We start from the raw sequence: 57671 nt of genomic DNA on the forward strand, positions 1-57671 counted from the left end.
GGCCGGCGTCGGCCTTTACGTCACGCCCAAGGGCCTGCGCCAGAAGCCGAAGAACATCTACCGTACCAACGGCGAGCTCTACCAGTTCCGGGAGGAGAATCGCTCCGGCGACACGCAGTACACCGGGTACCTCAGCGGCCCGCTGATCAAGGACAAGCTGTTCCTGTTCGCCGCCTCCGACTTCACCCGCTCCAACCTCAACAGCACGTCCAACAGCGTCACCGCGCAACGCACCCACCAGGCATCCAAGGCCACCAAGTGGCTGGCCAAGATCGACTGGAACATCACCGACAACCACCTGCTCGAAGTGACGGGCCTGGGCGACAAGTCGAACATCGAGCGCAGCGTCTACGCGTACGACTACGCCACGGGTACGCGTGCGCAGTACCTGGGCACCGACAACCTCAAGAACTTCGACGCGGGCGCGGGTTCCGCGCCGGGCGGCGACGTCTACATCGGCAAGTACACCGGCTACCTCACCGACGAACTCACGGTGAACGCGCTCTATGGCCGCAGCAACACGCGGCACCAGCGCAACCTCGATTACGCCGGTTCGCCCAACTGCCCATGGATCCTCGACAACCGCCAGGGTATCCCGGTGGGCGAGAAGATCGTCGGCTGCGGTCTGGTCAACGGCACCGTGCTCGGCCAGGGCGCGAAAGACAAGACCAAGGGCTGGCGCCTGGACGTCGAATACCACGTCGGCGATCACGACCTGCGCGCTGGCGTCGACAACCAGACGCTCGAGTCCTACTCCGGCAACGTCTACGAGGGCGGCTATCGCTGGATCTACGCCGCCGCCGGTGCGATCCCCAGTCGAGGCATCGTCGTGCCGCCGGGCGTGCAGTACTTCGCGCAGAAGCGCCTGTTCCAGACGGGCGCCAACGTGAAGGTGGAGCAGGAAGCTCAGTTCATCGAAGACAAGTGGCAGATCACCGATCGCTGGATGGCCTCCATCGGCTTGCGCAACGAGCAGTTCAAGAACATCAACGGCGACGGCCAGACCTACGTGGCCCAGCGCCACCAACTCGCCCCGCGACTGGGCGTCACGTGGGACGTGTTCGGCGATTCGACGTTCAAGCTCTACGCCAACGCCGGTCGTTACCACCTGGCGATTCCGTCGAACGTGGCCATTCGCGGTGCGTCGGCGTCGACCTACTACTCGGAGTACTACACCTTTACCGGCGTGGACCCGAACACCGGCGAACCGCTCGGGGCGCAGCAGATCGGCACGCGCGCGTATCTCAACGGCGAGGACGGCACGCCGCTCAATCCCAGGACGATCGCCGCGGTGGGCATCGACGCGTATTACCAGGACGAGTACATCCTGGGCTTCGACAAGGCGCTGGGTGCCGACTGGAGCTTCGGCGCCAAGGCGACCTACCGCAAGCTGAAGAGCTCGATCGACGACTTCTGCGACAGCCGTCCGTTCGAGAAATACGCCGCGCGCAACGGCATCGACATCACCAACGCGTCCATTCCCGGCTGCTACCTGTTCAATCCGGGCAAGTCGAACACCTTCAACGTCGACGTGGACGGCAACGGCACCCTGGTGCCGTTCCGCCTCACCAAGGAAGACTTCACCTCGCCCGAGGGCGTGGCGTTCCCGGACCTCAAGCGCAAGTACTACTCGCTGGAGCTCTACCTCGAACACCAGCTCGCCAACCAATGGTACGGTCGCGTCGATTACACCTTCTCGCGCAGCTACGGCAACTCCGAGGGCCAGCTGAAGTCCGACATCGGCCAGCTCGACCCGTCGGTGACGCAGGATTGGGACGCGCCGGAAATCATGCAGTATTCGAACGGTCCGCTGCCCAACGACCGCACGCACCAGTTGAAGGCATACGGCTACTGGCAGGCCACGCCCGAATGGCTGATCGGCGGCAACCTCGCGGTGGCGACGGGACGGCCGAAGAACTGCCTGGGCCAGGATCCGGTCGATGCGATCCAGTACGGCGCGTCGTATTTCGAGTGCGGCTTCCGCCCGGCACCCCGTGGTTCGCGGGGTCGCCTGCCGTGGACGTGGAGTCTCGATCTCAACGCCGAATACCGTCCCATGTGGGCGGGCGCGGAGCAGCCGTTGGCCTTCACGGCGGCGGTGTTCAACGTGGCCGGCAAGCAGCGCGTCGTCGGCCAGGTCGATACCGGCGAACTGGATACGGTCGACGCCAACGGGCAGCCGGCGGCGAATCCGGATTACCGCCGTCCCATCGCCTTCCAGGCACCGCGTTATTTCCGCTTCGGCGTGAGGTACGACTTCTCGCTCTGATCGACCCAGGCCGCCCGGGCAGCGTATCCGGGCGGCCCACCCTCTCCCTGTATCGAGCCGGCGCGGAGTCGCCGGCTTTTTGGGGTTCTTCACGGACGTCCGGGGAGCCCGGCACCTTGCCCGCTTCCCGCAGGGGCGGGCGCCTAGCGGGCGACGAACACCTGCTGTCCGCCGATCCACGTCTCGGACACCTGCAGCGTGTCGTCCACCACGACGAAGTCGGCGCGGCAGCCGGCGGCGATGCGACCGTGCGTGGCACCCAGGCCGAGGAACGCGGCAGGGTAGGTCGAGGCCATGCGCGAGGCCTCGTCCAGCGCGACGCCGACGAGGTCGACGGTGTTGCGCACCGCGCTCGCCATGTCGAGGGCCGAGCCGGCCAGCGTACCGTCCGCGGTCTGGCAGACGCCGTCGCGCGCGGTAATGGTCTCGCCCTTGAGCACGAAGTTCGGGTTGTCCGAACCCACCGGCGGCATCGCGTCGGTGACGAGGATCATCTTCTCCTTCGCCTTGGCCGCGATGGCGACGCGCAACGATGCCGGGTGCACGTGGTGGCCGTCCACGATCAACCCGCACCAGCTCGTCGCGTCTTCCAGCGCTGCGCCGACCACGCCGGGTTCGCGGCTGGTGAACGGCGTCATCGCGTTGAACAGGTGCGTGAAGCCGCGCACGCCCAGCGAGAGCGCGTTACGCGTGGTGTCGTAATCGGCGGCGGTATGGCCGGCGCAGACGATCACCCCGTGGTCGACCAGCTGGCGCAGCACGTCGTCGCTGGCCCGTTCCGGGGCGAGGGTGAGCAGGGTCACGCCGCCGTGGCGACGCGCCACCATGGCGATGTCGTCGGCATCGGCGATGCGGAACTTCGCCGGGTCGTGCACGCCCTTGCGCTCGGGTGCGATGAACGGGCCTTCCAGATGGATGCCGAGCACCCCCGGCACGCCCTGGGCCACGGCGTCGTTCACCGCGTCGATCGCCCTGGCCATCACGGCCGCGTCGTCGCTGATCAGCGTGGGCAGGAATCCCGTGGTGCCGAACCGCGCATGCGCCTGGCCGATGGCGCGGATCGCATCGACGGTGGGCGTGTCGTTGAAGAGCACGCCGCCGCCGCCGTTGACCTGGCAATCGATGAAGCCCGGCAGCAGCGTGCGCCCGCCCAGGTCGACACGCTCGGCGGCACGCACGCGCGGATCGGAGGGCAGGGCGAGGCCGGCGATGGTGCCGCCGTCCACCAGCACGGCGAAGCCGCTCTGGAACCCGTTGTCGGTGAGTACCCGGCCGTTGACGAGGGCGGTAGTCATGGGGAGAGTCCTTCGTTAGCTGGAGGGTGGGGGATGGGAGGCGGCACGCGGAAGCGGACGCGCGGGGCCGTGTCAGCCGGTGAGCGAACGTCCCGTTCCGTCAGGGCGCATGCCCGCGCCCCCGGGCTTCAGACCGTCTCGGTCACCTTGTTCAGATGCGGCGGCACGTCCGGGTCGAACCCGCGCTTGAGCGCGAGCGCCGCCGTGGCGCGATAGAAGCTCTGCACGGTGACCAGCGGTGCCGCGATGGGCGCCGTGGCGACCAGCGGAAGCACGTCTTCGCCCTGGGCGCCGGGCGCCGCAATCCAAACGCGCGCGCCACGCTTGCGGAACTCCGCGGCCACGTCGAGCACGCCGGGCAGGGTGTCGTCGTTCTGCGCGAAGAACAGCACGGGGAAGTCGGGGCCGACGAGCGCCATCGGGCCGTGCTTGACCTCGGCGGCACTGAACGCCTCCGCATGCAGGCCCGAGGTTTCCTTGAACTTGAGCGCCGCCTCGAGCGCTCCCGCGAAGCCGAAGCCGCGACCCACCACGAAGAGGTTGTGCGCATCGACGAGGCCGTCGGTGAGCGCGGACCAGTCGGCATCCCAGCCCTGGCGCAGTTGGGCGGGCAGCGCGGTGAGCGCGTCGGCGATCTCGGGTTTGCCGCTCCAGCGCGCGGCGATGTGCAGGATGGCGAACAGCGCGCCGAGGTAGCTCTTGGTCGCGGCGACGCTCTTTTCCGGACCCGCGTGCAGCGGCACCACCACGTCGGCGATCGCGGCCAGCGGCGAATCGACCACGTTGACCAGCGCCACCACGTAGGCACCCGCGCGTCGCGCGGCCTCGGCGTTGCGGACGAGGTCGGGGCTCTTGCCCGACTGCGACACCGCCACGTAGAGCGCGCCGTCCAGGTGCTGGTCGGCGTGATAGATGGATGTCACCGACGGCGACGCCGACGCGGTGACCACGCCCAGCTGCGTCTCGAAGACGTATTTGGCATACATCGCGGCGTGGTCGGAGCTGCCGCGGGCGCAGGTGATGACCATGCGTGGCGGGCGTGCACGCAGGCGTTCGGCCAACGCGGCCACGACGGCGTCGTTGTGCTGCAGCTGCCGCTCGACGACCTCCGCCGTCTCGTGTGCTTCGCGATACATCAGGGTGTCTTGCGGCGAGGAGGTCATGGTCGGGGCTCGGTCAGTCGCTTTGCAGTTCCGCCACGAAATCGTAGATATCGCCGCGGTACCAGGAACAGGTGAATTCGACGATGCGTCCGTCGTCGAGGAAGCTGCGTCGTTCGATGTTGAGGCCGGCGCTGCCCGCGGACAGGCGCAGCAGGCGCGTCTGCGCCGGGCCCAGCACCACGGCGCGCAGGCGTTGCAAGGCGCGCAGGGGCCGATTGCCCAGCTTGTCGAGCGCTTCGTAGAGGGAATCTTCCACCAGCTGCGGATCGGGCAGCAGGGACAGCGGCACGGCGCTGCGCTCGATCGCCAGCGGCTCGTCGCCGGCATAGCGCAACCGATGCAGGCGAACCACCTGCGTGCCCGGGGAAAGGTTCATCGCCATGGCCTCTTCGGGCGTGACTTCGCCGATGGCGCGTTCGAAGAACTCCGAGCGGGGGTTCAGCCCGCGCGCGCGAAGGTCTTCGGTGAAGCTGGTCATCCGCGACAGCGGCTTGACGATGCGTTCGGAGACGAAGGTGCCCGCGCCGTGCCGCTGGGTGAGCAGGCCGTCTTCGACCAGGCCACCGATGGCCTTGCGTACCGTCACCCGCGACAGGGTCAGCACCCGGGCCAGGTCGCGCTCGCTGGGCAAGGCGTGGCCGACCTGCACCTGACCGTTCTCGATCACGTTGCGGATGGCCCGGCGCAGGCGCATGTACGCCAGCGGCTGCCGGGAGGCCGGATCGTGTTGCAGGCGTTGGTACTCGGCGACGAGGGCGCTTTCCATTCGCGGACGATACCAATGGCCGACCACTTGGGCAAGCGCCCCCATAGAAGTCTCACGGTGACTGGGATTCAAACACCTGTTTGGCACGATTTAAATGTCAGGGGAAACGTTTTCATCGGCTTGCGACAGCGCGCCACAGTCAATGGCATGCTGTCGAGTGGTACGGGGCTGGTAGCTCCTGGTATGTCACTGGTACGATCCTGTGGCCTATTCACCGATTCCATGAGGCGACTGTCGTGAGCGCTCCCCTCCCCCTGATCGAACCCTTCGATCTCGTCATCTTCGGCGGCACCGGCGATCTCGCCGTACGCAAACTCCTTCCCGCGCTGTATCACCGGTTCGTCGAAGGCCAGATCCAGACCCGCAGCCGCATCATCGGCGTCGCCCGCGAAGGGCTTGACGACGCCGGTTACCGCGAGCAGGTGCGCGCGGCGATCGAAAAGGGCGTGGCCCACGTCGCCCCGGCGCAGCTGGACGCGTTCCTGGCCATGGTGGGCTACCGCTCGCTCGACGCGCGCAAGGCCGACGGCTGGGACGAATTCGCCCAGCTGCTCGGCGAGCGGGCCGAACACATCCGCGTGTTCTACCTCTCGACCTCCCCGGAGATCTTCACCGACATCTGCCAGCGCCTGGGCGCGCTCGGCCTCAACGGCGACGGTTCGCGCGTAGTGCTCGAAAAACCCATCGGCCGCGACCTGCAGAGCGCCAACGCGATCAACGACGCGGTCGCCGAGGTCTTCACCGAGTCGCAGACCTATCGCATCGACCATTACCTGGGCAAGGAAACGGTGCAGAACCTGCTCGCGCTGCGCTTCGGCAACGCGCTGTTCGAGCCGCTGTGGAACGCCCAGCACATCGACCACGTGCAGATCACCGTCGCCGAGACCGTCGGCGTGGGCCATCGCGCGGGCTACTACGACCGGGCCGGCGCGTTGCGCGACATGGTGCAGAACCACATCCTGCAGCTGCTGTGCATGCTCGCGATGGAACCGCCCTCCTCGCTCGCGCCCGACGCCGTGCGCGACGAGAAGCTGAAAGTGCTCCGTTCGCTGCGACCCATCGACGGCAGCAACGCCGCCCAGCTCACCGTGCGCGGCCAATACCGCGCGGGCGCCGCCGAAGGCCAGGGCGTGCCGGGCTACCTCGACGAACTGGGCAGCGAACAGTCGATGACCGAAACCTTCGTCGCCCTCAAGGCGGAGATCGGCAACTGGCGCTGGGCCGGCGTGCCGTTCTACCTGCGCACCGGCAAGCGCCTGCCCAGCCGCGTGTCGGAGATCGTGGTGACGTTCCGCGCGCTGCCGCATTCGATCTTCGACCCGGCCAGCGGTCCGCTGATGCCCAACCGCCTCACGCTGCGCCTGCAGCCCGACGAAGGGGTCAAGCTGTGGCTGACCATCAAGCACCCGGGTTCGGGTGGCCTGCGCCTTCGCCACGTGCCGCTGGACATGAGCTTCGCGACGGCGTTTGGCGTGCAGCAGCCCGACGCCTACGAACGGCTCATCCTCGACGTGGTGCGCGGTAACCCCACGTTGTTCATGCGCCGCGATGAGGTCGAGGCGGCCTGGAACTGGGCCGGCCCGATCCTCGATGCATGGGAAGCCGGCGGCGACCTGCCCAAGCCGTATACCGCCGGCACCTGGGGTCCGAGCGCCGCCGTGGCGCTCATCGAACGTGACGGCCGCACCTGGGCCGAGGAATCCGCATGAACGCCAAGATCCATCGCCATGAATTCGCCGACAAGCTGACGCTCGCCGACCGGCTCGCCCGCGCCGTGGCCGCGACGCTCGACGCCGCCGTCCAGGCGCGGGGCAAGGCCACCCTGGCCGTGTCCGGCGGCAGCACGCCGAAGACGATGTTCGCCGTGCTGGCCGAACAAGAGATCGACTGGTCGAAGGTCACCGTCACGCTGGTCGACGAGCGCTGGGTCGGCGCCGACAGCGACCGCTCCAACGCCCGCCTCGTCGCCGACCACCTGTTGCACCATGAGGCCCGCAAGGCGACCTTCCGGCCGCTGTTCGATGCCGCGCACGCCGACGACGTCGATGCCGCGCTGGCCGACGTCGGCGCGCGCGTCGATGCCCTCGGCCTCCCGTTTGATGTCGTGATCCTGGGCATGGGCGGCGACGGCCACACCGCCTCGTTCTTCCCCGGTGGCGATCACCTGTCCGAGGCGACCGATCCGGCCGGCCGCGCGACCGTGGCGTCGATGCGCGCCGACGGCGCCGGCGAGCCGCGCATCACGCTCACCTTGCCCAGGGTGCTCGACACCCGGGCGCTCTACCTGCACATCGAAGGCGCGGATAAGAAAGACGTGCTCGCCCGGGCCGAAGCCGGCGAGGATCTTCCCATCCGCTCGGTCCTCACGCACGCACGCGTGCCCGTCGACGTCTACTGGGCCCCATGAGCATCCATCCCGTTCTCGCCGAAGTCACCCAGCGCCTCGTGGAGCGCAGCCGCGCGTCGCGCGCGGCCTACCTGGCCAAGATCGACGCCGCGCGCGGCAAGGGCGCCAAGCGGCACCATCTTTCGTGCGGCAACCTCGCCCACGGTTTCGCCGCCTGCGGCGAGACCGACAAGCACGCGCTGCGCCACGGGCATGCCGCCAACATCGCCATCGTCACGGCGTACAACGACATGCTCTCGGCGCACCAGCCGTACGAGCGCTATCCGGCGCTGATCCGCGGCATCGCGCGCGAACGGGGCGCCACCGCGCAGGTGGCCGGCGGCGTGCCGGCGATGTGCGACGGCGTCACCCAGGGCCGCCCGGGCATGGACCTGTCGCTGTTCTCGCGCGACCTCATCGCCATGGCCACCGCCGTATCGCTCTCGCACGACATGTACGAAGGCGCCGTCTACCTCGGCATCTGCGACAAGATCGTGCCGGGCATGCTGATCGGGGCATTGTCGTTCGGCCATCTGGCCAGTGCCTTCATCCCCTCCGGCCCGATGCCGTCGGGTATCCCGAACGAAGAGAAGTCGAAGGTGCGGCAGGCCTTCGCGGCCGGCAAGGCCACGCGTGCCGAACTGCTCGAGGCCGAGGCGCGCTCGTATCACGGCGCCGGCACGTGCACGTTCTACGGCACCGCCAATTCCAACCAGATGCTCATGGAGATCATGGGCGTGCACGTGCCGGGCGCGAGCTTCGAGCCACCGGATACGCCATTGCGCGATGCCCTCACGGCCACGGCGGTCGAGCGCGTGCTCGCCACGGACTGGATCGGCGGACACTACCTGCCGTTGGGTCACATCATCGACGAGCGCGCCATCCTCAACGGCGTGGTCGGCCTGCATGCCACCGGCGGTTCGACCAACCACCTGCTGCACCTGGTCGCCATGGCCCGCGCGGCCGGCATCGACCTGCGCTGGGACGACTTCGACGCGCTCTCGGCGGTGGTGCCCTTGCTGGCGCGCGTCTACCCGAACGGCTACGCCGACGTGAACCACTTCCACGACGCGGGTGGCATGGCCTTCCTGATCGACCAGCTGCTCGGCGCCGGGCTGCTCCATGGCGACGTGAACACGCTCATGGGTCCCGGACTCGACGCCTACCGTAAGGTGCCCGCGCTCGACGACGGCGTGCTGGTGTGGAAGCCGGTCGCGACGCAGAGCGGCAACCGCGGCGTGCTGCGTTCCATCGATGAGCCGTTCCGCCACGACGGCGGCCTGCGCATGCTCAAGGGCAACGTCGGCCGCGGAGTCATCAAGGTGTCGTCGGTGCCCGAGGACCGCATGGTCATCGATGCGCCGGCCATCGTCTTCGACGACCAGGACGACGTCAAAGCCGCCTTCGACCGTGGCGAACTCGATCGCGATTTCGTCGCCGTCGTGCGGTTCCAGGGGCCGCGCGCGCGCGGGATGCCCGAGCTGCACAAGCTCACGCCCACGCTGAGCCTGCTGCAGGACCGCGGTCACCGCGTGGCGCTGCTCACCGACGGGCGCATGTCCGGTGCATCGGGACGCGTGCCCGCCGCCATCCACGTCACGCCCGAGGCCGAGGCCGGCGGTCCCATCGCGTGCATCCGCACGGGCGATCGTGTGCGCCTGGATGCCACGGCCGGCACCCTGGAGGTGCTGGTCGACGCGGACGAATGGGCACGCCGCGTGCCCGACGACATCGATCTCTCCGCCCACCACACGGGCATGGGGCGCGAGTTGTTTGCCATGTTCCGCCAGTCGGCCGTCGCGGCCGATCTCGGCGCGGGTGTCTTCTGACCACTACGGATCCTTATGAGCAACGAAGCGAAACAACGACGCGTCGAATCCACGCTGGCGCTGGCGCCGGTGGTCCCCGTGGTCATCATCGACGACGCCTCGCGCGCCGTGGGCATGGCGCGCGCGCTCGTCGCGGGCGGCGTCCCGGCGATCGAGGTCACGCTGCGCACCCCGGCGGCGCTGGACGCCGTGCGCGCCATCGCGGCCGAGGTGGAGGGCGCGGTCGTCGGCGTGGGCACGGTGCTCACCGCGAAAGACCTCGACGCGGCGCTCAAGGCCGGCGCGCAGTTCGCGGTGTCGCCGGGCAGCAGCCCGCGGCTGCTCGACGCGGCCGACGATTGCGAGCTGCCGTTGCTGCCTGGCGCGGCTACGGCGAGCGAGGCGATGGCCCTGTTGGAACGCGGCTACCGGTTCCAGAAGTTTTTCCCCGCCATGCCCGCGGGCGGACCGAAGCTCGTCGGGGCCTGGGCGTCGCCGCTGCCGCAGATCCGCTTCTGCCCGACGGGTGGTATCAGCCTCGCGAACGCGCCCGACTTTCTCGCCCTGCCCAACGTCGCCTGCGTGGGCGGTTCGTGGCTGACGCCAGCCGACAAGCTCGCCGCGGGCGATGTCGCCGGCATCGAAGCCCTTGCGCGCGAGGCCGCCCAGCTCAAGCGCTGATCGGCACCGGCCTGCGCCGGTGCGACGCCCCCGTCGTCCCGGCACAGCGATCGGTTTTCGTGCCGTTGCCCACCGGTACCGACGCTTCGTGCCATGCTTCGCGCTCTTTCGACCGCGTTACCCGCCATGTTCCCTATCTTTCTCGCCGTCGTTTTCAGCGTCACTGTGTCGGTGTTGCTCAAGCTCGCGCGACGTGCGGACGTCGACATCGTGCAGGCGGTGGCGACCAACTACATCGTGGCCTCGCTCATGGCCTGGCAGGTGCTCGGTGCGACACCCCGCGCCGCAATGGACGCCCCCGCCACCTGGCCGGCGCTGGTCGCGCTCGGCATCCTCCTGCCCGCGATCTTCGTGGTACTCGCGCACTCCGTGCGGACGGCGGGTATCGTGCGCACCGACGTGGCGCAACGGCTGTCGTTCTTCATTTCGCTGTTCGCCGCGTTCGTCTTCCTCGGCGACACGCTCACCTCGCGCAAGGCGATCGGTATCGCGCTGGCGCTCGTCGCGGTGGGATGCGTGCTCTGGCGCAAGCGCTCCGGCGAGAAAGGCGGCGGCTGGGCGCCGCTCCTGGTCTTCGCCGGTTTCGGCGCCATCGACATCTGCTTCAAGCTCGTCGCCCAGGCAGGCGCCGGTTTCGCCAGCGCCCTGCTTGCCGCGTTCCTGATTGCGCTCGTCCCGTGCTGGATCGTGGCCCTGGGCCGCGCGGTCACCGGCAAGGCCCCGCTCGCATGGCGCCACATCGGCTTCGGCGTGCTGCTGGGCGCCTGCAACTTCGCCAACATCCTGTTCTACGTGAAGGCCCATGTGGCCTTGCCCGATTCGCCGTCGCTCGTGTTCGCCTCGATGAACGTCGGCGTCGTCGCGCTCGGTACCCTCGTCGGCGCGCTGGGTTTCCGCGAAAAACTGACGGTGACGAACTGGCTGGGCCTGGCCCTCGCGCTCGCCGCGATCGCGGTGATGAGCTGACTCACTCGAGCAGGCGGTTGATGTCCTGGATATCGTCGAGCGAGGCCACGCCCGCCGCGCGCTTGAGCAGGAGCTTGTTGAGGATGAACTGGTGGCGCACCGCGATGTACTGGCTGCGCACGTTCGCCAGCGTCTCGATCGCCACCACCACGTTGGTCAGGGTCTGCGTACCGATGTCGTAGCCCGCGCGCATCGATGCCACCGCCTTCTTCGCCGCCTCCACCGATCCCCGCGCGTCGCCGACCTGGCCGATACCGTCCACCACGAGGTTGAAATAGTTGTAAGCGTCGCGCGCCGTACGCCGACGCAGCACCTCGAGGTCGTCCTGGTCGGCATCGCGCTGGTGGATCGCCTGGCGCACTTGCGACTGGGTAAGGCCGCCGCTGAAGAGCGGCACCGTCAGGGTGAGGCCGACCGTGGTGCTGCCGGGCCCGTAACCCGCGCCGCCGCGCGCCGCATCCGACCAGGCGCCGGTCTTGCCGTAGCCCACCGCCAGGCCGAGCGTCGGCAGGTGTCCTGCGCGTGCCGCCGAAATCGAATGCTCGTCGGCCCGTACCAGGTGCGTCGCGGCGAGCAGGTCGGGATTCATGTCCATCGCCTGGTGCACCCACGCCTCGGCGTCGTTCGGCGACGGCGGCTGCATGGGGAGGTCGTCGCGCAGCGTCTTCAGGTGGCCCGGCAGCTGTCCCGTGATCTCCTGCAGCGCGCGCTGCGCATCCTTGAGCGCGTCCTGGGCGGTGACCCTCTGCGAGCGGATGTAGAAGTAGTAAGCCTGCGACTGGCTGACGTCGGCGGCCGGGGCGAGGCCATCGTGGAACAGCTCCGAGGCCTGGTCGTGCTGTTGCTTATAGGCATCTTCGTACGACTGGAACACCGCCAGCTGGTCCTGCGCCACGAGCACGGCGAAATACGCCGACGCCACGCGCACGTAGAGGTTCTGCAGCTCGCCGCGATAGGTTTCCTCCTGCGCGTCGGCGGTGTCGTGCGCGCCGCGCTCGCGTGCGAACTTCGATACGTCGACCACCGTCTGGCCTAGCGAGACCGACAGGTCGCGCTGGCGGCTATGGCCGCCGGTGCCGTCGGTACCGGTGCGACCGGGGTGGAACTGTTGCAGGTCGAGTCCGGCCGACAGCTGCGGCAACAGGGCGGAGCGTGCCTGCGGTACCGCTTCGGCGGCCACCAGTCGCCGCGCGTCGGCGCCGGCGAGCACGGGATCGTTGGTCACCGCCTGCCGGTATACGTCCAGCAGGTCCTCGGCGCCCGCCATCGACGGCAGCACGCATGCCACGGCCAGCGCGAGCCGGCCTCCCCAGGTTTTCGTCCCCATCGCTCGGTGTCCTTCGCTCTCGTCGGGAGCCGGTCGCATCGGTGGCGATCGGCGGATCAAGCGGCGAGGAGCAAGTTGCGTACCACCGTCCGGACGCGCGCCAGGGCGCGGCCTGGGACGATGCACACGGTGTCCGCGGACAGGCGCCGCGCGGACACTGGACAAGCGGACGATCAGCCCGCGCCGAGGGTCGCCGGTTGGCCGTCCGGCGCGACGGGGAGCTCGGCGTCGACGGTGAGCGGTGCGTCGCCGCGGAGGAACTCACGGGCCTCGGCGTGATCGGCCACGGCTGGCGGCGAACCGCGCAGCGGCAACCCTGCCGTTTCGGTAACGAAGAGCATCGTCACCACGCCGATCACCGCGGCACCCATCAGGTAATACGCGGGCACCAGGGGATCGCCGCTGCGCTCGACCAGCCACGCGGTGACCAGCGGCGTGGTGCCGCCGAACAGCGACACGGACACGTTGAACGCGATGGACAGCGCGCTGTAGCGCACCGGGGTATAGAACAGCGCAGGTAGCGTGGAGGGCATCGTGCTGGTGAAGCAGACCAGCGCGACGCCCAGCAGCATCAGGCCGCAGAAGATCAGCAGGTCGTTGCCGGTGCCGACCAGCCACAGGCTGGGCACGGCCAACACGAACATAGCCATGCAGGCACCGATGATCATCGGGCGTCGGCCTATCCGATCGCTGAAGTGCCCGCCCAGCACGTTGAGCGGCATCATCACCAGCATGACGAGGAGGATGAGCAGCAGGCCCTTGGTCTGGCCGTAGCCCAGCGTCACCGTGAGATAGCTGGGCATATACGTCAGCAGCATGTAATCGGTGACGTTGAAGACCAGCACCAGGCCGATGCACTTCAGCAGTTGGCCGCCGTGCACCGCCAGCAGCGCCTTCAGGCCGACGCGCGGCGCGTCGCCCTGCGCTTCCATCGCGTCGGCGTGCGCCTTGAACGCCGGGGTTTCTTCCAGCTTCATGCGCATGTAGAGGCCCAGCAGGCCCAGCGGACCGGCGATGAGGAAGGGCACGCGCCATCCCCAGGCTAGCATCGTCGCGTCGTCGAGCAGCGTGGTGAGCGCGGTCACCACCCCCGCGCCGGCGATGTAGCCGCCCAGCGTGCCGAATTCGAGCCAGCTGCCCATCTGGCCACGGCGGGCATCGGTGGAATATTCGGCGATGAAGGTCGCGGCGCCGCCGTATTCGCCGCCGGTGGAAAAGCCCTGCAGCAGTCGCGCGAGCAACAGCAGCGCCGGCGCCCACAGGCCGATGCGGTCGTACGAGGGAATCAGCCCGATGGCGAAGGTGCCCAGGGCCATCATGATCATCGTGGCCGCCAGCACGCGCTGCCGGCCGAAGCGATCGCCGAGCGGACCGAAGACGAGGCCGCCGAGCGGACGCACGAGAAACGCGACGGTGAACGTCGCGAAGGTGGCGATCACCTGGGCGGTGGGGCTGTTGCCCGGAAAGAACACATGCCCCAGGGTCACGGCGAGGTAGCCGTAGACGCCGAAGTCGAACCATTCCATCGCGTTGCCGAGTGCGGCGGCACCCACGGCGCGGCGGAGCATCGGTTCGTCGACGATGGTGAGGTCGTCGGGCCGGAGGTGTTTGCGACGGCGTTTGAACCAGCCGAAGTGGGCGTCGTGGCCTGCGTAATCCTGCATGGTGGGGCTCCTGTTCACGCGGACGGCCACGCGCCGGCATGGCCGGGAGGCACCGTCCTGGGGATAGGGAAGCGCGACGCGTCGATCGGCGTCGCCTGGCGCGGTCACGAAGACTCGCGGGGATGCTCCAAGCGGCCCATCGGGACGCGATGCGGCGGAGACATCCTTGGGATCATAACCGGGGCGACGTTAAGCGGGCGTGGTCTTGCGAGAAAAACCGTTGATTTACAAGGTTTTGAATGAACTACAGACGGCGCGGCGCCGTCGAGCCACGGACCACCAGATCCGGGCTGAAGCCGTCGTTGGCGATCGGATGCGCCTCGTCGCGATCAAGTTCGGCGATGAGCCGCTGGGCCGCGTGGCGGCCGATCTCTTCGGTGTTCTGCCGCGCCGTGGTGAGCGCGGGCCACGACTGCTTCGAGAACGGGCTGTCCTCGAAGCCCGCGATGGAGAGCTCCCACGGCACGTCGACGCCGCCGGAGCGCGCGGCCGCGAGCACGCCCGCCGCGATCTCGTCGTTGGAGCCGAAGATCGCCGTCGGCGGCTCCTTCAGCGCGAGCAGGCGACGGGCACCACGGAAGCCGTCATCGAACGAATAGTCGCCCTCGACCACCAGCTTGCGGTCGACCGGCAGGCCGTATTCGCGCAGGGCGTCTTCGTAGCCCTGGTAACGCTCCGGGCTGGAGCGGTGCTCCTTGCCGCCCCACAGGAAGCCGATGCGGTGGTGGCCGAGCTGGATCAGATGCTCGGTGATGGCATAGGCCGCGTCGCGGTCGTCGACGAACACGCACGGCCAGCCGTCCTGCGGATCCTGACGCGCGGAAATGATCCGCACGAATGGCACGTTCTGTTCGGTAAGCGCCGCGAGGAGGGCCGGTTGCTCGGACATCGGCGGGCACAGCACCAGCCCGGCCAGGCGATTGCGCCGGGCCAGGTCGACCAGTTGCTCGGCCAGGCGCGGCGCGGCGGCGTCGCACGGATGGATCTGCAGGCCGAAGCCGCGCTCGCGGCATACCGACAGCACGCCGTTCTGCATGGCGATGACGTAGTGCGCGTTCGGGTTGTCGTAGACCAGCCCCAGGGCATAGGTGCGCGCGCTTCGCAGGCTGCGCGCGGCCTGGTCGGGCTGGTAGTCGAGGGCCTCGATGGCGCGCTGCACCCGGTCGCGGGTGCGCGCATGGACGGAGGGCTCGTGGTTGATGACGCGGGACACCGTCTTCAGCGAGACGCCCGCGCGTTCGGCCACGTCCTTGATGGTGGGGCTGCGCAATCTACGACCCTCAATGGCGGGCAGCCATTATAGGGATGGCCGCCCCCTGCCGACGATATGGTCCGCTCAGTCCCTGGCGTGCTGGCCGACGCGGTGTCCGGCCGCGCCGTAATACAGGATGTAGAGGTAGCACGGCACCATGATGCCCAGGAACACTGCCTGGAAATCGTGGGTCTGCTTCAAGTGGGCGAAGATCACCGGGATGATCGCGCCGCCGGCGATGCCCATGATGAGGAATGCCGAACCGAACTCGGTCAGGCGACCCAGTCCCTTGATCGCGAGCGGAAAGATCGCCGGCCACATCATCGCGTTGGCGAAGCCCAGCGCGGCGACCAGGGCCACCGACACGTAGCCGCTGGTCAGGTAGGTGCCGATCGACAGCAGCACGCCGAGAATCGCCGAGAACGCGAGGTAACGCTGCTGCGACACGAAGCGCGGGATCAGCACCAGGCCCGCGACGTAACCCAGCAGCATCGCGATGAGCGTGAACGAGGTGAAGTGCTGGGTGTCGGCCGGCTGCATGCCGAAGCCCTGGCCGTAGGTGCCGATGGCGTCGCCCGCCATCACTTCCACGCCCACGTACACGAACAGGCACAGCACGCCCAGCCACAAGTGCGGGAAGCTCAGCAGGCTGCCCTTGCCGTGCCCGATGGCACGTTCGGAGTTATCGCTGGAGGGCTTGATCTCCGGCAGCGACGAGCGCACCACCCAGATCGCCAGCACCACGAGAAGGGCGGCCATCACCATGTAGGGCATGTGCACCTTCGCGGCGAAGGCCGCGAGCAGGGCGTCTTTCTGCGCCGGGTCGGTGGTGGCGGCCACCTGGTCGCCGAAGGTGCGGATGTTGCTCATCACCACGGCGCTGAACACGAAGGGTGCCGCCGCGCCGGCGAGCTTGTTGCAGATGCCCATGAAGGCGATGCGCTGCGCGCCGCTCTCGATCGGACCGAGGATGGAGATGTACGGGTTGGACGCCGTCTGCAGCAGCGACAGGCCCGCGCCGATCACGAACAGGCCGGTGAGCGCGCCCGGGTATACGCGCATGGTCACGAACTGGCCGAACATTACCGCGCCGATCGCCATCACGAACAGGCCCAGGCCCATGCCTTTCTTCATGCCCGTTTTCTTCAGGATGAACGAAGAAGGCAGGGCGAGGAAGAAGTACGAAAGGTAGAACGCCATCGGCACGAGGAACGCGTTGACGTCGTCGAGGTTGAAGGCCAGCTTGACGAAGGTGATCAGCGGGCCGTTGAGCCAGGTCACGAAGCCGAAGATGAAGAACAGGACACCGATGATGATCATCGGTACCAGGCTGGATGGGCGCGTCTGCTCGACGGCGGCCGACGTGGACGACATGGGTGTTCCCCCGGATGGTGATGCGTGACAGGCGACGGTTCGCGGACGGCGATCGGCGCGCGGTTTTGTCCCTTTATTGACTCGTGGGCTCAACGTTGTCAATGCGAACCGACCGACTCCCGCGTCCGCCTGCGCGCGATTCGCACTTTCGATGGTGCGACGCAGCAGAGCTATCGCACGCAATTCATCACGATCTAAGCGCCTCGCTTTTCCCAACCCGTTGAAATCACGAGCGTCATCGCTATTGCGGCGCATGAAGAAAATACGGCTGTCTCATCCGTTTGTCCTGTTGACAACGTTGTCATCCGGCTTCCAGACTCCGGCCGTCATCAGGGGTGTCACGGCGCGTTCGCCGCGACGACAACGAGCCGGTCATAAGGGAGCCATACGTGGGCGAGTCGGCCAAACAGCGTGAGATCGCGCATGCAGCCCGGGCGGAGGCGTTTCTCTCCGCCGACGTGGGCGGCACGCACGCGCGCATCGGCCTGGTGCGACGCGCGGGCGACGGCATCGAGGTGCTGCGCTACGAGCGTTATGCCTGCGCGCAGTGGCCGAGCCTCACCGCCGTGCTCAGCGACTTCATGACCCGGCTTGAAGACGATGTCCTCGTGCGGCATTGCGCGGTCGCCTCCGCCGGCTACGTGCTCGGCGACGCGGTGGTCAACGAGAACCTGCCCTGGCCGGTCTCCATCGGCGAGATCCGCGACACGCTGGGGCTCGCCGGCCTGGCCGTCGTCAACGATTTCGAGGCGGTGGCCTACGCGTGCCAGTTCCTTCAGGTGCACGAGACGCAGCCGATCGTCGCGACCGCAGCGGTGCCGGCCAATGGTCCCGTGCTGGTGATGGGGCCGGGCACCGGGCTGGGTTCGGCGGTGCTGCTGCCGGGCAAGCCGCACGCCACGGTGTTGCCGACCGAGGCGGGCCAGATCTGCCTCGCGCCGGGCAACGAGCGCGAGGCGGCGATCCTGCGCGAACTCGCGCGGGACCGCGACTATGTGCCTTACGAGGCGGCGCTGTCGGGCCCGGGACTGGTCAACCTCTATCGCGCCATTTCGACGCTGCGCGGTACGCCGGCGACGCTGGCCGAGCCGGCGGACGTCACCCGGGTGGCGCTGGACGGAAGCGATCCGGCCGCCGTCGAGGCGCTGGACGTCTTCTGCGGGCTGCTCGGTAGTTTCGTCGGCGACCTCGCCCTGCTCTACGGCGCGCGCGGCGGCGTGTACCTCGCGGGCGGCATCCTGCCGCGGATCCGCGAACGCCTGCTCGCCAGCAGTTTCGCCACCCGGTTTTTCAACAAGGGCGTCATGCGCGCCTTTCTCCAGCAAGTACCGGTACGTCTGATGGACCACGGACAGTGGGGAGTGATCGGTGCCGCCGGTCTGTACCTGCACGGTTCGACCGCTCATTGAAGAGCGGGAAAGGAACGCGTCTCGCGTTACGAAGCCAACCACCCATCCTCTGAGGGGAGGACACCATGTCGCATCGCAGGAACCTGCTCACGGCGAGCATCATCGCCGGATTGTGCTGTATCGCCGGAGGGGCCGTCGCCCAGGACGCCGCGCCCCAGGGCCGCACGCCCACCGCCCAGGAAAAGGCCGACGCGCAGAAGGCGGCCCAGCTCGAGGGCGTGACCGTCACCGGCATCCGCGCCAGTCTTGAGAAGTCGCTCGACACCAAGCGCAACGCCGACGCGGTGGTCGAGGCGGTCACCGCCGAGGACATCGGCAAGTTCCCGAACACCAACGTGGCCGAAGCCATGACCCAGGTGCCCGGCGTGGTGATCGATCGCCAGTTCGGTCAGGGTGACCGCGTGTCGATCGACGGTACCGACCCGAGCCTCAACCTTACCTTCCTCAACGGCCAGCCGATCTCGCAGACGCCGTGGCAGTACGGTGCGCAGCCCAATCGCGGCTTCGACTTCACCATGCTGGCGCCGGAAATCATCGGCCGCCTCGAAGTGTTCAAGTCGCCCGAAGCACGCCTGCCCGAAGGCAGCCTCGGCGGCACCGTGATGCTGCACACGCTGCAGCCGCTCGACCTGCCCGCCAACACCGTGCGCGGCAGCTTCGGCCTGAACTACAACGACCAGGCCCGGCCGGGCACCCGTCCCAGCGCCTCGGTGCTGTACAGCTGGAAGAACACCGCCAACACGTTCGGCATGATCGCCTCGGTGCAGCACTACGAGGAAAAGATCGACCGCCAGGGCCTGGAGATCTTCAGCTACAGCCCGGTATCGAAGTGGGCCGCGAGCCCCGCCGTCGCCGCCGGCATCGCCAACGGCACGCTCGACCCGAACGCCAAGGTGCCCGACGAGGTCAACTCGGCGTGGTTCCAGCAGAAGCGCAAGCGCGACACGGCGACGCTCGGTTTCCAGATCCACCCGACCAACGACTGGGACATCGACGTCAACTCGCTGTTCATCCGCGAGAACTTCGACAACTGGAACCAGTCGCTGTATCCGTTCACCGGTTCGTCCGGCACGCTGGGCAACGTAACCAGCTTCACCCCCGGCCCGAACGGCGTGATCACCGGCGGCCACGTGTGCGGCAACGACAACCCGGGATGCCCCGCCATCGCGCAGGGCACGTTCGACAGCAACATCCGCAAGTCGGTGGTGCGCACCTCGGCGTTCGACCTGAAGTCGACCTATCGCGGCGAAGGCTGGACCCTCGGCGGCGCGGCCGGCTACAGCAAGGCGAGCAACGACAACATCTCCCAGGCGGTGATGGAGCCGGTGTATGCCGGCGGCTACACCTGGGACATCCGCCACGGCTTCAACTTCGACAGCCCGCAGGCGGCCCGCGACCCGGCCAACTGGCACATGGGCGATACCCCGGGGCTCGGCGGCTGGCCCGGCAACTACGGCGACTACAACGCGCATTCGCGTGACGGTTACGCCCAGCTCGATTTCAGCAAGGACTTCGACAGCTTCTTCAACCAGCTGCTCGTCGGGTACCGCTGGAACCGCCACGAGGAGTCGATGGCGGCGCACGTCTACGGCCCCAACAGCCCGATCTCGCTCGCCGACCTGGGCACCTCCGGGTATACCGACCTCAACGGTATCGGTTTGTGGGACGGCGCGGCCAGCCACATCATGCCCAACCCCGACGCGCAGTACGCGTGGGTGCGTTCGACCAACGGCGGCAACGAAGATCCGGGCACGTTCCTCAACGGCACCTACAAGATCGTCGAGAAGACCAACGCCGCCTACGCCCAGCTGAACTTCGCCGGTGGCGACTGGCACGGCAACGTCGGCATCCGTTACGTCGACACCAAGACCGACGGCTTCGGCTACAACTACCTGGGCGCGCCCGTGCTGCCTGCCCCGGCCGGCTCGTACGTGAAGTCGTCGCAGACCGCGAAGAACTGGTTGCCCTCGCTCAACGTCGCCTACGACGTCACCGAGGACGTGATCCTGCGTTTCGCCGCGGCCAAGGTGATCGCACGCGCGCCGTACAACATGCAGGTCAACAACCTGTTCCTCAACGACACCGTGCTCACCGGTGCCGGCGGCAACGCCAACATCAAGCCGTACCAGTCGAAGAACTTCTCGCTGTCGGCCGAGTGGTATTTCGCGCCGCAGTCGTATGTCGCCCTGACCGGCTTCTACAAGAAGGTCGACGACTACGTGTTCATGGACGTGGTCCAGGAGCGCCACTTCAACTCGGCCACCTCGACCGACCCGACCACCTTCGCCAGCCAGCTCGCGGCGGGCCTGTGCACGCCGGACGGCTTCTGCACGTACGACGTGAGCCGGCCGGAGAACGTCGGTTCGGGCAAGATCCGCGGCGGCAGCCTGAGCTACCAGCAGGCGTTCGGCGACACCGGCTTCGGTGTCACGGCGAACTACACCTACGCCAAGGGCACGCTCGATGCCGGCGGCGCGCTGCCGTACAACTCCAAGAACGCGGTGTCGCTGAGCCCCTACTACGAGATGGGTCCGTTCAGCGCGCGCATCACCTACAACTGGCGCAGCAAGTACCTCGCGGGCGGTTACGTCGCCGGTGCGCCGCCGGCGACCACCGAGGACTACGCCGATCTCGGCGCCACGTTGGGCTACAAACTCAACGACAAGGTCTCGTTCACCCTTTCGGGCATGAACCTGACCAACGAGGAATACAAGCAGTACATCGGCACCACCTCGCTGCCGGTGGCCCGTTACACCACGGGCCGTCGCTACCTGGCCTCGGTGCACTTCGACCTTTGATCGCGACGCACGGCAGGCCAGGGACGGCCGCCGCACACCCCTCGACGCTTCATTTCCCTCGGGCCCGACGATGTTCTTTCCGGGCCCGTTTTTTTGCCTGCGGCGCGGCGGCCGATCCGGCACTTTACGGACGCCGCCTCAGCGCTTACGGTTCACGCTTTACGCTTCCCGGACCCGTCGATGCGCCGTCACCTTCTTTCGCTCCTCGCCCTCGGCCTCACCGCCTGCGCGAGCCAGGCCCCGAAGCAGGCCGGCGGGCCCATCGACACCACGCCGCTGTCGTTGATCCCGATGCCCGCGCAGCTCACACGCGTGCCGGGCCATGTCCGCATCGATGCGAAGACGCCGATCGTGGTGGCCCCGGGCGATGCCGCCGCCAGGCGCGTCGCCGCGCAGTTGCAGGGCTGGATTCGCCTCGCCCGCGGCTTCGCGCCGTCGATCGTCGAAGGCAAGCCCGGCCAGGGCATCACGCTGCTGACAACCTCGTCGGTGAAGGGCCATGAGGCCTACACGCTCGACGTCGACGGCAAGGGGGTGCGCATCGCCGCCAACGACGAGACGGGCCTGTTCTACGGCGCGGTGACCTACTGGCAGCTGCTGACCGATCCGGCCTCCCAGAACGGCGTACCCGGCGTGCATATCGTCGACGCGCCGCGCTTCGCGTGGCGCGGGTTGATGCTGGATTCCAGCCGGCACTTCCAGTCGGTGCACGAGATCGAAAACCTCATCGACCAGATGGCGATGCACAAGCTCAACGTCTTCCACTGGCACCTCACCGATGACCAGGGCTGGCGTCTGCAGATCGATAAGTACCCCAAGCTCACCCAGGTCGGGTCGTGCCGCACGGCCGTGGGCGTGGATCGCGCCAGCGGCGACACCTACTGCGGGTTCTACACCAAGGACGACGCGAAGCAGATCGTCGCCTACGCCGCCGAGCGCCACATCACCGTCGTGCCCGAAATCGAGATGCCGGGCCACGCGCAGGCGGCGGTGGCGTCCTACCCCGCCTACGGCGCGAGCAAGGGGCGTCTGGCGGTGTCGTCGGACTGGGGCGTGAACACCGCCCTCTACAACACCGACGACGCCACCTTCGTGTTCCTGCAGGACGTGCTCGACGAAGTGATGGCGATCTTCCCGTCGCCCTACATCCATGTCGGCGGCGACGAGGCGGCCAAGGACGAATGGGTGCGTTCGCGCGCTGTGCAGGCGCGCATGAAGTCGTTGGGCATCACCGACGAAGAGAAGATGCAAGGCTGGTTCATCGCCCGCATCGGCGATTACCTCGACCAGCACGGCCGTCGCCTGATCGGCTGGGACGAGATCCTCGACGGCAAGGTGCCGGCCAGCGCCACCGTGATGTCGTGGCGTGGCACCGACGGGGCGATCAAGGCGGCCAACGCGGGGCACGACGTGGTGCTGGCGCCCTCGCCCACCCTCTACCTCGACCGCCTGCAATCCAACCTGCCGGACGAGCCGCCGGGCCGGCCGTCGTCCGAGACGCTCAAGACGGTGTACGACTTCGATCCCGTACCCCCGGGTATCGCCGCCGACAAGGCGAGCCACGTGCTCGGTGCGGAGGCGACGGTTTTCACCGAACACATGCAGGACTGGTATCGCATCCAGCACGCGGTGTTTCCGCGCATCGCGGCGCTCGCCGAGCGCACCTGGTCGCCGCGCGCCGACTGGAACGGTTTCGTCGCACGCTTGCCGGTCGAGATGGCGCGCTACCGTTCGGCGGGCATCGTGCCCGCGGACAGCGCCTTCGCGGTGGCGATCGCGGTCGCGCCCCAAGGCAAGGACGCCGCGCGGGTCACGCTGTCGAACCAGACCGGCTACGGTACGCTGCGCTACACCACCGACGGCAGCACGCCGACGCCTCAGTCGGCGGCCTACACCGGGCCGTTCGACGTGAGCCTGCCGACCACGGTCAAGGCCAACGCGTTCGACGCGGGCTTTGGCCTGGCGGGCGTGCGCGAATCGACGATCGACGCCACGTCGTTGCTGCATCGCTCCGCGGTCCAACTGCAGACCTGCACCGATGACCTGCCGTTACGCATCGAAGCGCCGGAGATGGTGGGCGGGGTGCGTCCGCTCTACCAGGCCGACATCATGAACACGTGCTGGATCTGGAAAGGCGTGCCCCTGGATGGTCTCTACGGTGCGGCGATCACGGTGGATCGCCTGCCGTACAACTACGCGTTGTGGACGAGTGCGAAGAACATCGTCGCGCGCCGCGCGCGTTCGCGTGCGGGCGAGATCGAGATCCATCAGGACACCTGCGACGGACCGAAGCTCGCCACGCTCGACCTGGGCAAGGCGCACGACGGCCGCGCCACCTTGCAGGGCGTGTTGCCCAAGCGCGAAGGCACGCACGACCTGTGCTTCGTGATCACCGGCAAACCGGGGCCGAAGCAGATGTGGGTCATCGGCGATATCCAGTTGCGCTGAGCCGAGCGCGCATCGGCGATACGATCGCTCTCACGCGCGGTCGACATCGTGTCCTACGGAAGGGGCGCCAGCCGTCCCGCGCAGGACCACACCCGCGGCCTCACTCGCGCGTGCCACGCTCCACGACGGGCGAACGCATGTCCGCCCGTCGCTGCAACGCCGACAGCACCTCGCGTTCGTCCGACGGCGTCAGCGCCATCATCGGCACGAACTTGCCCGCCACCATCGCGGCCAGCGGCATCCCGTCGCGGATCGCGATACGCGAGCCCAGCACCGCGGGCACTTTCGTCCCCGCGACGATCGTCCCGACGAGGTTGAGCGGGTCGGTGCCGGCGATGCACACGATCTCCCCGTCGGGTTCCCGGTGGCGGATCTGCCGGAGCGCACCCAGCGCGTCGGGTAACGCGAACTGCTCGCCCACCCACCCGTCGACGAAGCGCCCGCCGCGGATCTCGCCACGCGCCTCCAGCCGGTGGTAAACGCGCCGCAAATCGCGCCAAGGCGGCAGCCACGCCGCCTCGCGCTCGAGAATGCGCCAGCCCACCACGCCGTAGCGACGCAACAGCGTGCGCGCGATGTGCTCCAGGCCCTCCGCATCGGTGCGCTCGTCGCGCGGGCGCCGCGCCAGCGCCCAGCGCCCGGCATCCTCGATGCCGTTGAGCATGTGTCGCTGCATGCGGCGATGCCGTCCGCTGTTGCGTCGCGCCGCCGGCAGCAGCAACGCGCGCAGGCCGGCGAAGCTGTCCGCCGTGATCCGTCCCGCGGCGACGAGTTCGCCGAGCGCGTCCTCCAACTCGGCCCGCAGCAAGCGGGTGATCGTCGCCAGTTCGTCGAAGAACAGCGCGCCCTCGTCACGCAGCGCATCGGCCACCGCCTGCGCACGCGACGAAAGCGCGACCTCCGGGTCCGCCGCCGGTGCCGCGGCGGACCATACCGGCAACTGTCGGCGGGGCAATAGCACGATCGGCGTCGCGCGCACCGGGCCGCCCGTGCCGGCGCCCGGCCGCAGCCGACTCCAGACCACCCGGCCAGCACGGCACAGGTCATCCAGCCAGCCGATCCCGTAGTCGCCCAAGCGCGACGGCAGGAGTTCCGCTTCCCAGGCCCCGGCGGCCGCCTCGAACCCCTCCAGTTGGGCGATGACCCCCGCCAGCGCGTCCGGGCCGGACACCCGCGTCGCGCGGCTCACGTGCTGCCAGTCGAGCAGGAACCGCAGGAAGTCGCGCGGCGCGACGGGTTCGATCTCACGGCGCAGGCGGCCGATGGTGTAGCGGTGGATGCGCGCCAGCAGATGGCGCTCGCACCACTCCACGTCGGTGGTTCCCGGCGTGAACGGGCCGCGCATCACGTAGCCCTCGGTCTCCAGCGCCACCAGGGCGAGATCGATATCCAGCGCCGTCACGCCGAGTGTCGCGGCCAACGTCTGTGCCGGCACCGGGCCAAGCCCGCCCAGGCGCCCGCGAACGATGTCGACGAGCGCGCTCTCGCGCGTCCACGCCTGCGCCGCGTAACCGGGCGGCGCGGCGATCGCCGGATGCATCGAGGCGCCGTCGTGGATGGCCTGCCACGCGGGCAGGCGCTCCGCCGGGATCCACAGCGATGTCCCGCCCTGCGTCCATAGCGTGGCGCGCGCGTCCTTCGCCAGCGCGCGCAGCCACCCGGCCCACCCGGCTTCGGCCTGCGCTTCGTCTGGCGTCACGGCACCGAGCAGCATCAACGCCTCGTGCATCTCGTCGGCGTTGCGTGCCTGCGGCCAGGCTTCCTCGCGCACGGCGTCGATCGCGGCCGCGTCGAGCCGGCCAAGGTCGTCGGCGCGTTCGGCGTCGTTCCAGCGGCGCGATTGCACGGCCTGCGTGCGCCGTTCTTCCAGCGGTGCATCGTCGAGAAACGCGTACGGCGCCGCGTTGAGTATCTCGGCGGCCAGCGGCGACGGCGTGGCGAGATCGCGCGCGACCACGCGCACCTCGCCCGCTTCCATCCGGCGCAGCAAGGCCAGCAGGCCGTCGAGGTCCATCGCCTCGTGCAGGCAATCGCGCAGGGTCTGGTGCACCAGCGGGTGATCGGGCACGTCGCGTTCGCCCACGAGGTTTTCCGCGCAGGCGACCTGGTCGGGGAAGACGGTGGCGAGCAGGTCCTCGCCCTTCATCCGCTGCAACTGTGGCGCCACCTTGCGCCCACCGGTAAAGCGCGGCAACGCCAGCGCGGTGGTCGCGTTCCAGCGCCAGCGCACGCCGAACAGCGGCGCGTCGAGCAGCGCCTGTACCAGCACGTGTTTGGCGCTGGCGCTGTGCAGGTAGCGCGACACCTCCTCGAGCGGAAAGCTGTGGCTCGTCGACAGCGACAGCACGATCGCGTCTTCGGTCGCCGCCGCCTGCAACTCGAAGTTGAAGGTGCGGCAGAAGCGCTTGCGCAGCGCGAGGCCCCAGGCCTTGTTGATGCGACTGCCGAAGGGCGCATGCAGGATCAGCTGGCTGCCGCCGGATTCGTCGAAGAATCGCTCCATCACCACGGTGTCGCAGGTCGGCAGCGCGCCGAGGGCGGCTCGCGCGCGGAACAGGTAATCCACGATCTGCTCCGCGGCGGCGGACGACAGCGAGAGCTCGCCGGTCAGCCACGTGAGCGCGGCGTCGCGTCCGCCCGCGTCGATGCAGGCATCGACCGCCTGGCGCAGGCGCGACACGCCGAAGGACAGTTCGTCGGTGCGTCCGGGCGCCTCGCCGAGCCAGAAGGGAATGTTCGGCGGCTGCCCGTGCGCGTCCTCCACCCGAACGCGGTTCGGTTCCACGCGCACGATGCGGTACGACCGGTTGCCCAACTGGAAGATATCCCCGGCGTGGCTTTCCACAGCGAAATCTTCGTTCACCGTGCCGACCGTCACCGACTGCGGCTCGAGCAGCACGGCGTAATCGCCGGTTTCGGGGATGGTGCCGCCCGAGGTGACGGCGGTCAGGCGCGCCCCGCGGCGTTCGCGCAGGCGGCGGTTGACCGCGTCACGATGGATATAGGCACCTCGCGGGCCCACCCGCGTGGTGAAGCCGTCGGCGAGCATGCGCACGGTCTCGTCGAACGTGGCGCGGGTAAGCCCGCGAAACGGATAGGCGCGGCGGAACGTATCCAACAGCGCGTCTTCGTCCCACTCCTGGCAGGCGACCTCGGCCACGATCTGCTGCGCGAGCACGTCAATGGGCTCGTGGGGGACGATCAACGCGTCGAGTTCGCCATGGCGCACGCAGTCCAGCAGCGCGGCGCATTCGACGAGGTCGTCGCGCGAGGTGGGGAACAGCCGCGCCTTCGGTGTGCCGCCCACGCTGTGCCCGGCGCGGCCCACCCGTTGCAGGAACGCCGCGATGGAGCGCGGCGAAGCGATCTGGCAGACCAGGTCGACGTCGCCGATGTCGATGCCCAGTTCGAGCGAGGCGGTCGCCACCAGTGCACGCAGGCGGCCCTGCTTGAGTCGTTGCTCGGCGTCCAGCCGCTGTTCGCGCGAGAGGCTGCCGTGGTGCGAGGTGACGGCCTCGGCACCGAGGCGGTCGGCCAGGTGGCGTGCCACGCGCTCGGCCATGCGTCGCGTGTTGACGAACACCAGCGTGGTGCGGTGCTGCTCGACGAGGTTGGCGAGCCGGTGATAGACCAGTTGCCACAGGTCGTTGGACATCACCGCTTCCAGCGGTACGGGGGGCACCTCCAGCGCGAGATCGCGCCGGCGCGTATGGCCGACGTCGACGATCGCGCAGTCGGCGCCGTCGCCACCGGTCAGGAAGGCGGCCACGGTGGCGATGGGCTTCTGCGTGGCCGACAGGCCGATGCGCACGATGCGCCGTGGCGCGAGCGCGGCCAGCCGCTCGAGCGAAAGCGACAGGTGGCTGCCGCGCTTGCTCGCCGCCACGGCGTGGATCTCATCGACGATCACCTCGCGTACGTCACGCAGCATCGTCCGGCCCGAGGCGGACCCGAGCAGCACGTAGAGCGATTCGGGCGTGGTGACCAGGATGTGCGGCGGCCGCTTGCGCATGCGGTCGCGCTCGGCCGCGGGCGTGTCGCCCGTGCGCACCGCCGTGCGGATCTCGACATCGGGCAGGCCCTGCTCGCGCAGCCGCTCGCGGATGCCGGCTAGCGGGACCTCGAGGTTGATCCGGATGTCGTTCGACAGCGCCTTCAGCGGCGACACGTAGAGCACGAAGGTGCGGTCGGGCAACCCGCCGTCACGCACACCCTCGCACACCAGCGTGTCGATGGCGCAGAGGAACGCCGTGAGCGTCTTGCCCGATCCGGTCGGCGCGGCCACCAGCGTGTCGCGCCCGGATCGGATCGCCGGCCACGCCGCGAGTTGCGCCTCGGTCGGCGCCGGGAACATGGCGTCGAACCACCCGGCGACGGCGGGGTGGAAGTCGGCCAGTGGCGTGGGCAAAGGCGAGGACATACAAGTGGTTAGGTGGGGTGCGGCGCGTTGGTGCGCAAGGGGGGCGGAGGGCGGCACGTGGGGGTGGACCCCGGCGGCGTGGGGCATGCGTCGATCTTACGCGCCACCGCCCCGGGTCGAACGGGGCGACGTCCCCGCCTCCCGCCTTCGTTTCTTGCCAAGTAACCGTTACTGCTCCAAGGTGAGCGAGTCTTACCCCAAGGAACCCTCGCCCATGACCCTCCGTCCCCTCGCCTTCGCCGTGGCCCTTGGCCTTGCCGGTACCGCCACGGCCGCCACGCCGCCGGAACGGCCGTGGATGGATCGTTCGCTGTCGCCCGACAAGCGGGCGGAGCTGGTGGTGTCGGCGATGACCGACGACGAGAAGTTCCAGCTGATCCACTCCAAATTCGGCAGGAAAGAGAACGACAAGCAAGCGTCGCCGCCGGAAGGCGCGCTCGGTGGCGCCGGCTACATGCCCGGCATCCCGCGCCTGGGCCTGCCCACCATCCAGGAAACCGACGCCGGCCTGGGCGTGGCGCGTCCGGTGTATGCCGGCAAGGGCGGCATCTCGCTGCCTGCGGGGTTGTCCACCGCCGCCAGCTTCGATCCCGCGGTGGCGCGTGCGGGCGGCCGGATGATCGGCGGCGAGGCGCGCGACAGCGGTTTCGGCGTGATGCTGGCCGGCGGCGTGAACCTCGTGCGCGATCCGCGTAACGGCCGCAACTTCGAATACGCCAGCGAAGACCCCGTGCTTGCCGGCACCATGGTCGGCGCGGCGATCAAGGGCATCCAGGAAAACCGCATCGTCGCCACGGTGAAGCACTTCGCCATCAACGACCTCGAAACCGGGCGCAACACGCACAGCGCCGACATCGATCCGGTGGCCCTGCGCGAATCCGACCTGCTCGCTTTCCAGCTCGCCATCGCCAAAGGCGACCCCGGCTCGGTGATGTCGTCATACAACAAGGTCAACGGCACCTGGGCCGGCGAACACGACTGGCTGCTCAATCGCGTGCTCAAAGGCGAGTGGGGTTTCCGCGGCTTCGTGATGTCCGACTGGGGCGGCGTGCATAGCGGCCCCAAGGCGGCGCTGGCCGGGCTCGACCAGGAGTCGGCGGCCGAGGTCTTCGATACGGAGGTGTTCTTCGACAAGCCCCTGCGTGCGGCCCTGGCCGACGGCAGCTTCCCGAAGGCCCGGCTCGACGACATGGCCCAGCGCATACTGCGCAGCCTGTTCGCGCACGGCGTCATCGACGAACCGCCCAAGGTCGGCAAGCCCGCCTACGCGGCCGACCGTGACGTGGCCCGCGACACCGAGGAAGCCGGCGCCGTGCTCCTGCGCAACGAAGGCAACCTGCTGCCGCTCGCCGGCAAGGGCCAGTCGGTGGTCGTGATCGGCGGCCACGCGGACAAGGGCGTGCTCGCCGGTGGCGGTTCGTCGTTGGTCACCGATGAAGCCGGCGATCCGGTCACCGGCCTGCAGCCCGCCGCGTGGCCGGGCCCGGTGAAATTCCATCCGTCGGCGCCACTGACCTTCATCCGCCCGCTGGCCGGCAAGGCCAGCTTCGATCCGGGTACCGATCCGGCCGCCGCCGCCAAGGCCGCGGCCGCGGCGGACGTCGCCATCGTGTTCGTCACCAAGTGGGCGGCCGAGTCGTTCGACACGCCCGACCTCGCGCTGCCGGACAACCAGGACGCGCTGGTCGAGGCCGTCGCCAAGGCCAATCCGCATACGGTGGTGGTGCTGGAAACCAACGGGCCGGTGAAGATGCCCTGGCTCGATCGGGTCGGCGCGGTCATGCAGGCCTGGTACCCGGGCTCGGGCGGCGGCGAGGCCATCGCGCGACTGCTTTACGGCAAGGTCTCGCCGAGCGGCCGCCTGCCGATGAGCTGGCCCAAGGACGAATCGCAGCTGCCGCGCCCGGTCATCCAGGGGGCGGGCCTGCCCCCGAGCGGCACGCCCGCGGAGCACATCGATTACACCATCGAAGGCGCCGACGTGGGTTACCGGTGGTACGAGAAGACCCAGCGCGAACCCCTGTTCCCGTTCGGCTACGGCCTGACCTACAGCACCTTCGCCTACGATGGCTTCAGCGTGGATACCGATCCGTCCGGCCGGCCCGTCGCTCACGTCACGGTGAAGAACACCGGCAAGGTCGCCGCGGCCGACGTGCCGCAGGTCTATGTGACGGGCCCCTCCGGCGGCACCCGTCGACTGGCCGGATGGACCAAGCTCACGCTCGACCCGGGCGCCAGCCGGCGCGTCGACATCCCGCTCGAGCCACTGGCCCTGGCCCGTTGGGACGACACCGCCCGCCGTTGGCAGATCCAGGCCGGCGCCTACACCCTCAAGCTCGGGCGCACGGCGAGCGACGTGACGGGTGAGGCGACACTCCAGCTCCCGGAAAGCTTCCCCATGGCCCGCGCGCCCTGATCCTGTCGCGGGCCCTCCCCCTCGGCGGGAGCGAGCGAGGCAACGACGTTCCCCACGCGTCTTAGGCCCCGCTCGCCGCCCTCGCCGTGTCGCAAACCTCTACGCCATGTCGACGATTCATGCGAACAATGGGCGCATGAAAACACGTCTCGCGTTCGCCGCCCTCGCCACCCTCCCGTCGGTGGCCCTCGCCGATCCCCCGGATTTCGACCGCCCGGGGGCGGGGTTCGCCACCTCCGTGCTTCCCGTGGGCACGCTGGCCATCGAGCAGGGCCTGCCCACCTATGAACGGCAGCGTGACGACGGCCTGCTTGATCGCACGTATGCCGCCGATAGCGTCGTCCGCCTGGGCCTGGGCAACACGTGGGAGGCGCAGTTCGGCGCCTCGGCGTGGAACCGGCTCGAGGAGCGCGGTGGCGGTTCGCGCCGCCACGTCGTCGGGCACGGCGACAGCAGCCTGGGCCTGAAATACGCCCCGTCGGGCACGGACGGCGACGGTCCGTTCACCTGGGCGGCACTCGGCCAGGTGACCTTCGCCGACGGCAACCAGGCCTTCAGCAACGGCGCGCGCCAGTACACCCTGGGCGCCACCCTGCAATGGATGCCCGACAAGGATCACCAGAACACCCTCTACGCCAACGTCGATCGCCTCAAGGGGCGTAACACCTGGACCCTGGCCCCGACCTTCGGGCGCAGCTTCGGTGAGCACTGGATGGCTTACGCGGAGGTGGATGCGATCCACGATGCCCAGGACGGCAACGAAGTGCAGGCGGGCGGCGGCGTGGCCTACACCATCGGCGACCATGTGCAGCTGGATGCCTACGCCCTGCACCGGATCGGCAGCCACGGTCCGTCCGTGCGTGCCGGGCTCGGGGTGGCCGTGTTCTTCGGGCGGAAAAGCTAGCGGTTCGCCCGGCGCATCGCGCGGAACAGGACAAGGGTCAGTGCGGCGCCGATGACCAGGCCGATGCCCGCGCCCCAGACGGCGCCGGCCCGCTCACCGACCAGGTAGCCGATGCCGCAGCCGAGCAGGAGGAAAAGGGGGAGAGGAAGGCAGCCCATGCGGCCATTCTATAAAAACATGGCCCTCGCGCTCACGCGGAGGGCCATGGCGACCGTCCCTTGGTCAAGTGGCGGAGCCACATAACGCGGCCCGACGAAGCCGGCGCGGCGCTATCGCCGATGAAGGGGGGATCGATCCTGGCTGTAAGGGACGGACGGCATCCTGCCGTCGGATCGGTCATCGGCGATTCGTTGTTCCGCCACGACGAATCGATCCGCGGAACACAGGCGTTATCTTCCGCACGCGAGGGTCCTACGGATATAGGAGGATTCTTAAAATTCGGCAGACTTTTCTCTTAAAAAGAGAATTGCCTCACACCGCGTGTCAGGCGGGTACGCGGCCGCGGTCCGGGCGCCGTTCGTGACGGGGCGTGGGATTCTCCCGCGAGGCGGGACGCGCGGGCCGGGGCGGCGCAGGCACGCCCCGGCTGGCGAGGCTGCGCAGGTGGGCGGCGTCGGAAGAGCCGTAATCTCGTTTGCCTGGTTCTCTGTTCATGGTCCGAAGTCTCCTGCCGTCCCTCCCGAAGATGCAGGGTGACCGGGCAAGGCGAAACGTTCGGTGGCGCCGGGGTGAATCTTTCGTGACATCGGCGCCGGAGCGACGTGCCGAAAAACGCGTTAAGGCGACGTCGACGCGCTGGCGGGCATGCGCTGGATCAGTTGCGTGGCGAGTTTTTCGTAATTCTCGTCGAAGTGGTGCGAGCCGGGTTCCTTGTAGACCGTGACGAACGCAGGCAGTCGTGGATCGGTGCAGACGCTGTCGTCGGCGTCTTCCTCACCGTAGTAGCAGGCCATCGGGGGCCGTCCCCCCAACTGCGCGATCGGCGGGATGGCATCGGTGTGCACCACCGGATTGATCCATTGCAGGAAGTTGTGCGTGTGCGTCGTCCACCAGCCCTGCTGCATGTAGCCCTCCAGTTCGATCTCGAAGTTCACGTCGCGGCTGCCCGACAGCAGCACGAGCTGGTTGAGGCGGGCCCGGTTGTCCGGGCGCAGGCGGTTGACGATGGTCGGCAGCACGTCGGCGCCGAACGAATACCCGATCAGCAGCACGCGGTGCTTGTTCCACTGCGCGGTGTATTTGTCGAGCAGGCGGTCGAGGTCGTGGGCCGACTCCTCCGGTGAGCGGTAGCGCCAGAAATACTTGAAGGTGCTGATACCGGCCACGGGCACGCCGCGCTGGGTGAACACCGCGCCCAGGCGCTGGTCGAGGTCCCACCAGCCGCCATCGCCGGAGTAGATCACCACCAGTAGATCGCCCTCGCCGGGCGGCGGCGGCTTCAGCGCCGGGAGTTCGACCGTCGACACCTCCAGCGAGGCGCGGGTCCACGGATGCCAGGCCAGCAGGCCGATGGCCACGGCCAGCACGAGGCCGACCAGGGTGTAACGGAGGATCTTCTTCACCGGCGAACCACTCCACCCAGGCCGCCCGAGATCAGGCTGGCCACGTTGGCCAGGGCCAACGGCACCGCGATGCCCTTGCCCACGGCGATATAACGCGGCTCCCATTCGGGATCGAACTTGTCCTTGTAGCGATGCAGGCCACGGAAGTTATAGAAGCGCTCGCCCCGGCCGAAAACCATCGCGCCGAACCGGCTCCACAGCGGCGCGGCGCGGCGGTTGGTCAGGCCCGACAGCGGGGCCATGCCCAGGTTGAACCACCGGTAGCCTTCGGCCTTCGCCCAGACCATCAGTTCGATGAACAGGAAATCCATGATGCCGGCGGGACCCTCGGGCAAGTGGCGCATGAGGTCGACGGAAGCCTCTTCCTTCGACGTGGTAAGGAACATGTTCGCGAAGGCGACGGGCTCGTCGCCCTGCCAGACCACCGCCATCGGCATGCGGGACAGGTAGGCCTCGTCGAACCGGCCCAGCGAGAAGCGCTTTTCGCGCACCTTCTTGTCGCGCATCCACGCGTCGGAGATAGCCTTCAGGCGCGGCAGCAACGCGGGGACCTGGTCTTCCGGCACCATCTCCAGGCGCAGGCCGTCGCGGGCGAGCTTGTTGACCGTGCCGCGCAGGGTCTTCTTCGACTTGCCGTCGAGGTTGAAGGTTTCCAGCCGCACGCGGGCCTCTTCGCCGATCTTCAGCAGGCTCATGCCCACTTCGAGGTAGAGGTCGAGATCGGCCGGGCGCACCTGGTAGAACAGCGGCCAGCCGCCGGCGCGTTCGCAGGCCTCGCGAAACGACCAGACCAGTTCGCGGCGGGCGTCCTCGTCGTCGCCGACCGGGTCGCCCATCGCCACCCAGCTGCGCCCTTCGATGTCGTACATGATGAAGGCGCGGTCGTCCGGGGCGAACATCAGCGATTTGTCGCCGACCAGGGCCAGGTGGGCCTGGGCCGAATCGAAGCCCTTCAGCAGCGGCATCGCCCGGGCCAGTTCCGCGTCGTCGGGGCGGTCTCGGCGCGGCCGCTCGGGACGAATCAGGTTGGCCAGGGCAAACAGCATCACCACCGCCGCCGCGCCGACCAGGGCGCGCAACGCACGCGGGGCGCCGCCGTGGCGGAAGCTGAACTCCCACCAGAGGTTGTTGGTGTATTCCACGTGCTTGAAGCTGAAGAACACCAGCCACGTGGCGCAGCCGAACACGGCGGCGATCGCCAGCATCCAGCCGGGCGAGAAGGTGGCGCGGAACAGCGACGCGCGGCGGTAGAAATGGCGGTGCGCCGGGGCGAGGGCGAGGGCGAGCAGGCACAGCAGCGAGGCCTCCTCGTAGTCGATGCCCTTGAGCAGGGAGAACACCGCGCCCAACACGAGCAGCACGAGGGTGAGCACGTAGGCCGCGTCGAGCCGGCGCTGGAGGCCGCGGGCGAGGATGAGCAGCAGCATGCCCACCACGCTGGAAAGGAAATGCGCCGCCTCCACCAGGGGCAGCGGCACGAAGCCGCGCAGGATGTCCATGCGACCGGGGATCGCCAGCGTGGCGCCGGAGAACAGCAGCACCGCGCCGCAGACCAGGGTGAGGCCGGCGAAGAACGGCGGCAGCACCGCGCTGAACCACGGCGAGACCACGGTGGCGTGGCGCAAGGCGCGCACTTCGCGCCAGATCACCATCAACGTGGCCATGGCCAGCGGCAGCAGGTAATACACCGCGCGGTAGGCGGCCAGCGCACCGAGGATGGGACCTTCCAGGCCCTGGTTGCCCGAGGCGCCGAAGCCGGCCAGCATCACCGCCTCGAACACGCCCAGGCCACCGGGCACGTGGCTGATCAGGCCGGCCATCTGCGCCAGCACGAAGATCGCCAGGAAATGCCCGAAGCCGCCGACGATCGCCTCCGGCATCAGCACGTAGAGCACGCCGGCGGCCAGCCCCCAGTCGAGCGCGCCGACGAGCACCTGGCGCACGGCCGCCACGGGGGCCGGTGCCATCATCGACCAGCGGCCGATCCGCAGCGGGCGGCGCATCGCCAGGGACAGGCCGATCCAGCCCAGCGGCACGAGGGTGAGCACGATCGCCAGCGGAATGCGCAGGCCGGCGAACGGAATATCGCCCGGGATCGGCACCAGCAGCAGGGTGACGCCGGTCAGCGCGGCGAGGCCGAGCCAGAAGCTCAGGGTGGTGTAGAGCACCACGCGGCCGACTTCTCCCGTGCTCAGGCCCGCCTGCACGTAGAAGCGATAGCGGATCGAGCCGGACACCAGCAGCGACATCCCCAGGGCGTTGGAGAACGCGTAGCTGATGAACGAGATCAGGCTGACCCGCTTGGCCGGCAGCCGCCGGCCGATGCTCGCCAGGCCGAACCAGTCGTAGAGCGTCATCACCGCGTAGCCGGCGGCGGTAAACAGCACGGCGAGCGCGATGTCGCCGTCGTGCAGGGAGTGCACGTAGCCTGCGATCTGCCGGTAGGTGACCTCGCTGGCCATGGCGTGCAGGGCCCACAGGGCGAGGCACAGCAGGCCCACGGAGAGCAGGGGCCCGCCGATGCGACGCAGCAGGGTCGCGTACAGCGCGGGTCGGGCGGTGGCTGCCGGGAGCTGCGTACTCGTTTCGTGCTCCACCGCGCCGCGACTCCTGTTGACCGTTCGTAAGGTCGTGTAGGGTGCCACAGAGCGGCTTCGCAGGGCAGCGGTTCGGCCGGGTCGATCGTGCATCGCGGGAGCCCTCGCCGCTGGCGAGGGCTCCCGCAGACACGCCTTACAGGTCGGCGCTGTCCACCAGCACCAGTTCGGCGTCTTCCAGCGCCGTCACACGCAGCAGCGTTTCGTCCTGGATCGCGGCGCCGTCACGGGCGTCCATGGCCTGGCCGTTGATCTCCACCCGACCGGTGGCCGGCACCAGGTAGGCACGGCGTCCTGCGCCCAGCGGATATTCCACGGTCTGCCCGGCCTTCACGGTGGCGCCCACCACGCGGGCGTCGGCCCGGATCGGCAGCGCGTCGCCGTCGCCCTCCATGCCGCTGGCGAGCGTCACGAAGCTGCCGGCGCGCTCGCCCTTGGGAAAGGCGCGGGTGCCCCACGACGGGGCGCCGCCGCGCTTCTGGGGAATGATCCAGATCTGGAAGATCCGGGTCGTTTCCTGTTCGGCGTTGTATTCGGCGTGCTGTATACCCGTGCCGGCGCTCATGACCTGCACGTCGCCCGCCACCGTGCGGCCCTTGTTGCCCAGGCTGTCCTGGTGGGTGATGGCGCCCTCGCGGACGTAGGTGATGATTTCCATGTTGTCGTGCGGGTGCGGCGGAAAACCGCTGCCTGCGGCGATGGTGTCATCGTTCCACACGCGCAGCGCGCCCCAGTGGATGCGCTGGTCGTCACGGTACGAGGCGAACGAGAAATGATGCTTCGCATCGAGCCAGCCGTGGTTGGCACCGCCGAGGCTGGCGAGCGGACGAATCTCGATCATGATCTTCTCCCCCGGGATGAACCGGACTGGTTGAACGGAATGGGCGTATTGTCCTCTTCCGTTCGTGCTGCGGCGCATCGCCCGGCCGAACGCATCGTTTCCGCCACGCGCCTTGTGAGGGTTGTATCGCCCGGCGCCTGCGCCCATGTCGAAAGGCATCGGCGCCCGTCGCCTCCCCCTTTTGAGGTTTTTCCGGATGATTCCGTTCTCCGTGCTCGACCTGTCGCCCGTGGTGCGCGGCGCCACGCCGGGCGATGCCCTGCGTAACTCGCGCGACCTGGCCATCCACGCCGAGTCGCTCGGCTTCCACCGCTACTGGTTGGCCGAGCACCACAACATGACGGGCATCGCGAGTGCCGCCACCGCCGTGGTGATCGGCTACGTGGCCGAAGCCACCCGGCACATCCGCGTGGGCTCCGGCGGCATCATGCTGCCCAACCACGCGCCGCTGGTGATCGCCGAGCAGTTCGGCACCCTTGCCTCGCTCTACCCCGGCCGCATCGACCTGGGCCTGGGCCGCGCGCCCGGCACCGACCAGGGCACGGCGCGCGCGCTGCGCCGTACCCTGGGGCCCAGCGACGACCGTTTCCCCGACGACGTGCTCGAACTGCAGCGCTACCTGGGTCCGCTCCAGCCGGGGCAGGCGGTGCGCGCGGTGCCGGGCATGGACACGAACGTGCCGCTGTGGCTGCTCGGCTCCAGCCTGTTCAGTGCACGGCTGGCGGCGGAACTGGGCCTGCCCTTCGCCTTCGCCTCGCACTTCGCGCCCGACCTCATGCTCAAGGCGCTCGAGGTCTACCGTACGATGTTCCGCCCGTCGCAGACCCTGGCCCGGCCCTACGCGATGCTCGGCATCAACGTGGTGGCGGCCGACACCGACGACGAAGCGCGCCGCCTGTTCACCTCGCAGCAGCAGGCGTTCTGGAACCTGCGTCGCGGGGCGCCGGGTCAGCTGCCGCCGCCGGTGAACAGCCTGGACGGCGTGTGGACGCCGATGGAGAAGGCGCAGGTCGAGCATGCGCTGTCGTGCGCGGTGGTCGGTTCGCCGACGCGCGTGCGCGACGGGCTCGCCGACTTCATCGCGCGGACCGGCGCGGACGAGCTCATCATCACCGCCCAGGTCTTCGACCACGAGGCGCGCAAGCGTTCCTACACGCTGGTGGCCGAGCAGCGCGAGCGGATGGCGCAGGCCGCGTGACAACGCGTGTGGTGCTCGACACCAACGTCTGCCTCGACGCGTTCGTCTTCGACGACCCTCGCGCGGCGGCCCTCGTCGCGGCGATCGACGCGGGGGAACTGGAAGCGGTGACCCGCGCCGACTGTCGCGACGAGTGGATCGCGGTGCTCGGCTACCCCGCGCTCAAGCTCGACGAAACGCGTCGGGCGCGTGCCGCCGCGCGGTTCGACGCCTTGCTTCGCGTTTTGCCGGACGAGGCGCCTGCCGCCCGGCCGCCACGCTGCCGCGACCCCGACGACCAGAAGTTTCTCGAACTGGCCGCGGCATCGGGGGCGGCGGTGCTGTTTTCGCGCGACGCGCAGGTGCTGAGGCTGGCGCGTCGAACGGTCCGCGACGGCCTGTTCGCCATCCTCCGGCCGGAAGACTGGCCGCCGCCGTCGCTCAGTCCGCAGGCACCAGCGCGATGAGGTTGCGCAGGCTGTAATAGCTTTCGGCACGCGGCCAGTCGACGGAGGTTACGGCCTTGTGGCCGGCCGCCCAGGGCTCGTTGTCGAGCAGCACCTCGACCTGTGCGTCGCCCTGCGGCGGAAGACCGTAAAACACCCGGATCCAGTGCACGTCGTCGGTGAGGGGCGCGGTGGCGATGGCCGCCTCGATCGCCGAAAGGGCGTCTTCGATGACATCGTCCGGCAGCGAGGATTCGCCGCGACGGGTGAAGTCCCCCACATAGACGGTGAAGCGATGGGTGCCGGCCATGAGTTCGCGCACGCCGAGCTTTTCGCGATCGACGACGTGCCAGCACGCGGCGAGCACCACGTGGAAATCGTGGCGCGCGAACGCGTCGAGCGCGTCGCGGCAACCGGTTTTGCCGGTGCCTTCGCCACCGAAGCTTTCTTCGAGGGTGCGTTCTTCGTCGAGCACGATGTCGATGTCCAGGCGGCCGCGACGGCCGTCGGCGGCGTCGTGCCAGATGCCGCGCAAGGCGGGAAAATCCTCGCCTTCGGTGAGCAGCCAGTCCTCGTCGGGCTCGAGGCCCACCTGGTGCTCGGCGAAAAGGTCGATCAGCGTGTTCTGGATGAGGCGATCCATGAAATATCCGTGTGGCGAGGAGAACGTCAGGCGCGCGTGAGCTTGCCGAGGGCGACGGCGGCCGCGGGATTGCGTTCCTTGGCCGCGGAGATGAAATACACGAAAACGTCGCGCGATGGCAGCGTCGGCGAGGCCCCGCCGACGTGCGGCAGGTCGGCGGGGTCGCCGCCCGCGGCCCATTGGGCGGCTCGCTCGGCCCATGCCTGCAAGGCGTTCGCGGGGTAACCGGTGCGTACGCCGGCGCGGCTGCGCATCAGCCGTGCGTAGACGAACGGTCCCGTCAGGTCGGCGAGCGACGGGTAGTCGGCCGAATCGGTGAACACGGTGGCCACGCCGCGTTGGCGGGCCAACTCGAGCCAACCTGCGTCGAGGAAGCTCTCGTGGCGTACTTCCACCGCGTGGCGCAGCGGCACGCCGTCGTGGGTGTCGGGTAGCAGGTCGAGAAAGGCGGCGATGTCGTCGGCGTCGAAGCGACGCGTGGGGAGGCATTGCCACAGCAACGGACCGAGGCGGTCGCCGAGCGCGGCGGCATGGGCGACGAAACGGCGGATGCGTTCGCCGGCCTCGCCCAGGCGGCGTGCCTGCATGATGTGCCGCGGCGCCTTCACCGAAAACACGAAGCCTTCCGGGGTCTGCGCCGCCCAGCCGCGAAACGTGGCGGCATCGGGCAGCCGGTAGTACGTACCGTTGATCTCGATGCAGCTGACTTCGCCGCTGGCATAGGCCAGTTCGCGTTTCTGCACCAGGCCCTCGGGATAAAACACGCCCCGCCATGGCGCGTAGGTCCAGCCGCCCATGCCGCAGCGGATGACACCTGCCTTCGTCGCGCGTCGTTTGCCGGTCATGCGTCGAGGCTGGCAAAACGGGGGTGGAGAGCGCGTCACCGCCGCCGTCTCCTGTTGTCCGCGCGGGCTTTGGGCGATACTCCGCCGGTTATTCCGCCGAACTCCCCGGGCTCCATGGCCGCCATCCGCATCATGACTGTCGATGATCATCCGCTGCTGCGCGAAGGCATCGCGGCGGTCATCGACGGTCAGCCCGATCTCGAACTCGTGGGCGAGGCGGCGAGCGGCGAAGAAGCGATCGAACGCTATCGCCAGTGGCGACCCGACCTTACGCTGATGGACCTGCAGATGCCCGGCATCGGCGGCATCGCGGCCATCGAGGCGATCCGCCGCGAGTGGCCCGAGGCACGCATCCTCGTGCTCACCACCTATCGCGGCGACGTGCAGGCTCTGCGCGCGCTCCGCGCCGGCGCACAGGGCTACCTGCTCAAGAGCGAGCTACGCAAGGAGATGCTCGCGACGATCCATCAGATGATGGAAGGCAAGCGCCGCGTGCCGCCCGAACTCGCCAGCGAGATCGACGAGCGCGCGTCCGCGGACGAACTCACGCCGCGCGAAACCCAGGTGCTCACGCGGGTAGCGATGGGCGAGGCGAACCGCGAGGCGGCCGTCGCGCTCGGCATCGCCGAGGAGACGGTCAAGGCGCACATGAAGCACATCCTCGCCAAGCTCCAGGCCAACGATCGCACCCACGCGGTGGCGATCGCCTTGCGCCGTGGCATCCTCGACCTCTAGCGTCAGCTCAGTGCCGTCGGCTTGTCGAATGGCAACGGGGTGGCCCCGGTGGCGACGATCGCGGCGTCGGCCCGCGCGCCGAGGTCATCGTCGGCGTCCACCACGAGCAGGATGCGTCCGGATGCGATCTGCCCTTCGAATGTCTGCCGGACGGGATCGGGCGACGACGCGCCCATCAGCGCGTTGGTCCACGCGCCCACCACCGCACCGGCTGCGCCCGCCGCCACGGCACCGGCGAGGGTGACCCCCAGCGGCGGGATGGCCATCGCCACCAGGCCCGCGAGCAGGCCCGCGCCGCCGCCTTCAGCCAGCCCCCGCACGGCGGCCGGCTTGAAATCGGTATGGTCGTCCTTGCGCCCTTCGGGAATCGCGTCCAGTTCGATGTCGGTGCGGGCGATCAGGGACAGGTCAGCGTCGTCGACGCCGGCGGCGCGGGCCGCGATCATGCCCTGGCGCGCGTGCGCGAGGTCGGGGGTGCTGTAGACACGTCGGGTCTTCATCGTGGCGCCTCGCGGAAAACGGGTTGCCGGATGGTTTCCCCCGCGGGGTCGACCGGGTGTGACGGGCGGATCAAGCGCACGCCTGCATCACGGATTGATGTGATAATCATTCTCACTTAGCATGTCGGGCTTTCCGCGGAGCCGGTTCGCCGCTCCGTCCCGCCGCCCTGACCGCCCAGACGCCATGACGCCACGCCCCCGCCGCTTCCGCACCGCGCTGAAGACCCTGCACCTGTGGTTGGGCCTGAGCCTGGGTCTCGTGCTGGCGCTGGTCGCGCTCTCCGGCAGCGTGCTGATCTTCGACGAGCCGTTGTTCGCCGCCGCCCATCCCGAACTGACCGCGCGTCCCCTGCCCGACCTCGCAGCCCAGGGCCGGGCCCTCGCCCACGTACTCGCATCGCCGTTGGCCAACGACCTGCGCGGCCTCTCCCTGCCCGATGCCGACCTTCCCGTCTGGGCGGCCGGTGCGAAAGGCGGCGACCGGTATTACTTCGACGCCAGCAGCGGCGACCTGCTGCTGCACCGGGCCAAGTCGGACGACGTCCTGCTCACCCTGATGGACTGGCACACCCACCTGCTGGCGGGCGACGCCGGCGAAACCGCGCTGGGTGTGGTCGCGTTCGCGGGGCTCTTCATGCTGTTTTCGGGCGTATGGCTCTACTGGCCGGGACGCCAGCGCGCCCTGAAGCACCTCAAGCCGCACGCGAACCCGCCGGTGTTGCGCTGGGCGAGCTTGCACCGCTTCATCGGCGTGGCCGCCCTGCCCTTGCTGATCGTGATGATCGGCACCGGCACCACCATGGCGTACCGGGGCGCGGTGCGCACGGGCCTCATGGCGATGTTCGGCGAGAAAGGCGCACGGCCGCCGAAGCTGCCGATGGCGGCCGCGATCGATTGGCCGTCCATCCTCACCCACGCCCAGGCCGCGGCGCCCGATGCGCAACTGACACGCCTCATGCTCCCGGCGCGGGGCAGCGGCACGATCGCCGTGCGCCTGCGCCGCCCGGGCGAATGGAATCCGGCCGGGCGCAGCACGCTGTGGCTGGACCCGGCCACCGCACGCGTGGTGGGTGGCGACGACGCCACGCGGCTGGGCACCGGCGCACGACTGGCCAACGCCCTGTTTCCCATCCATTCCGGCGCCGTCGGCGGCATGACCTGGCGCGTCGTCGCCTGCGTGACTGGCGTGCTGCCGATGGGCTTGCTGGTGACGGGTTTCCTGTTCTGGCGCGCGCGCAAGCGGCGGCCCGCGGCCCGTCGCTAGCGCGCCCGGTCACCCTACGCCGGGCCGAGCATCGCGGCGATGCGCGCGTCCTTTTCCATCCACAGCTGGTTGATCCACGCCTGGAACCGCTCGCGGAAGGCCGCGTCGCCGTCGTAGTCGCCGCGCATCGCGTCGGGGATCGGCAGGCGGCGCGCATGCAGGCGCACCTCGCGCACGCGGCCGGCGATCATGTCCATCATGGTGCCGGGACCGCCGGGGTAGGCGATGGTGACGTCGAGGATGTGCGTGATGGTGTCGCCCATCGCGTCAATGACGAAGGCCACGCCGCCGGCCTTCGGCTTCAGCAGGTGGCGATACGGCGACTGCTGGGCGTCGTGCTTGGCCGGCGTGAACCGCGTGCCCTCGGTGAAGTTCATGATCGACACCGGCACGCGCCGGAACGTCTCGCAGGCGCGACGGGTGGCTTCGCGGTCCTGGTGGCGCAGCTCGGGGCGCGCCTCGATCTGCTGTCGCGAATGGCGTTTCATGAAGGGGAAGTCCAACGCCCACCAGGCGGGACCGAGCAACGGCACCCAGATCAGCTCGCTCTTGAGGAAGAAGCGCATGAAGGGGATGCGCCGGTTGAACACCTTCTGCAACGCCGGGATGTCGACCCAGCTCTGGTGGTTGCTGATCACCAGGAAATTCTCGTGGCGACCGAGGCCGTCCAGGCCCTCGACGGACCAGCGCGTCGGCGTGAACTGGTCGAACAGCCACCCGTTCACCGTCAGCCAGCTCTCCGCGATATGCACCAGGATCGCGGCGCTGGCGCGTCGCACCGCGGGCAGCGGCAGCACGATGCGCACGAGGGTGAAGGCGAACAACGGCAGCACGTGGCACACCGTGTTGACCAGCACCAGGAGGCAGGCCAGGGGGACACGCAGGATGGCGGGCAACGAAACGAACATAGGCATCGACGATGGTGGCGAACCCCGAGTCTACTTGGTCCGCGCGCCACGACGGCGCGGCGTCGCGTCGCCATCGCCCGCCAGTCGCCGCGCTACCGTATCGAGGTCCTGGCGCACCGCGTCGATGCCCTCCCACGGGTCGCGTTTCTGCCGGGCCAGGCGGCGCGGCACGCTGCGGATGTCGAACGCCGCGGCCGAGGCCAGCCGGCCCAGTTCGTCCCAGCGCAACGGCACGGCCACCGGCGCGCCGGGGCGGGCGCGCAGCGAGTACGAGGCCACCGCAGTCGCGCCGCGGCCGTTGCGCAGGTAGTCGATGTAGATGCGCCCTTGACGCACGCGCTTGGTCGCCGTCGCCACGAACTCCAGCGGATGCATCGCCGCCAGGCTTTCCGCCACGCCGCGGGCGAAGCGCTTCACGGTGGCCCAGTCGGCGCCGGGATTCAGGGGCACCACCACGTGCAGGCCCTTGCCGCCCGTGGTGCGCACGAAGGTTTGCAGGCCCAGTCGGCCCAGCACGTCACGCACAAGGCGCGCCGCCGCCACCACGCGCGCCCATGCCACGTCATCGCCAGGATCGAGGTCGAACACCACGCGATCCGCGACGTCGGGCGTCGCGACGTGCGATCCCCAGGGATGGAACTCGACGGCCCCGAACTGGACCAGTTCGATGAGGCCGTCCGCATCGCGGGGATAGAGGTACACCGCCTGCGCGCCCGAGTCTTCCTTGAGCTTGGCCGTGCCCACGCGTTCGAGCCCCGGCATCACGTGCTTCTGAAAAAAACCGTGTTTCGCGATGCCGTCGGGAAAACGGATGATCGACGTGGGACGGTCGGCGATGGGGGGCAGCAGCCACGGCATCACGGCGCGGTAGTAATCCACCACGTCCTGTTTGCGGATGCCGTCGTCGGGATACACGAGCCGATCCGGATGGGTGATGACCGGATCGCCGCCCTTCGGGGCCGCCTTGCGCACGCCGCGCCTCGACCCGCGATCGCTATCGCGCAGGTCGTCGGGCGACTTGTCCGGGCGCAGCGTCTTGAGGCTGGGCTGGCGCAGCAGGTGCTTGTTGCCGATGCCCCGGTAGTAGACCTCGGCCACCACCGTGGGCGTCACCCACAGCGCACCGCGCAGCATGGGATCGATGTCGTCGAGCGGCACGGGCGGCGTCTTCGCACCGCCTTTGGCCAGTGAGCGGCCCAGCGCGCGAAGCATCTCGTCGGTGAATCCGGTACCCACGCGTCCCACGTAGATCCACCCGCCGCCGGGCTTGGGCCGGGCGAGCAGCAGCGAACCGAACGCCACGCGCGCGCCCTTGGCCGGCGTGTAGCCGACCACCGCGAACTCGTCGCTTTCCAGCCGCTTGATCTTCCACCAGTCGTCGCCGCGTCCGCTGTGGTAGCCGCCCCGCGCACGCTTGGACACGATGCCTTCGAGCTTCTGCGCCATGGCCATCGCGAACACCGCGTCGCCGTCGCCGACGTTGTGCGAGCTCACGCGAAGGCGCTCGGGTGCGTACGCAAGCAGGCGTTCGAGCAGCGCCTTGCGGTCGACGAGGGCGCAGCGGCTCAGGTCGTAGCCTTCGAGGTAGGGCAGGTCGAACAGCATATAGACCAGCGGTGCCTGCGCCTCGCCGGAGAGCGTCTTCTGCAATGCGTTGAAGTCGCTGCGACCCTGTGCATCGAGCGCGATGAGTTCACCGTCCAGGCGGGCACTGTCGAGGCCAAGGGTCTCCACCGCCTGCACGATGTCGGGCGCGCGATCGTTCCATGGCAGCGCGTTGCGCGACCAGAGCGTCACCTCGCCGTCGACGATGCCCGCGAGGATGCGGTAGCCGTCCCATTTGACCTCGTGCAGCCACTCGTCGCCCTGGGGCGGCGCCTCGTGGAGCCTGGCCAGCTGGGGTGCGAAAAAGTTACGGGGCGGCCCCGCCTTCGTGGCGCCCTTCGTGGCGACCACGGCCTTGCGCAGCGTCGCCAGCGATACCTTGCGCGCTTTGGGCGGGGTTTTCCTTCGCGCGGTAGCGCGCTTGGCGAGGGCACGCGTGGCCTGTGTCTTCGCCGCGCGGCGCGTGCTCTGGCGCATCGTCGCGTCAAGGAGGTCATCCGCTTCCACGTCGCCTGCATACGCGTCGTCGGCCTTGATGAGAAACCAGGCGGGCTGGCGCTCCTTGCGGCCGCTTCGCACCAGGTGCCAGCGGCCCTTCAGGCGCTCGCCGTAGAGATCGAAGGTGAGGTGGCCCTTGCGAAGCTGGGCCTGCGCATCGCCGGCCGTTGCCCAGATACCCCGATCGAACGTATCGACATGCCCCTTGCCGTAGCCTTCCTCGATATCGCCCTCGAAATCGGCATAGGCCACCGGGTGGTCTTCCACTTCCACCGCGAGTCGCTTCACCGCGGGATCGTAGCTGGGACCCTTCGGCACCGCCCAGCTGCGGAGCGTGTCGCCCACCTGCAGGCGAAAGTCGAAGTGGCGTCGCGAGGCATGGTGCAACTGCACCACGAAGATGGCGCGGGCGCTCTTCGGCACGGCGGCATCGGGGGCCGGTTCGCGCGTCTTGGCGAAATCCCGCTTGCGGCGGTAGGGCTCCAGGCTCATGCGCCGAGGATGTGACGGCCACGGTGAATGACCCGTGCAAGCCGCGCGGAGCCGTGTCCAGAGTTGTATGCGCGCGTGGCGCGTGATTAACCTCGCGTTTCGCCACCGCCGGTCATCCCTCGCATGCGCGATTCGCTCCTTCATCCGTCCCGCCGCCGCTTCGTCCAGGGTGTCGGTGTCGCCGGTATCGGCCTGGGCCTGGGCGTCGTGCGCCCGGCCTTCGCGACGGCATCGATGGAGCGGCCGGCCGATCAGGGCAAAGACGCGGTACTGGAGCTGCGCGAGGCCAGCGTCGATTTCACCGGACGCATGCGGCGCGCCGTGACCGCGAACGGCGGGGTGCCGGGGCCCACGCTGCGCTGGCGCGAAGGCGACGACGTGGTGCTGCGCGTGACCAACCATCTTGACGTGACCTCCTCGATCCACTGGCACGGCCTTGTCGTGCCGGCCACGCAGGACGGCGTGCCTGGCCTCAGCTTCGACGGCATTCCCGCGCGCGGCGCCTTCACCTACCGCTTTCCCGTGCGCCAGTCGGGCACGTACTGGTACCACGCGCACAGTCGCTTCCAGGAGCAGAGCGGGCTATACGGCGCCATCGTGATCGAACCCCGCGACGGCGAACGGGAGCGCTGCGACCGCGACTACGTGCTGTTGCTCAGCGACTGGACCGACGAGGATCCGGCGCGCGTGTACGCGAAGCTCCGGTCGCGTCCGGACGTCTATAACTACGGGCAGCCGACCGTCGGCGACCTGCTGCGCGACGCACGCGACCACGGCCTCGGCGAAGCGCTCGCGATGCGGCGCATGTGGAACCGCATGCGGATGAATCCCACCGATCTTGCCGACGTGTCGGGCGCGACCTACACCTATCTCGTGAACGGAAGCACGCCCGCCGGCAACTGGACGGGCCTGTTCCGGCCGGGCGAACGCGTGCGGCTGCGGCTGGTGAACGGGTCGTCCAATACCCTCTTCGACCTGCGCATTCCCGGCCTGCGCCTGCGCGTGATCGCGGCGGACGGCCAGCCCGTCGAACCGGTGGAGGTCGACGAACTCCGCCTCTCCGCTGCCGAAACCTACGACGTGATCGTCACACCGATCGACGATCGCGCCTATACGGTGTTCGCCCAGTCGATCGACCGCTCCGGCTATGCCCGCGCCACCCTCGCGCCACGAGCCGGGATGAGCGCACCGGTGCCGGCGCTGGATGCGCGGCCACGGCTGGGCATGCGCGACATGATGGGTTCGATGAGCGGCGGCGGCGAGATGGTGATGGCCCACCACGCACGCACCGAGTACGGCCCCAGCGTGGATATGCGCGTGGACATGCCGCGCACCAATCTTGACGATCCGGGCGTGGGGCTGCGCGATCGGTCGCACCGGGTGCTCACCTATGCCGACCTGCGCACGCCGGGCGGGGCGGTCGACGCACGGGAACCGGGCCGCACGATCGAGCTGCACCTCACCGGCAACATGGAGCGTTTCGCGTGGTCGTTCGACGGCGTGCCGTATGCCGCGGCGCGGCCGATCCATTTCCGCCAGGGCGAGCGCCTGCGCCTGCGCCTGGTCAACGACACGATGATGAATCACCCGATCCACCTCCACGGTATGTGGAGCGACCTCGAATCGCCGGACGGATCGTTCCAGGTGCGCAAGCACACGGTGAACGTGCAGCCCGCGCAGCAGGTGAGCTACGCCGTCACCGCCGACAACCCGGGCCGCTGGGCGTTCCATTGCCACATGCTCTTCCACATGGAGGCGGGCATGTTCCGCGAAGTGGTGGTGTCATGAGGGCCCTGTGCGTCGTGCTGTTGGCGTGGGTGGCGTGGCCTGCGATGGCGCAGGAGATGGACCACGCGATGCACGGCATGGCGATGGGCCCGATGCAGGGAGGCCAGGCGCCTGCCGACGCCCGCGACGGCGACGTCTCCGACGGCGTCGCGCCGTCGTCCATGCACGACATGGCCATGATGGACATGGACGACACCGCGCCGGTCGGCAACCTGCTGATCGACCGGCTCGAGTCGTTCGCGGGGCAGGGCAGCCACGGCCAATCGTGGGAAGCCGACGGTTGGTACGGCAACGCCACCGACAAGCTCGGATTCCGCAGCGAAGGCGAGCGCGACGGTGGCCGGCCGCGCGACGGCGACGCGGAACTGTTCTGGCGCCATGCCATCGCGCCGTTCTGGGATGCGCAGGTGGGCGCGCGCAGCGATCTCGGCGACGGCCCGTCGCGGCACTGGGCCGCATTCGGCGTGCAAGGCCTGGCGCCCTACTGGTTTGAGCTCGAAGCGACCGGCTATGTCGGCGACGGTGGGCGCAGCGCGGCGCGCCTGCGGGCGGACTACGAGCTGTTGTTCACGCAGCGCCTGATCCTGCAGCCCGAACTGGAGGTCAACGCCTACGGCAAGGCCGACCCGCGCCGGCGCCTGGGGCGCGGCATCGCCCGCATCGACGCGGGGTTGCGCCTGCGCTACGAGATCACCCGACGCATCGCGCCTTACGTGGGCGTGGCGTGGGAGCATTTGGGTGGCGGCACGGCCGTGATGGCGCGCGACGACGGCCGCCGCATCACGGATCGCCGCTGGGTAGCGGGCGTCCGTGTGTGGTTCTGACAGCAGGATTGTTCATTGACATATCGCGTGTTCATCGGTGAAGGTCAATCCACGACATCGTGGGGATAGCACCTTGAACCGACGGGAGTTCGCGAAGACGCTAGCCATGGCGAGTACGGCGCTGGGCCTGTGGCCCGCGAAACAGGCCTTCGCCCGGCCGCCGACGACGGCGAAGGGCGTCGTGGTCGACCCGGCACGGCTGCGCGACCTGCAGCAGGCGTTTCTCGACCTGCGTTTCGGCATGTTCATCCACTTGAACATGGCGACGTTCGAAGAGCGCGAATGGGGCGACCCGCGGCTCTCGCCATCGCTGTTCGACCCCGCGCACCTGGACACCGACCAGTGGGCGCGCGCCGCGGCCTCCGCGCACATGGGTTACGCGTGCCTCACCACCAAGCATCACGACGGCTTCTGCCTGTGGCCGACGAAGACCGGTAGCGCCAACGTCATGCAGTCGGCGTATCCGCACGACGTGGTGCGCCGCTACGTGGATTCGTTCCGCGCGGCGGGGCTGAAGGTGTGCCTGTATTTCTCCATCCTCGACCTGCGCCAGGACATCCGCGCGCGTGTCGTCACGCCGGCAAAGATCGCGCTCATCACCGCGCAGATCCGCGAACTGCTGACGAACTACGGGCCGATCACCGCGCTCATCCTCGACGGCTGGAACGCATCGTGGTCGCGCATCACGTATGACCAGCTGCCGTACCGCGAGATCTACGACCTGGTGAAGTCGTTGCAGCCGGATTGCCTGCTCACCGACCACAACGCCGGCCGGTATCCCGGTCCGGCGCTCTACTACACCGACATCAAGCAGTACGAACAGCACGCGGGCCAGACGATCCCTCCCGACAGCCCGGTGCCGTCGCAATCGGGCACCACGTTGCAGCGCGACTGGTTCTGGAAGACATCCTATCCCGATTCGGTGCTGGCGTCGGCGAAGACCATCGTCGACGACTGGCTGGTGCCGTTCAACGCCAACCATTGCAACCTCATCCTCAACGTGGCGCCGAACCGCGACGGGCGCTTCGACGACAACGCGGTCGAACGGCTCGCCGAGATCGGATCGTTGTGGAAAAACACCGGTCCCGCCCCGCGCATCGCACCGAGCGTCACCGTCACGACGCCCAACCTCGCGGCGGGGCAGCCCGCCTGGGCGAGCGCGAGCGATGAGGCGGTGGGGCCCGACCTCGCGTTCGACGACGACTTCCGCACGTGGTGGCTCGCGGACAAGGGCGTCACGTCGGCGTGGATCGAAGTGCGTTTCGCCCGTGCCGTGGCGTTCAACACCGTATCGATCGTCGAGCCGCGCGGCGCCGACGACTACGGTGCGGACAGTCGGATCACGTCCTACGCGGTCGAGGTGGAGCGCGGCGGACGCTGGGTCGCGATCGCCTCCGGCGGCACGCCGCCGCGCGCCTTCACGTTCCTCGAGATCGCACGCGTCGAGGCCGCCCGGGTGCGCCTGACCCTCACCGGGCGGCAGCCCGGCATCACCGAACTGGGTCTCTACGACGAGCCCCGCGGCTGACGGGCGTCATGCACCAACCTTGGCGTTTTCGCCACGCACCCCCATCTAGGGTCGTCAGGCAGCGACCTCGGGAGGTGCCCCATGGCGACCGGATGGGCGGGTGATACCGCCGTACAGGACCAGATCGACGCGACCGTGGACGATGCGGTCAAGCGCGCGCGTAGCCGCATGGCCAAGGGCCCCAGTCTCGAGCGGTGCGAAGAGTGCGAGCGGCCCATCCCCGAGGCCCGCCGGAAGGCCGTGCCCGGCGTGCGCCTGTGCGTGAGCTGCCAGGAAGCCGCCGACCGGGAGGATGCCTCGTTCGCCGGCTACAACCGCCGTGGCAGCAAGGACAGTCAACTGCGCTGAGTACAATGGGGGCCTTTACCGCATCGGACGCCCCATGCTCGAACACCTGATCCTCGCCCGCCATGGCCAGACCGAATGGAACGTGGCCGGCCGCGCGCAGGGCCGGGCGGACAGCCCGCTCACCGAGGCGGGCCTGGCCCAGGCCCGTTCCCTGGGCCGCACGCTGGCCGACCTGGGCGTCACCCACATCGTCGCCTCGCCGTTGCCGCGCGCGCTGCATACCGCCCGGATCGCGGCGGAGATCGCCGGGTGCGCGGTCAGCACCGACGATCGCCTCGTCGAGCGCTCGTTCGGCACGCTCGAGGGCCGCTTCGTGGCCGAAGCGATGGCGGACGATCCGCGCTGGATGGCCGTGCTGCGCGCCACCGATCCGTCCGTCGCGGCCGACGGGGGCGAAACGTTGCACGACGTGGCCGCGCGCATGCTGCCCGCACTCGAGGACGCCCGCGCCCTGCCGCACCGTTGTGTCGCCGTACTCACCCACGGCCAGAGCATCAGCGCCACCCTGGCCGCCCTCGGCGGCCAGGACGCGGCCCGCTACCGCCACGGCAACTGTGGCTACACGCCGCTGTCGTTGCGCGACGGGCGCCTCGTCTTCGACCGCTGGAACCTCGCCGTGGCCGACCTTGCCGACGCCTGAGCGCCGCCTGTCATCATTCGGAAATAATTGATTTCCAAGGATGTTTGCTAAAGCATCCGCGGGCACGGCCGATACCGGGGCGGTACCCCGGCCCGCCCAGACCCCGCCATCATGCCGATCAACGTCCACCGAGAGTCGCCGATCGACCAGGCCCTGGCCGGCACGTCGCTGACGGCGGTTTTCCAGCCGGTCATGCACATCGATTCGGGCCAGATCGTGGCCCATGAGGGGCTGATCCGTTCGGCGCTGCCGCCGTTCGACCTCACCCCGCCGGACCTGCTCGACCTAGCCCGTGCGCGGGGCCGGCTCGGTGCCTTCGAACTCGCCGCCGCGCGCTGCATCGCCCATCGGTTCGTCGCCCTGGGCCTGCCGGGTCGCCTGCTCGTCAACCTCAGCTCCTACGCCATCGTGCAGGAGGGCGTGCGGGCCGAGGACGTGATCGAGGCACTCTCGGTACCGGGGTTCGACATCGGCCGCGTCACCATCGAGATCACCGAACGCGACATCGTCGACAACGCCGCACGGCTCGCCCACGCCCTCGGCTACCTGCGTGCGCGGGGTGTCCGCGTGGCCCTGGACGACTTCGGCAACGGCCATTCGAACTTCGAGATGTGGAACGAGGTGCACCCGGAGATCGTCAAGATCGACCGCTACCTCATCAACGGCCTGGCGCAGAGCGCCGAGCGGCTGGCCATCGTCCGCGCCTTGTGCTCGGTCGCGGAAACGCTCGGTGCCGAGCTGGTCGGCGAAGGCGTGGAATCCGAGGCCGACCTGCGCATGCTGCGCGAACTGGGCATCCCCTATGCCCAGGGCTTTCTCATCGCGCGACCCACCGCGGAGTCGTTGCGCGAGGTGCCGCCCGACGTCGTGGCGGCGCTGTCGCCGCGTCACGTGCCGGTGCCGCCGCGGCCGCGCGGCCCGGTCTCCGCCCGTCCGTTCACCGCGGGGCACATGCTGATCGAGGCCCCCGCGGTGGGCCCGGCGCAGACCAACGACGACGTGGTGGACCTGTTCGCCGCCGAGCCGCGCCTGCACGCGGTGGCCGTGGTCGACGGCGGCGCTCCCGTGGGCATCGTCAACCGCCGCGTGTTCACCGAGCGCATGGCGCAACCCTTCGCCCGCGAACTCTTCGGGCGCAAGCCGTGCACGACCTTCATGCACACCCATCCGTTGTTGTGCGACGAAGACATGCCGTTGCAGAGCATGGCGGACATCCTGCGTGGCGAAGACCAGCGCTACCTCGCCGACGGTTTCATCATCACCTCCAAGGGCTGCTACCTCGGGCTGGGCACCGGCGAAGCGCTGGTGCGACGGGTGACCGAGATCCGCGTCGAGGCCGCGCGCTACGCCAATCCGCTGACCTTCCTGCCGGGCAACCTGCCGGTCACCGAGCACATCCAGCGCCTGCTCCAGGCACGAGGCCCCTTCGCGGCCGCGTACTTCGACCTCGACAACTTCAAGCCCTTCAACGACCAGTACGGTTACTTCCGCGGCGACGAGATGATCCGACTGCTCGCCAGCACGCTCACCGGCGACCTGCGGCACGACGACGATTTCGTCGGCCACATCGGCGGCGACGATTTCCTGGTGATGTTCCAGGGCGGCGACTGGGCCGCGCGCTGCGATGAGATGCGCCTGCGTTTCAACGCCATGGCCGGCAATCTCTTCGACGAGACCGACCGTACGCGCGGCGGCATCGAGAGTGACGATCGCCACGGGCACCGGCGGTTTTTTCCGATCACCACGGTGGCGGTGGGCGTGGCCTGTTTCATCGACGCGTTTCCCGCCGACGCCGAAAGCGTGGCCAGCCTCGCCGCCTCGGCCAAACGGGTGGCGAAGCACACCGGCACCGGCCTGCACGTGGTGCAGTATCGCGCCGAACCGTTGCCCACGGCTTCGTGACATGTTGAAGTCATTGATAATAAATTAAATTACGTGTTCACCGGGGCTAAAGACGCGTTCCGCGCGGCCGACACGCGAGGCATCCCCCACCCCTCGTGAGTGCGTCATGCGACTTCCCTGGTTTTCGCTTCCGACCCTGACCCTTCGCGCCCGCCTCCTCTACCGCCTTGGCGGCACCATCCTCCTGCTGCTCATCCTGTGGATCGTCGGCGGCGTGCAGTTGCGCACCGCCAACGATCGCCTCCAGTCCGTCGTCGGCGGCACGCTCGCGCCGGTGGCCGATGTCGGCCACATCCAGAACGACTACAACGACCTGCTCGATGCGCTCGTGCATGCCACGCTGACCCGTTTGCCTTCGTCGGTGGACGACGCGGTCACCGCGATCGGCAGCGACCGGCACGACATCGAGCGCCAGTGGAAGGCGCTCGAAGCCAGCGACCTGGGCCAGTCGCAGACGAAGCTCGTGGCGCTCGCCGCCGAGCACCGGCGCGCCGCCGACAAGGCGGTGGACGATGTGCTCGCGTTGCTCAAGGCCGAGCAGTTCGACCTTGCGCAACTGCAGCTGTCGAACGACGTGCAGTCCGCGGTGGGGCCGCTCAAGAGCGACTTCTCCAACCTCTTCGCGCTCGCCCTCGACGGCGGCAAGGCCCAAGCCGATGCGCAGCGCGCCGACATCCGGCGCGGGGGTGTGTTCTCCGCGGCGCTGCTGGCACTGGCGATCGCCGTCGCCAGCGCGATGGACCTGGCCATCATCCGTTCGCTCGGCCGTCGCCTGCGCCAGGCGGCGGACGTCGCCGCGGCCATCGCCGGCGGCAGCCTCGGTCAGCGTGTCGACGTGGGCCAGCGCGACGAGATCGGCGCCCTGCTGGCCTCGCTGGCGGACATGGATGCCCAACTCGGCAACGTGGTGACCCAGGTGCGCGACCGGGCCGATCACGTCGCGCAGGCGGCCACCGGCATCGCGCGGGGCAACGATGCACTCAACGAGCGCACGCGCACGCAGACGGTGCACCTGCGCCACACCTCGGCGTCGATGGACGACATGGCGCAGGCCGTGTCGGGCGGCCTCGATCATGCGAGCGCGGCACACGTCGCGGTGCGCGAGGCGCGCGCGATGACCGACGAAGGCCACCGCGTGGCGATGGACGCCATCGGCAACATGCGCGAGATCCAGCGCACCAGCGAACGCATGACCGACGTGCTCGACCTGGTCGACCAGGTGGCCTTCCAGACCAACCTGCTCGCGCTCAACGCGGCGGTGGAGGCGGCCCGTGCCGGCGACCACGGCCGCGGCTTCGCGGTGGTGGCCCATGAAGTGCGCGAGCTGGCGCAACGCTGCGGCGCGGCCACCCGCGACATCCGCCAGCTGATCGAGGCGGGCGATGCCGCGGTGCAGGCCGGCGTGTCGTCGGTGGATCGTGCCGGCGCGGCGCTGACCGGCATCGGCGAACGCGTGACCGCGCTCGCCGAGCGGATGGAGGCGGTGATGGAGGCCACGCGTAGCCAGAACGACGGCATCGCACGCGTGAACGGCGCGATCCAGGGCATGGACCTGACCACGCGCGAGAACGCCGACCTCGTGGCGCAGGCCGCCGCGGCGAGCCGGGCGATGCGCGAGAGCGCCGAGCGGCTCCGCCAGGACGTCGCCTACTTCGTGCTCGAGCCGGCGCGCGCGGCCTGACGGCTAGTCGTCGAAGCCGTTCTCGCCGATCGCTTCGACGAGGTAATCCACGAACGACGCGATGCGCGCGGAGATGGCCGTGTTGCGGTAATACACCGCGTGGATCGGTTGCCGGAACTCGACGTTCTGCCGGGCCAGTACCTCGACCAGCCGGCCGTCGCCGCGATCGGCGCGGCTCATGAAATCGGAGAGGGCGACGATGCCGTTGCCCTCCAGCGCGAGCTGGCGCAGGGTTTCGCCGCTCGATGCGCCGATGGTCGGCCGGATGTGCAGCCGCTGGCGCTGCGGTCCTGCCAGGGGCCAGTCGTTGAGGGAGTCCGGCTCGGTGAAACCGAGCAGGGTGTGCCGGGAGAGGTCGGCGACCGTGCGCGGCGTGCCGTGCCGCGCGAGGTACGCGGGGCTGGCGAGGCAGCGCACGCGGCTACTGCCGATGGGGCGCGCGTGCAGGGTGGAGTCCTTCAGCCGGCCGATCCGCAGCGCCACGTCGGTGCGTCGTTCGAGCAGGTCGATGTAGCCCTCGCTGTTGTGCAGTTCGAGGTCCACCTCGGGAAAGCGCTCGCGATAGCCCGCGATGAGCGGCACCACGACGTGCAGCATGAACGGCGACGCGGCGTCCACGCGCAGGCGGCCGGCGGGCCGGTGCTGCCGGGTGATCATCTGTTCTTCGGCGCGCTCCACCGCCGCGACGATCTCGCGCGCCCGTTCGAGGAAGGCCTGGCCTTCCGCGGTGAGTTCGAGCCGTCGCGTGGTACGGCGAAGCAGGGTGGTTTTCAGCTTCTGTTCGAGGCGTCCCAGCATGCGGCTGGCGGCTGAGACCGTCTGGTCGAGCTGTTGCGCGGCGCTGGTGATCGAGCCGGTGTCGACCACGGCGATGAAGTTCTGGATCTCGTCGAGGGTGATGTTCATCGGCAGCCTGGCCTACGCCGGCACGCGGCGCGTTCGGATGCCACGATAGCGGCGGCCCGTCGCCTCACAGTCCCAGCGCCGCGCGCAGGCCGTCGACGTAGGAGCGGCTGGCGCGCACCAGCGTGCCGTCGTGCAGGCGCACCATGCAGTCGCGATTGGACAGCGCCTCCAGCTCGGCCACGCGATCCAGGCGCACGATGGTGGAGCGATGGATGCGCACGAACCGGCGCCCGTCGAGCGCCTGTTCGATCTGTTGCATCGTCTGTCGCACGAGGTGGGTCTTCGCACCCACGTGCAGCCCCACGTAATCGCCGCTGGCTTCGATCCACTCGACGTCGTCGACGCGCACCACGACGTCGCGATGCCCGATACGCGCGGTGAAGCACCTCACGGGTGCGGCCTGGGCCGCGTCGACGACCGGTGCGCCGCCCAGGCGCATCCGCACCCGTGCGAGCGCTTCCTCGAAGCGGCCGTCGTCGATCGGCTTGAGCAGGTAGTCCACGGCGGCGGCTTCGAACGCGCGCAGCGCGTACTGGTCGTAGGCGGTGAGCATCACCGCCAGCGGCCGGCTTGCCGGTGGCAGGCGGTCGAGCAGGTCGAAGCCGCTGATGCCGGGCATGCGCACGTCGAGAAACGCCACGTCGACGGGCGTGTCCCGCAGCAGGGCAAGCGCGCTCTCGCCATCGCCGCACTCCCGCACCCATGCGATGTCGGCGTGGCGTGCCAGGCGCAGGCAGACGCCGCGACGCGAGAGCGGTTCGTCGTCGACCACGAGCACGCGCATCACACGGTTTCCCGCGGGGCGGCGGCCTGGAACGGCATCACGATCTCGACCCGGCAGCCCCCTTGGGCGGCAAGGTCGAGATCCACGTGCTGCCGATCGCCATAGAGCCGCGACAGGCGTTCGCGCACGTTGGCTAGGCCGATGGCCTGGCCAACGCCGCGTGGCTCAGTCGGCGGGCCGTCGTTGGTCACGACGATGCGCAGCCGCTCGCCGTCACGCGACACCTGCACGCCCAGCCGTCCCGGCTCGCGCAGGCGTGCGATGCCGTGGCGGATGGCGTTTTCCACCAGCGGCTGGATCAGCAGGCTGGGCACGCGGGCGCGCAGCACGTCCGGCCCCGCCTTCACGTCGAGGCCCAGACGATCGCCCAGCCGCACTTTCTCGATATCGAGGTAGAGCTGCGTGGTCGCCAGTTCGTCCGCGAGGCTCACCTCGTGGAGGTGGCCGCTCTCCAGGGTGGCGCGCAGCAGGTCGCCGAGGGTGGAGAGCATGCGCGTGGCGTCGTCGTTGCGGCGTTCGGTCACCAGCGCCGAGATCGCGTTGAGCGTGTTGAAGAGGAAGTGCGGATGCATCTGGTAGCGCAGGGCGCGCAGCTCGGCGTCGCGGGCCAGCCCTTCGGCCTCGCGCACGCGCTCGCGCGCCGCCCGCAGTTCGTGCGCGTGGGCGACCACCGCGTGGATCGCGCAGAAGGCGATCAGCGCCAGCCAGCAGCCGTCGAGCCCGCTGAGGTTGCGTGCCCAGGTGAAGTTCGGCGTTCGCCCCCAATGCATCGACAGCACCTGGGCCAGCACGTTGTTGACGATCGAGCACGCGTAGGTCGCCGCGAGCATGACGGCGACGAGCGCCCACGCGGGGACCTTGCGCCACAGGTGCCGTTGCACGATGGCGATGGGCACGCTCCAGGCGAGGTACGTCAGCGCGAACAGCACCCGGAACGCCGCGGCATGGTCGTCGGCGAGCTCCGGCAGGCCCATGATCGCCATGCACAGCACGATGGGCGATCCGGCCAGGACGATCATCCACACGGGCAATCGCGCGTCCGGCGGATGGCGTGCGGCAAGGGCGGCGGTGGCGGTCATGGCCGCATGCTAACCGCTGGTGCGCAAGGGACGCGCGCAATGGGGTCGCCTGTCATCGATGCCTCCGTCGTGGACCGAAAGCAGAGCAGGGCATGCCGCCAAGGGACACGACGACGCGACGGACCGTGTCATGCGCGCGACGAGCGGGTGTTCAGGCGCGCACGGGGCGATATCGGGTGCTGCGTCCGCCACCGGGGAGGCGTTCCACGACGCCCTTGTCGAGCAGATCGGCGAGGTGGCGCGTGGCGGTGGCTTTGGAGACCCGTGCGACCGACTGGTATTGCGATGCACTGATCCCGTGCGCGAAGTCCCCATCGAGCAGGCGGTGTCGTATTCGACTCACGTGCCAGCATCGGCTCCGGCATGGGTCGCCGTCCATGACGTCGGCAGGCCTTCCCGCAGGGCTTGCTCGATGATCGCTTCCAGGTGGCGGACGATCGGCGACGGATCGCGGTCGGCGCGATACAGGGCGAGGCCGAGCGCGGGAAGCACGGGCAGGCCGTGGGCCGCCGGATCGAGCGGGCGCACCGAGGCGGGCAGGCCGACGGGCGTGCGCAGCGCCGTGCCGAGCCCGGCCGCGGTGGCGGCCCAGAGGCCGCCGAGGCTGGGCGTGACGAAGGCGATGCGCCATGCCCGGCCTTGGCGATCGAGCTGCTCGCAGGCGAGGGTCCGCAGCACGCAGGGTGCCTCCAGGGCGACCAGCGGCAGCGGCTCGTCGAGAGGGTATGGGGT

General features: G+C 69.1%; 45 protein-coding genes (2 of these 45 running past the window's edge). 22 read left to right on the plus strand and 23 right to left on the minus strand.

Translation table 11 applies throughout. From position 1 onward, the window contains the following. On the plus strand, positions 1 to 2269 hold the 3' portion of the coding sequence (locus tag PI246_RS15780) for a TonB-dependent receptor (protein ID WP_320552273.1). The gene continues 758 nt to the left of window position 1, outside the view; 2269 of the gene's 3027 nt are visible here — the last part of the coding sequence; its start codon lies off the left edge, out of view; the stop codon is at positions 2267 to 2269. Positions 2270 to 2412: 143 nt separating this feature from the next. Here PI246_RS15780 and nagA read toward each other — a convergent pair whose 3' ends face one another. The 3 genes from nagA to PI246_RS15795 form a co-directional block, all read right to left on the minus strand. Beyond that, complete coding sequence (nagA, locus tag PI246_RS15785; protein WP_320552274.1) at positions 2413 to 3564, minus strand: N-acetylglucosamine-6-phosphate deacetylase; 1152 nt, start codon at positions 3562 to 3564, stop codon at positions 2413 to 2415. A 128-nt stretch (positions 3565 to 3692) separates the two neighbouring features. Further along, positions 3693 to 4727, minus strand: coding sequence for an SIS domain-containing protein (locus PI246_RS15790; RefSeq protein ID WP_320552275.1), 1035 nt, complete (start codon positions 4725 to 4727; stop codon positions 3693 to 3695). A 13-nt stretch (positions 4728 to 4740) separates the two neighbouring features. Beyond that, complete coding sequence (locus tag PI246_RS15795) at positions 4741 to 5493, minus strand: GntR family transcriptional regulator (protein WP_320552276.1); 753 nt, start codon at positions 5491 to 5493, stop codon at positions 4741 to 4743. A gap of 236 nt (positions 5494 to 5729) precedes the next feature. On the opposite strand from PI246_RS15795, the gene zwf reads away from it, so the two are divergent. From zwf to PI246_RS15820, 5 genes are all read left to right on the plus strand, one after another. After that, positions 5730 to 7202, plus strand: a complete 1473-nt coding sequence (zwf, locus tag PI246_RS15800; protein ID WP_320552277.1) for a glucose-6-phosphate dehydrogenase — start codon at positions 5730 to 5732, stop codon at positions 7200 to 7202. Next, positions 7199 to 7900: a 6-phosphogluconolactonase gene (pgl, locus tag PI246_RS15805; RefSeq protein ID WP_320552278.1), complete on the plus strand. Its 702-nt coding sequence runs from the start codon at positions 7199 to 7201 to the stop codon at positions 7898 to 7900. Before zwf ends, pgl begins: the two co-directional genes overlap by 4 nt. Then, positions 7897 to 9708: a phosphogluconate dehydratase gene (edd, locus tag PI246_RS15810; protein WP_320552279.1), complete on the plus strand. Its 1812-nt coding sequence runs from the start codon at positions 7897 to 7899 to the stop codon at positions 9706 to 9708. Before pgl ends, edd begins: the two co-directional genes overlap by 4 nt. A gap of 15 nt (positions 9709 to 9723) precedes the next feature. Further along, positions 9724 to 10368 (plus strand): bifunctional 4-hydroxy-2-oxoglutarate aldolase/2-dehydro-3-deoxy-phosphogluconate aldolase, encoded by a 645-nt coding sequence (gene eda / locus PI246_RS15815; protein ID WP_320552280.1) that lies wholly within the window; start codon positions 9724 to 9726, stop codon positions 10366 to 10368. A 126-nt stretch (positions 10369 to 10494) separates the two neighbouring features. Next, on the plus strand, positions 10495 to 11334 hold the full coding sequence (locus tag PI246_RS15820; protein ID WP_320552281.1) for an EamA family transporter: 840 nt from the start codon (positions 10495 to 10497) through the stop codon (positions 11332 to 11334). 1 nt (position 11335) lies between these two features. Here the strand turns inward: PI246_RS15820 and PI246_RS15825 are convergent, their stop codons facing one another. From PI246_RS15825 to PI246_RS15840, 4 genes are all read right to left on the minus strand, one after another. Next, complete coding sequence (locus PI246_RS15825) at positions 11336 to 12661, minus strand: TolC family outer membrane protein (RefSeq protein ID WP_320552282.1); 1326 nt, start codon at positions 12659 to 12661, stop codon at positions 11336 to 11338. A 173-nt stretch (positions 12662 to 12834) separates the two neighbouring features. Beyond that, positions 12835 to 14325, minus strand: a complete 1491-nt coding sequence (gene proP / locus PI246_RS15830; RefSeq protein WP_320552283.1) for a glycine betaine/L-proline transporter ProP — start codon at positions 14323 to 14325, stop codon at positions 12835 to 12837. Positions 14326 to 14569: 244 nt separating this feature from the next. Next, on the minus strand, positions 14570 to 15595 hold the full coding sequence (locus PI246_RS15835; protein ID WP_320552284.1) for a LacI family DNA-binding transcriptional regulator: 1026 nt from the start codon (positions 15593 to 15595) through the stop codon (positions 14570 to 14572). Positions 15596 to 15661: 66 nt separating this feature from the next. After that, positions 15662 to 16951 carry a sugar MFS transporter gene (locus PI246_RS15840; protein WP_320552285.1) on the minus strand — a complete coding sequence of 430 codons (1290 nt, stop codon included), beginning with the start codon at positions 16949 to 16951 and terminating at the stop codon, positions 15662 to 15664. Positions 16952 to 17340: 389 nt separating this feature from the next. Here PI246_RS15840 and glk point away from each other — a divergent pair, with 389 nt between their 5' ends. From glk to PI246_RS15855, 3 genes are all read left to right on the plus strand, one after another. After that, on the plus strand, positions 17341 to 18360 hold the full coding sequence (gene glk / locus PI246_RS15845) for a glucokinase (protein ID WP_320552286.1): 1020 nt from the start codon (positions 17341 to 17343) through the stop codon (positions 18358 to 18360). Positions 18361 to 18425: 65 nt separating this feature from the next. Next, positions 18426 to 21158, plus strand: a complete 2733-nt coding sequence (locus PI246_RS15850) for a TonB-dependent receptor (RefSeq protein ID WP_320552287.1) — start codon at positions 18426 to 18428, stop codon at positions 21156 to 21158. A 180-nt stretch (positions 21159 to 21338) separates the two neighbouring features. Then, on the plus strand, positions 21339 to 23606 hold the full coding sequence (locus PI246_RS15855; RefSeq protein WP_320552288.1) for a family 20 glycosylhydrolase: 2268 nt from the start codon (positions 21339 to 21341) through the stop codon (positions 23604 to 23606). 100 nt (positions 23607 to 23706) lie between these two features. Here the strand turns inward: PI246_RS15855 and PI246_RS15860 are convergent, their stop codons facing one another. Further along, entirely contained in the window at positions 23707 to 28014 is a 4308-nt protein-coding gene (locus PI246_RS15860) for a DEAD/DEAH box helicase (protein WP_455429789.1), read from the minus strand. 226 nt (positions 28015 to 28240) lie between these two features. Here PI246_RS15860 and PI246_RS15865 point away from each other — a divergent pair, with 226 nt between their 5' ends. After that, positions 28241 to 30442: a beta-glucosidase gene (locus tag PI246_RS15865; protein ID WP_320552290.1), complete on the plus strand. Its 2202-nt coding sequence runs from the start codon at positions 28241 to 28243 to the stop codon at positions 30440 to 30442. 136 nt (positions 30443 to 30578) lie between these two features. Further along, positions 30579 to 31346 carry a transporter gene (locus PI246_RS15870; RefSeq protein ID WP_320552291.1) on the plus strand — a complete coding sequence of 256 codons (768 nt, stop codon included), beginning with the start codon at positions 30579 to 30581 and terminating at the stop codon, positions 31344 to 31346. On the opposite strand, the gene PI246_RS15875 is transcribed toward PI246_RS15870, so the two are convergent. The 5 genes from PI246_RS15875 to PI246_RS15895 all read right to left on the minus strand — a co-directional run bounded on the left by PI246_RS15875 (position 31343) and on the right by PI246_RS15895 (position 36346). Continuing rightward, positions 31343 to 31504 carry a hypothetical protein gene (locus PI246_RS15875; protein WP_320552292.1) on the minus strand — a complete coding sequence of 54 codons (162 nt, stop codon included), beginning with the start codon at positions 31502 to 31504 and terminating at the stop codon, positions 31343 to 31345. The genes PI246_RS15870 and PI246_RS15875 overlap by 4 nt on opposite strands. Positions 31505 to 31829: 325 nt before the next feature. Further along, on the minus strand, positions 31830 to 32000 hold the full coding sequence (locus tag PI246_RS15880; RefSeq protein WP_320552293.1) for a hypothetical protein: 171 nt from the start codon (positions 31998 to 32000) through the stop codon (positions 31830 to 31832). A gap of 122 nt (positions 32001 to 32122) precedes the next feature. Continuing rightward, positions 32123 to 32908, minus strand: coding sequence for a virulence factor family protein (locus tag PI246_RS15885; RefSeq protein WP_320552294.1), 786 nt, complete (start codon positions 32906 to 32908; stop codon positions 32123 to 32125). Then, positions 32905 to 35505 (minus strand): bifunctional lysylphosphatidylglycerol flippase/synthetase MprF, encoded by a 2601-nt coding sequence (gene mprF, locus PI246_RS15890; RefSeq protein WP_320552295.1) that lies wholly within the window; start codon positions 35503 to 35505, stop codon positions 32905 to 32907. Before mprF ends, PI246_RS15885 begins: the two co-directional genes overlap by 4 nt. 136 nt (positions 35506 to 35641) lie before the next feature. Beyond that, positions 35642 to 36346, minus strand: coding sequence for a pirin family protein (locus tag PI246_RS15895; RefSeq protein WP_320552296.1), 705 nt, complete (start codon positions 36344 to 36346; stop codon positions 35642 to 35644). Positions 36347 to 36542: 196 nt separating this feature from the next. Between PI246_RS15895 and PI246_RS15900 the strand changes: the two genes are divergently transcribed. After that, entirely contained in the window at positions 36543 to 37544 is a 1002-nt protein-coding gene (locus PI246_RS15900) for an LLM class flavin-dependent oxidoreductase (RefSeq protein ID WP_320552297.1), read from the plus strand. Then, on the plus strand, positions 37541 to 37990 hold the full coding sequence (locus PI246_RS15905; protein ID WP_320552298.1) for a putative toxin-antitoxin system toxin component, PIN family: 450 nt from the start codon (positions 37541 to 37543) through the stop codon (positions 37988 to 37990). The genes PI246_RS15900 and PI246_RS15905 overlap by 4 nt, the downstream gene beginning before the upstream one ends. Here the strand turns inward: PI246_RS15905 and PI246_RS15910 are convergent. Together PI246_RS15910 and PI246_RS15915 are read right to left on the minus strand one after the other, a co-directional pair. Beyond that, positions 37965 to 38612, minus strand: coding sequence for a DUF6348 family protein (locus PI246_RS15910; protein WP_320552299.1), 648 nt, complete (start codon positions 38610 to 38612; stop codon positions 37965 to 37967). The genes PI246_RS15905 and PI246_RS15910 overlap by 26 nt on opposite strands. 26 nt (positions 38613 to 38638) lie before the next feature. Further along, on the minus strand, positions 38639 to 39457 hold the full coding sequence (locus PI246_RS15915) for a DUF72 domain-containing protein (RefSeq protein WP_320552300.1): 819 nt from the start codon (positions 39455 to 39457) through the stop codon (positions 38639 to 38641). Positions 39458 to 39571: 114 nt separating this feature from the next. Between PI246_RS15915 and PI246_RS15920 the strand changes: the two genes are divergently transcribed. After that, a complete protein-coding gene (locus tag PI246_RS15920; RefSeq protein ID WP_320552301.1) occupies positions 39572 to 40192 on the plus strand; it encodes a response regulator transcription factor in 621 nt (206 codons plus the stop codon). A gap of 2 nt (positions 40193 to 40194) precedes the next feature. Here the strand turns inward: PI246_RS15920 and PI246_RS15925 are convergent, their stop codons facing one another. Further along, positions 40195 to 40692, minus strand: a complete 498-nt coding sequence (locus PI246_RS15925; RefSeq protein WP_320552302.1) for a hypothetical protein — start codon at positions 40690 to 40692, stop codon at positions 40195 to 40197. A gap of 184 nt (positions 40693 to 40876) precedes the next feature. On the opposite strand from PI246_RS15925, the gene PI246_RS15930 reads away from it, so the two are divergent. Continuing rightward, on the plus strand, positions 40877 to 41956 hold the full coding sequence (locus PI246_RS15930) for a PepSY-associated TM helix domain-containing protein (protein WP_320552303.1): 1080 nt from the start codon (positions 40877 to 40879) through the stop codon (positions 41954 to 41956). Positions 41957 to 41970: 14 nt separating this feature from the next. Here PI246_RS15930 and PI246_RS15935 read toward each other — a convergent pair whose 3' ends face one another. Both PI246_RS15935 and ligD read right to left on the minus strand, forming a co-directional pair. Next, complete coding sequence (locus PI246_RS15935) at positions 41971 to 42864, minus strand: acyltransferase (protein WP_320552363.1); 894 nt, start codon at positions 42862 to 42864, stop codon at positions 41971 to 41973. A gap of 30 nt (positions 42865 to 42894) precedes the next feature. Next, on the minus strand, positions 42895 to 45459 hold the full coding sequence (gene ligD / locus PI246_RS15940) for a DNA ligase D (protein WP_320552304.1): 2565 nt from the start codon (positions 45457 to 45459) through the stop codon (positions 42895 to 42897). Between the two features lie 123 nt (positions 45460 to 45582). Between ligD and PI246_RS15945 the strand changes: the two genes are divergently transcribed. The 7 genes from PI246_RS15945 to PI246_RS15975 all read left to right on the plus strand — a co-directional run bounded on the left by PI246_RS15945 (position 45583) and on the right by PI246_RS15975 (position 54170). Next, on the plus strand, positions 45583 to 47247 hold the full coding sequence (locus PI246_RS15945; protein WP_320552305.1) for a copper resistance system multicopper oxidase: 1665 nt from the start codon (positions 45583 to 45585) through the stop codon (positions 47245 to 47247). Continuing rightward, a complete protein-coding gene (locus PI246_RS15950) occupies positions 47244 to 48071 on the plus strand; it encodes a copper resistance protein B (protein WP_320552306.1) in 828 nt (275 codons plus the stop codon). Before PI246_RS15945 ends, PI246_RS15950 begins: the two co-directional genes overlap by 4 nt. 73 nt (positions 48072 to 48144) lie before the next feature. Further along, complete coding sequence (locus PI246_RS15955) at positions 48145 to 49599, plus strand: alpha-L-fucosidase (protein WP_320552307.1); 1455 nt, start codon at positions 48145 to 48147, stop codon at positions 49597 to 49599. Between the two features lie 81 nt (positions 49600 to 49680). After that, the gene (locus PI246_RS15960) at positions 49681 to 49947 is read left to right on the plus strand and encodes a DksA/TraR family C4-type zinc finger protein (RefSeq protein ID WP_320552308.1); all 267 of its coding nucleotides are present in this window, start codon (positions 49681 to 49683) and stop codon (positions 49945 to 49947) included. 34 nt (positions 49948 to 49981) lie between these two features. Further along, on the plus strand, positions 49982 to 50587 hold the full coding sequence (locus PI246_RS15965) for a histidine phosphatase family protein (RefSeq protein WP_320552309.1): 606 nt from the start codon (positions 49982 to 49984) through the stop codon (positions 50585 to 50587). Positions 50588 to 50698: 111 nt separating this feature from the next. Next, positions 50699 to 52489 (plus strand): GGDEF domain-containing protein, encoded by a 1791-nt coding sequence (locus PI246_RS15970; RefSeq protein ID WP_320552310.1) that lies wholly within the window; start codon positions 50699 to 50701, stop codon positions 52487 to 52489. A 106-nt stretch (positions 52490 to 52595) separates the two neighbouring features. Then, positions 52596 to 54170, plus strand: a complete 1575-nt coding sequence (locus PI246_RS15975; protein WP_320552311.1) for a methyl-accepting chemotaxis protein — start codon at positions 52596 to 52598, stop codon at positions 54168 to 54170. Positions 54171 to 54173: 3 nt separating this feature from the next. Here PI246_RS15975 and PI246_RS15980 read toward each other — a convergent pair whose 3' ends face one another. The 5 genes from PI246_RS15980 to PI246_RS16000 all read right to left on the minus strand — a co-directional run. Then, positions 54174 to 55076: a LysR substrate-binding domain-containing protein gene (locus tag PI246_RS15980; RefSeq protein WP_320552312.1), complete on the minus strand. Its 903-nt coding sequence runs from the start codon at positions 55074 to 55076 to the stop codon at positions 54174 to 54176. A 64-nt stretch (positions 55077 to 55140) separates the two neighbouring features. Continuing rightward, positions 55141 to 55860, minus strand: coding sequence for a LytR/AlgR family response regulator transcription factor (locus tag PI246_RS15985; protein ID WP_320552313.1), 720 nt, complete (start codon positions 55858 to 55860; stop codon positions 55141 to 55143). Continuing rightward, a complete protein-coding gene (locus PI246_RS15990; protein ID WP_320552314.1) occupies positions 55860 to 56939 on the minus strand; it encodes a sensor histidine kinase in 1080 nt (359 codons plus the stop codon). Before PI246_RS15990 ends, PI246_RS15985 begins: the two co-directional genes overlap by 1 nt. A gap of 151 nt (positions 56940 to 57090) precedes the next feature. Then, the gene (locus PI246_RS15995; RefSeq protein ID WP_320552315.1) at positions 57091 to 57282 is read right to left on the minus strand and encodes a hypothetical protein; all 192 of its coding nucleotides are present in this window, start codon (positions 57280 to 57282) and stop codon (positions 57091 to 57093) included. Further along, positions 57279 to 57671 carry the 3' portion of a LysR family transcriptional regulator gene (locus tag PI246_RS16000; RefSeq protein ID WP_320552316.1) on the minus strand. The gene runs 522 nt beyond the window's last position, so 393 of the gene's 915 nt are visible here — the last part of the coding sequence; the start codon falls outside the window, past its right edge — the gene reads right to left on this strand; the stop codon is at positions 57279 to 57281. The genes PI246_RS15995 and PI246_RS16000 overlap by 4 nt, the downstream gene beginning before the upstream one ends.

Source organism: Luteibacter sahnii (genome assembly GCF_034063545.1).
Taxonomy (GTDB): Bacteria; Pseudomonadota; Gammaproteobacteria; order Xanthomonadales; family Rhodanobacteraceae; genus Luteibacter; species Luteibacter sahnii.

Excerpts from the sequence above, each read along its gene's own strand:
- nagA (WP_320552274.1), bottom strand. The coding sequence starts at position 3,564 with ATGACTACCGCCCTCGTCAACGGCCGGGTACTCACCGACAACGGGTTC.
- PI246_RS15790 (WP_320552275.1), bottom strand. The coding sequence starts at position 4,727 with ATGACCTCCTCGCCGCAAGACACCCTGATGTATCGCGAAGCACACGAG.
- PI246_RS15795 (WP_320552276.1), bottom strand. The coding sequence starts at position 5,493 with ATGGAAAGCGCCCTCGTCGCCGAGTACCAACGCCTGCAACACGATCCG.
- pgl (WP_320552278.1), top strand. The coding sequence starts at position 7,199 with ATGAACGCCAAGATCCATCGCCATGAATTCGCCGACAAGCTGACGCTC.
- edd (WP_320552279.1), top strand. The coding sequence starts at position 7,897 with ATGAGCATCCATCCCGTTCTCGCCGAAGTCACCCAGCGCCTCGTGGAG.
- eda (WP_320552280.1), top strand. The coding sequence starts at position 9,724 with ATGAGCAACGAAGCGAAACAACGACGCGTCGAATCCACGCTGGCGCTG.
- PI246_RS15820 (WP_320552281.1), top strand. The coding sequence starts at position 10,495 with ATGTTCCCTATCTTTCTCGCCGTCGTTTTCAGCGTCACTGTGTCGGTG.
- PI246_RS15825 (WP_320552282.1), bottom strand. The coding sequence starts at position 12,661 with ATGGGGACGAAAACCTGGGGAGGCCGGCTCGCGCTGGCCGTGGCATGC.
- proP (WP_320552283.1), bottom strand. The coding sequence starts at position 14,325 with ATGCAGGATTACGCAGGCCACGACGCCCACTTCGGCTGGTTCAAACGC.
- PI246_RS15840 (WP_320552285.1), bottom strand. The coding sequence starts at position 16,951 with ATGTCGTCCACGTCGGCCGCCGTCGAGCAGACGCGCCCATCCAGCCTG.
- PI246_RS15850 (WP_320552287.1), top strand. The coding sequence starts at position 18,426 with ATGTCGCATCGCAGGAACCTGCTCACGGCGAGCATCATCGCCGGATTG.
- PI246_RS15855 (WP_320552288.1), top strand. The coding sequence starts at position 21,339 with ATGCGCCGTCACCTTCTTTCGCTCCTCGCCCTCGGCCTCACCGCCTGC.
- PI246_RS15865 (WP_320552290.1), top strand. The coding sequence starts at position 28,241 with ATGACCCTCCGTCCCCTCGCCTTCGCCGTGGCCCTTGGCCTTGCCGGT.
- PI246_RS15870 (WP_320552291.1), top strand. The coding sequence starts at position 30,579 with ATGAAAACACGTCTCGCGTTCGCCGCCCTCGCCACCCTCCCGTCGGTG.
- PI246_RS15875 (WP_320552292.1), bottom strand. The coding sequence starts at position 31,504 with ATGGGCTGCCTTCCTCTCCCCCTTTTCCTCCTGCTCGGCTGCGGCATC.
- PI246_RS15880 (WP_320552293.1), bottom strand. The coding sequence starts at position 32,000 with ATGAACAGAGAACCAGGCAAACGAGATTACGGCTCTTCCGACGCCGCC.
- PI246_RS15895 (WP_320552296.1), bottom strand. The coding sequence starts at position 36,346 with ATGATCGAGATTCGTCCGCTCGCCAGCCTCGGCGGTGCCAACCACGGC.
- PI246_RS15900 (WP_320552297.1), top strand. The coding sequence starts at position 36,543 with ATGATTCCGTTCTCCGTGCTCGACCTGTCGCCCGTGGTGCGCGGCGCC.
- PI246_RS15910 (WP_320552299.1), bottom strand. The coding sequence starts at position 38,612 with ATGGATCGCCTCATCCAGAACACGCTGATCGACCTTTTCGCCGAGCAC.
- PI246_RS15915 (WP_320552300.1), bottom strand. The coding sequence starts at position 39,457 with ATGACCGGCAAACGACGCGCGACGAAGGCAGGTGTCATCCGCTGCGGC.
- PI246_RS15920 (WP_320552301.1), top strand. The coding sequence starts at position 39,572 with ATGGCCGCCATCCGCATCATGACTGTCGATGATCATCCGCTGCTGCGC.
- PI246_RS15925 (WP_320552302.1), bottom strand. The coding sequence starts at position 40,692 with ATGAAGACCCGACGTGTCTACAGCACCCCCGACCTCGCGCACGCGCGC.
- PI246_RS15930 (WP_320552303.1), top strand. The coding sequence starts at position 40,877 with ATGACGCCACGCCCCCGCCGCTTCCGCACCGCGCTGAAGACCCTGCAC.
- PI246_RS15935 (WP_320552363.1), bottom strand. The coding sequence starts at position 42,864 with ATGTTCGTTTCGTTGCCCGCCATCCTGCGTGTCCCCCTGGCCTGCCTC.
- ligD (WP_320552304.1), bottom strand. The coding sequence starts at position 45,459 with ATGAGCCTGGAGCCCTACCGCCGCAAGCGGGATTTCGCCAAGACGCGC.
- PI246_RS15945 (WP_320552305.1), top strand. The coding sequence starts at position 45,583 with ATGCGCGATTCGCTCCTTCATCCGTCCCGCCGCCGCTTCGTCCAGGGT.
- PI246_RS15950 (WP_320552306.1), top strand. The coding sequence starts at position 47,244 with ATGAGGGCCCTGTGCGTCGTGCTGTTGGCGTGGGTGGCGTGGCCTGCG.
- PI246_RS15960 (WP_320552308.1), top strand. The coding sequence starts at position 49,681 with ATGGCGACCGGATGGGCGGGTGATACCGCCGTACAGGACCAGATCGAC.
- PI246_RS15965 (WP_320552309.1), top strand. The coding sequence starts at position 49,982 with ATGCTCGAACACCTGATCCTCGCCCGCCATGGCCAGACCGAATGGAAC.
- PI246_RS15970 (WP_320552310.1), top strand. The coding sequence starts at position 50,699 with ATGCCGATCAACGTCCACCGAGAGTCGCCGATCGACCAGGCCCTGGCC.
- PI246_RS15975 (WP_320552311.1), top strand. The coding sequence starts at position 52,596 with ATGCGACTTCCCTGGTTTTCGCTTCCGACCCTGACCCTTCGCGCCCGC.
- PI246_RS15980 (WP_320552312.1), bottom strand. The coding sequence starts at position 55,076 with ATGAACATCACCCTCGACGAGATCCAGAACTTCATCGCCGTGGTCGAC.
- PI246_RS15985 (WP_320552313.1), bottom strand. The coding sequence starts at position 55,860 with ATGCGCGTGCTCGTGGTCGACGACGAACCGCTCTCGCGTCGCGGCGTC.
- PI246_RS15990 (WP_320552314.1), bottom strand. The coding sequence starts at position 56,939 with ATGACCGCCACCGCCGCCCTTGCCGCACGCCATCCGCCGGACGCGCGA.